This is a genomic window from Paraburkholderia sp. FT54 (genome assembly GCF_031585635.1).
Classification (GTDB): domain Bacteria; phylum Pseudomonadota; class Gammaproteobacteria; order Burkholderiales; family Burkholderiaceae; genus Paraburkholderia.
In genome coordinates, this window is the sequence record NZ_CP134196.1 from 54,802 (window position 1) to 111,681 (window position 56,880).

The 56,880-nt window shown below is 62.7% G+C and carries 51 protein-coding genes and 2 pseudogenes (1 of these 53 only partly in view); 31 read left to right on the forward strand and 22 right to left on the reverse strand.

Annotation, left to right across the window (positions count from 1 at the left end):
* Positions 1 to 17: 17 nt before the first annotated feature.
* Complete coding sequence (locus tag RI103_RS19555) at positions 18 to 377, reverse strand: DUF3564 domain-containing protein (protein WP_310816984.1); 360 nt, start codon at positions 375 to 377, stop codon at positions 18 to 20.
* Positions 378 to 537: 160 nt separating this feature from the next.
* Here RI103_RS19555 and RI103_RS19560 point away from each other — a divergent pair, with 160 nt between their 5' ends.
* Complete coding sequence (locus RI103_RS19560) at positions 538 to 1,209, forward strand: DUF4410 domain-containing protein (protein ID WP_310816985.1); 672 nt, start codon at positions 538 to 540, stop codon at positions 1,207 to 1,209.
* A 70-nt stretch (positions 1,210 to 1,279) separates the two neighbouring features.
* On the opposite strand, the gene RI103_RS19565 is transcribed toward RI103_RS19560, so the two are convergent.
* Together RI103_RS19565 and RI103_RS19570 are read right to left on the reverse strand one after the other, a co-directional pair.
* Positions 1,280 to 2,974 (reverse strand): acid phosphatase, encoded by a 1,695-nt coding sequence (locus RI103_RS19565; RefSeq protein ID WP_310816986.1) that lies wholly within the window; start codon positions 2,972 to 2,974, stop codon positions 1,280 to 1,282.
* Positions 2,975 to 3,072: 98 nt separating this feature from the next.
* A complete protein-coding gene (locus RI103_RS19570) occupies positions 3,073 to 3,360 on the reverse strand; it encodes a hypothetical protein (protein ID WP_132379269.1) in 288 nt (95 codons plus the stop codon).
* A gap of 168 nt (positions 3,361 to 3,528) precedes the next feature.
* Between RI103_RS19570 and RI103_RS19575 the strand changes: the two are divergent.
* Positions 3,529 to 4,062, forward strand: a pseudogene (locus RI103_RS19575) (IclR family transcriptional regulator); the annotation flags it as partial.
* A 241-nt stretch (positions 4,063 to 4,303) separates the two neighbouring features.
* Positions 4,304 to 4,677, forward strand: a pseudogene (locus RI103_RS19580) (MFS transporter); the annotation flags it as partial.
* Between the two features lie 154 nt (positions 4,678 to 4,831).
* Here the strand turns inward: RI103_RS19580 and RI103_RS19585 are convergent.
* The 6 genes from RI103_RS19585 to RI103_RS19610 all read right to left on the reverse strand — a co-directional run bounded on the left by RI103_RS19585 (position 4,832) and on the right by RI103_RS19610 (position 11,904).
* The gene (locus RI103_RS19585; protein ID WP_310816988.1) at positions 4,832 to 6,553 is read right to left on the reverse strand and encodes a J domain-containing protein; all 1,722 of its coding nucleotides are present in this window, start codon (positions 6,551 to 6,553) and stop codon (positions 4,832 to 4,834) included.
* 6 nt (positions 6,554 to 6,559) lie between these two features.
* Positions 6,560 to 8,269, reverse strand: a complete 1,710-nt coding sequence (locus tag RI103_RS19590) for a molecular chaperone HscC (protein ID WP_310816990.1) — start codon at positions 8,267 to 8,269, stop codon at positions 6,560 to 6,562.
* Positions 8,270 to 8,546: 277 nt separating this feature from the next.
* Complete coding sequence (locus tag RI103_RS19595) at positions 8,547 to 9,008, reverse strand: GNAT family N-acetyltransferase (RefSeq protein WP_310816991.1); 462 nt, start codon at positions 9,006 to 9,008, stop codon at positions 8,547 to 8,549.
* Between the two features lie 209 nt (positions 9,009 to 9,217).
* A complete protein-coding gene (locus RI103_RS19600; protein WP_310816992.1) occupies positions 9,218 to 10,321 on the reverse strand; it encodes an FAD-dependent oxidoreductase in 1,104 nt (367 codons plus the stop codon).
* 138 nt (positions 10,322 to 10,459) lie between these two features.
* Positions 10,460 to 10,663: a DUF3562 domain-containing protein gene (locus RI103_RS19605; protein ID WP_310816993.1), complete on the reverse strand. Its 204-nt coding sequence runs from the start codon at positions 10,661 to 10,663 to the stop codon at positions 10,460 to 10,462.
* 176 nt (positions 10,664 to 10,839) lie between these two features.
* Entirely contained in the window at positions 10,840 to 11,904 is a 1,065-nt protein-coding gene (locus tag RI103_RS19610; protein WP_310816995.1) for an EamA family transporter, read from the reverse strand.
* Positions 11,905 to 12,001: 97 nt separating this feature from the next.
* Between RI103_RS19610 and RI103_RS19615 the strand changes: the two genes are divergently transcribed.
* The 7 genes from RI103_RS19615 to RI103_RS19645 all read left to right on the forward strand — a co-directional run bounded on the left by RI103_RS19615 (position 12,002) and on the right by RI103_RS19645 (position 19,043).
* The gene (locus RI103_RS19615) at positions 12,002 to 12,133 is read left to right on the forward strand and encodes a hypothetical protein (protein WP_310816996.1); all 132 of its coding nucleotides are present in this window, start codon (positions 12,002 to 12,004) and stop codon (positions 12,131 to 12,133) included.
* Between the two features lie 34 nt (positions 12,134 to 12,167).
* The gene (locus RI103_RS19620; RefSeq protein WP_310816997.1) at positions 12,168 to 12,944 is read left to right on the forward strand and encodes a DUF1295 domain-containing protein; all 777 of its coding nucleotides are present in this window, start codon (positions 12,168 to 12,170) and stop codon (positions 12,942 to 12,944) included.
* Positions 12,945 to 13,009: 65 nt separating this feature from the next.
* A complete protein-coding gene (locus tag RI103_RS19625) occupies positions 13,010 to 14,113 on the forward strand; it encodes a cyclopropane-fatty-acyl-phospholipid synthase family protein (protein WP_310816998.1) in 1,104 nt (367 codons plus the stop codon).
* 567 nt (positions 14,114 to 14,680) lie between these two features.
* Positions 14,681 to 15,280 (forward strand): cytochrome b, encoded by a 600-nt coding sequence (locus RI103_RS19630; protein WP_310816999.1) that lies wholly within the window; start codon positions 14,681 to 14,683, stop codon positions 15,278 to 15,280.
* Positions 15,281 to 15,329: 49 nt separating this feature from the next.
* Positions 15,330 to 16,781, forward strand: a complete 1,452-nt coding sequence (locus tag RI103_RS19635) for a glycosyltransferase (protein ID WP_310817000.1) — start codon at positions 15,330 to 15,332, stop codon at positions 16,779 to 16,781.
* Between the two features lie 185 nt (positions 16,782 to 16,966).
* Entirely contained in the window at positions 16,967 to 18,175 is a 1,209-nt protein-coding gene (locus tag RI103_RS19640; RefSeq protein ID WP_310817002.1) for an aromatic ring-hydroxylating dioxygenase subunit alpha, read from the forward strand.
* Positions 18,176 to 18,626: 451 nt separating this feature from the next.
* Complete coding sequence (locus RI103_RS19645; protein WP_310817004.1) at positions 18,627 to 19,043, forward strand: rubredoxin; 417 nt, start codon at positions 18,627 to 18,629, stop codon at positions 19,041 to 19,043.
* A gap of 34 nt (positions 19,044 to 19,077) precedes the next feature.
* Here RI103_RS19645 and RI103_RS19650 read toward each other — a convergent pair whose 3' ends face one another.
* Positions 19,078 to 19,932 carry an oxidoreductase gene (locus RI103_RS19650; RefSeq protein ID WP_310817006.1) on the reverse strand — a complete coding sequence of 285 codons (855 nt, stop codon included), beginning with the start codon at positions 19,930 to 19,932 and terminating at the stop codon, positions 19,078 to 19,080.
* Positions 19,933 to 20,104: 172 nt separating this feature from the next.
* A complete protein-coding gene (locus tag RI103_RS19655; RefSeq protein WP_310817007.1) occupies positions 20,105 to 21,034 on the reverse strand; it encodes a LysR family transcriptional regulator in 930 nt (309 codons plus the stop codon).
* Between the two features lie 70 nt (positions 21,035 to 21,104).
* Here RI103_RS19655 and lysA point away from each other — a divergent pair, with 70 nt between their 5' ends.
* A complete protein-coding gene (lysA, locus tag RI103_RS19660; protein WP_310817009.1) occupies positions 21,105 to 22,388 on the forward strand; it encodes a diaminopimelate decarboxylase in 1,284 nt (427 codons plus the stop codon).
* A 24-nt stretch (positions 22,389 to 22,412) separates the two neighbouring features.
* On the opposite strand, the gene RI103_RS19665 is transcribed toward lysA, so the two are convergent.
* On the reverse strand, positions 22,413 to 23,333 hold the full coding sequence (locus RI103_RS19665) for a LysR substrate-binding domain-containing protein (RefSeq protein ID WP_310818634.1): 921 nt from the start codon (positions 23,331 to 23,333) through the stop codon (positions 22,413 to 22,415).
* Positions 23,334 to 23,454: 121 nt separating this feature from the next.
* Between RI103_RS19665 and RI103_RS19670 the strand changes: the two genes are divergently transcribed.
* Both RI103_RS19670 and RI103_RS19675 read left to right on the forward strand, forming a co-directional pair.
* On the forward strand, positions 23,455 to 24,222 hold the full coding sequence (locus RI103_RS19670; RefSeq protein ID WP_310817011.1) for a transporter substrate-binding domain-containing protein: 768 nt from the start codon (positions 23,455 to 23,457) through the stop codon (positions 24,220 to 24,222).
* Positions 24,223 to 24,261: 39 nt separating this feature from the next.
* A complete protein-coding gene (locus RI103_RS19675) occupies positions 24,262 to 25,377 on the forward strand; it encodes a M14 family metallopeptidase (protein ID WP_310817013.1) in 1,116 nt (371 codons plus the stop codon).
* Between the two features lie 43 nt (positions 25,378 to 25,420).
* Here the strand turns inward: RI103_RS19675 and RI103_RS19680 are convergent, their stop codons facing one another.
* The 3 genes from RI103_RS19680 to RI103_RS19690 form a co-directional block, all read right to left on the reverse strand.
* Complete coding sequence (locus RI103_RS19680; RefSeq protein ID WP_310817015.1) at positions 25,421 to 25,690, reverse strand: cupin domain-containing protein; 270 nt, start codon at positions 25,688 to 25,690, stop codon at positions 25,421 to 25,423.
* Between the two features lie 145 nt (positions 25,691 to 25,835).
* The gene (locus tag RI103_RS19685) at positions 25,836 to 27,980 is read right to left on the reverse strand and encodes a phosphocholine-specific phospholipase C (RefSeq protein ID WP_310817017.1); all 2,145 of its coding nucleotides are present in this window, start codon (positions 27,978 to 27,980) and stop codon (positions 25,836 to 25,838) included.
* Positions 27,981 to 28,039: 59 nt separating this feature from the next.
* Positions 28,040 to 28,354 carry a hypothetical protein gene (locus RI103_RS19690; protein WP_310817019.1) on the reverse strand — a complete coding sequence of 105 codons (315 nt, stop codon included), beginning with the start codon at positions 28,352 to 28,354 and terminating at the stop codon, positions 28,040 to 28,042.
* A 210-nt stretch (positions 28,355 to 28,564) separates the two neighbouring features.
* Here RI103_RS19690 and RI103_RS19695 point away from each other — a divergent pair, with 210 nt between their 5' ends.
* From RI103_RS19695 to RI103_RS19715, 5 genes are all read left to right on the forward strand, one after another.
* Positions 28,565 to 30,547, forward strand: coding sequence for an amylo-alpha-1,6-glucosidase (locus RI103_RS19695; protein WP_310817020.1), 1,983 nt, complete (start codon positions 28,565 to 28,567; stop codon positions 30,545 to 30,547).
* 50 nt (positions 30,548 to 30,597) lie between these two features.
* Positions 30,598 to 33,405, forward strand: coding sequence for an MGH1-like glycoside hydrolase domain-containing protein (locus RI103_RS19700; protein ID WP_310817022.1), 2,808 nt, complete (start codon positions 30,598 to 30,600; stop codon positions 33,403 to 33,405).
* Between the two features lie 153 nt (positions 33,406 to 33,558).
* Complete coding sequence (gene zwf, locus RI103_RS19705) at positions 33,559 to 35,166, forward strand: glucose-6-phosphate dehydrogenase (protein WP_310817023.1); 1,608 nt, start codon at positions 33,559 to 33,561, stop codon at positions 35,164 to 35,166.
* Between the two features lie 92 nt (positions 35,167 to 35,258).
* Positions 35,259 to 36,038 carry an ROK family protein gene (locus RI103_RS19710; protein WP_310817025.1) on the forward strand — a complete coding sequence of 260 codons (780 nt, stop codon included), beginning with the start codon at positions 35,259 to 35,261 and terminating at the stop codon, positions 36,036 to 36,038.
* Positions 36,039 to 36,075: 37 nt separating this feature from the next.
* Complete coding sequence (locus tag RI103_RS19715) at positions 36,076 to 36,642, forward strand: YbhB/YbcL family Raf kinase inhibitor-like protein (RefSeq protein ID WP_310817027.1); 567 nt, start codon at positions 36,076 to 36,078, stop codon at positions 36,640 to 36,642.
* Positions 36,643 to 36,672: 30 nt separating this feature from the next.
* Here the strand turns inward: RI103_RS19715 and RI103_RS19720 are convergent, their stop codons facing one another.
* Positions 36,673 to 37,668 (reverse strand): aldo/keto reductase, encoded by a 996-nt coding sequence (locus RI103_RS19720; protein WP_310817028.1) that lies wholly within the window; start codon positions 37,666 to 37,668, stop codon positions 36,673 to 36,675.
* 454 nt (positions 37,669 to 38,122) lie between these two features.
* Between RI103_RS19720 and RI103_RS19725 the strand changes: the two genes are divergently transcribed.
* From RI103_RS19725 to RI103_RS19750, 6 genes are all read left to right on the forward strand, one after another.
* The gene (locus RI103_RS19725; protein ID WP_310817029.1) at positions 38,123 to 40,321 is read left to right on the forward strand and encodes a TonB-dependent siderophore receptor; all 2,199 of its coding nucleotides are present in this window, start codon (positions 38,123 to 38,125) and stop codon (positions 40,319 to 40,321) included.
* 71 nt (positions 40,322 to 40,392) lie between these two features.
* On the forward strand, positions 40,393 to 41,076 hold the full coding sequence (locus RI103_RS19730) for a Fe2+-dependent dioxygenase (protein ID WP_310817030.1): 684 nt from the start codon (positions 40,393 to 40,395) through the stop codon (positions 41,074 to 41,076).
* Positions 41,073 to 41,795, forward strand: a complete 723-nt coding sequence (locus RI103_RS19735; RefSeq protein ID WP_409077011.1) for a PepSY-associated TM helix domain-containing protein — start codon at positions 41,073 to 41,075, stop codon at positions 41,793 to 41,795. The genes RI103_RS19730 and RI103_RS19735 overlap by 4 nt, the downstream gene beginning before the upstream one ends.
* Positions 41,796 to 42,122: 327 nt before the next feature.
* Entirely contained in the window at positions 42,123 to 47,066 is a 4,944-nt protein-coding gene (locus RI103_RS19740) for a response regulator (RefSeq protein ID WP_310817032.1), read from the forward strand.
* Positions 47,067 to 47,171: 105 nt separating this feature from the next.
* A complete protein-coding gene (locus tag RI103_RS19745; protein ID WP_310817033.1) occupies positions 47,172 to 47,861 on the forward strand; it encodes a nitroreductase in 690 nt (229 codons plus the stop codon).
* A gap of 55 nt (positions 47,862 to 47,916) precedes the next feature.
* Positions 47,917 to 48,228, forward strand: coding sequence for a high-potential iron-sulfur protein (locus RI103_RS19750; RefSeq protein WP_310817034.1), 312 nt, complete (start codon positions 47,917 to 47,919; stop codon positions 48,226 to 48,228).
* Between the two features lie 52 nt (positions 48,229 to 48,280).
* On the opposite strand, the gene RI103_RS19755 is transcribed toward RI103_RS19750, so the two are convergent.
* Positions 48,281 to 48,631, reverse strand: a complete 351-nt coding sequence (locus RI103_RS19755) for a DOPA 4,5-dioxygenase family protein (RefSeq protein ID WP_310817036.1) — start codon at positions 48,629 to 48,631, stop codon at positions 48,281 to 48,283.
* A 35-nt stretch (positions 48,632 to 48,666) separates the two neighbouring features.
* Positions 48,667 to 49,014 (reverse strand): GNAT family N-acetyltransferase, encoded by a 348-nt coding sequence (locus tag RI103_RS19760; protein WP_310817037.1) that lies wholly within the window; start codon positions 49,012 to 49,014, stop codon positions 48,667 to 48,669.
* 321 nt (positions 49,015 to 49,335) lie between these two features.
* Here RI103_RS19760 and RI103_RS19765 point away from each other — a divergent pair, with 321 nt between their 5' ends.
* From RI103_RS19765 to RI103_RS19795, 7 genes are all read left to right on the forward strand, one after another.
* On the forward strand, positions 49,336 to 49,650 hold the full coding sequence (locus tag RI103_RS19765; protein WP_310817039.1) for a hypothetical protein: 315 nt from the start codon (positions 49,336 to 49,338) through the stop codon (positions 49,648 to 49,650).
* Positions 49,651 to 49,784: 134 nt separating this feature from the next.
* On the forward strand, positions 49,785 to 50,057 hold the full coding sequence (locus RI103_RS19770) for a DUF1488 domain-containing protein (RefSeq protein ID WP_095421882.1): 273 nt from the start codon (positions 49,785 to 49,787) through the stop codon (positions 50,055 to 50,057).
* A gap of 1,033 nt (positions 50,058 to 51,090) precedes the next feature.
* On the forward strand, positions 51,091 to 51,564 hold the full coding sequence (locus tag RI103_RS19775; RefSeq protein ID WP_310817041.1) for a hypothetical protein: 474 nt from the start codon (positions 51,091 to 51,093) through the stop codon (positions 51,562 to 51,564).
* Positions 51,565 to 51,953: 389 nt separating this feature from the next.
* Entirely contained in the window at positions 51,954 to 52,307 is a 354-nt protein-coding gene (locus RI103_RS19780) for a YciI family protein (RefSeq protein WP_310817043.1), read from the forward strand.
* Between the two features lie 149 nt (positions 52,308 to 52,456).
* Positions 52,457 to 52,888: a YciI family protein gene (locus RI103_RS19785; RefSeq protein ID WP_310817045.1), complete on the forward strand. Its 432-nt coding sequence runs from the start codon at positions 52,457 to 52,459 to the stop codon at positions 52,886 to 52,888.
* A gap of 11 nt (positions 52,889 to 52,899) precedes the next feature.
* Positions 52,900 to 53,307, forward strand: coding sequence for a VOC family protein (locus RI103_RS19790; protein WP_310817047.1), 408 nt, complete (start codon positions 52,900 to 52,902; stop codon positions 53,305 to 53,307).
* 4 nt (positions 53,308 to 53,311) lie between these two features.
* On the forward strand, positions 53,312 to 54,586 hold the full coding sequence (locus RI103_RS19795; RefSeq protein WP_310817048.1) for an RNA polymerase sigma factor: 1,275 nt from the start codon (positions 53,312 to 53,314) through the stop codon (positions 54,584 to 54,586).
* Between the two features lie 26 nt (positions 54,587 to 54,612).
* On the opposite strand, the gene RI103_RS19800 is transcribed toward RI103_RS19795, so the two are convergent.
* The 4 genes from RI103_RS19800 to RI103_RS19815 form a co-directional block, all read right to left on the reverse strand.
* Positions 54,613 to 55,230 carry a LysE family translocator gene (locus RI103_RS19800; RefSeq protein WP_310817049.1) on the reverse strand — a complete coding sequence of 206 codons (618 nt, stop codon included), beginning with the start codon at positions 55,228 to 55,230 and terminating at the stop codon, positions 54,613 to 54,615.
* Between the two features lie 57 nt (positions 55,231 to 55,287).
* Entirely contained in the window at positions 55,288 to 55,866 is a 579-nt protein-coding gene (locus RI103_RS19805; RefSeq protein WP_310817050.1) for a DUF4337 domain-containing protein, read from the reverse strand.
* Positions 55,867 to 56,048: 182 nt separating this feature from the next.
* On the reverse strand, positions 56,049 to 56,225 hold the full coding sequence (locus RI103_RS19810; RefSeq protein ID WP_310817052.1) for a DUF1427 family protein: 177 nt from the start codon (positions 56,223 to 56,225) through the stop codon (positions 56,049 to 56,051).
* A 55-nt stretch (positions 56,226 to 56,280) separates the two neighbouring features.
* On the reverse strand, positions 56,281 to 56,880 hold the 3' portion of the coding sequence (locus RI103_RS19815) for a zinc-binding alcohol dehydrogenase family protein (protein ID WP_310817054.1). It continues 366 nt past the right edge of the window; only the last 600 of its 966 coding nucleotides appear in the window; the start codon falls outside the window, past its right edge — the gene reads right to left on this strand; it ends in the stop codon at positions 56,281 to 56,283.

Consider the following 56,880-nt stretch of genomic DNA (forward strand, 5'->3'; position numbering starts at 1 on the left):
AAAATACGTGCTGAAACCTAATTGCCGAATACGCTGTGTTCGGCGTGGACCTGCTGGCGGTCCACTGCTTGCAGACGCCAAAAACCGTTTGTCGGCGCGCGCGTCGGTAGAGCGGTCCATGCCGCGGCGCCTTGCGCGGCGCTCACGCGTTGCTTGCGGTCTACGTGCAAGCCGCGCAGCGTGCATAGCGGCGCATCCGTGCTTGGCGCACAGAGGGTCGTCACGCCGTTATCGTCGCGTAGCTCGCCCCAGGGGGGCAGATCGATCCCTTGATGTGCTTCTCTCGACCACCGGTGTTCGTCGGTATCGAGCCATAGCACAGCGTAGTCGTGGCTGACGGTGGGATCGGAACCGTTGATGAGGATGGTCAGTCGCATGGCGGGTTCCGTACAAAGTGCGAAGTTGTGCTTTATCAGTCTACGCCGCAACCTGTGTTATGCAAGGCAAAACGTATGACGATCGGGCACGAAAAAACGGACGCGCCGTGCATACAGTTGTACGATAGCCGCGTCCTGTTGACGCTCGCGGAGGCACGCCATGCTGCATCGATTTCTGCAATGCACGCTGATGGCGGGATGCCTGAGCGTGGTGGCCGTCAGCGCAGCAGCGGATAGTGCACCGTTCGCTGCGCCGGTGCCGATCGTCTATGTGGCCGACTTCGATCTGGACGTCGCGAACGTGACGCCGGACAGCGGACCGGGCCAACGCGTGCGCCGCCTGCGCGGTTTGCTGCCGAGCGGACCGGGACCGATGGGGCAGGACAAGAATCCGCAGGAGCACGCCAAACACATCGTGGATGAAATGGCGGACGCGCTGACGGAAGACCTGAAAAAGGCTGGCGTCGACGCGCGTCGCAGTGCGCCGGGTCAATCGTTGCCGACTGTCGGCTGGCAAGTGCGCGGCGTGTTTCTGAGCGTGGACGACGGCAATCGCCTCAGGCGTGCGATGGTGGGTTTCGGCGCCGGTCAGAACGGCATTCAGGTGGCGGTGTCGTGCGACAGCCTCGGGGCGGCTGATTTGCCGCCGCTGTATCAGGCCGTCGAGGAAGCGGACAGCAAGGGCATGCCGGGCGCGGTCATCAAATTGAATCCGTACGTGATCGCCGCCAAGTTCGTGATGGCGAGCGGCGACGAGAAGAAGACGATCAAGAAAACGGCTCAGGAGATTTCAGATGCGGTGATCGCCAAGCTGCATGGCGCAGCGCAGTAGCTTGCATGGAAACGCCGACGGCGCGGCCGCAGGCGTTCCATTTCTCACGAACTCTCGAACGTTCAGCAGTTCAAGCCAGATCCAACGGAGCCGTCAAATCCCCCAACGGCGCGAGCCCGTTGCTCGCGAACGCCCGATCGCGCGCCACCACGCCGTCGAGCGGCGCGAGGCCATGCACACGGCTGATCAGTCGAAGAATCGAATTGGTGTCGTACACCGTGTGATCAACGTAACCCTTCTTCGCCAGCGGCGAGATCACCAGCGCGGGAATCCGCGAGCCCGGACCCCAGCGGTCGCCCTTCGGCGGCGACACGGGATCCCACCAGCCGCCGTTCTCGTCGACGGTGACGATCACGACCGTGTTCGCCCACTGCGGCCCGCGTTGGATATGCTCGATCACCGTCGCGATGTGACGGTCGCCCGATTCGACATCCGCGTAACCCGCGTGCATGTTCAGATCGCCTTGTGGCTTGTAGAAGGCGACCGCCGGTAAGCGTCCCGCGTCGATATCCGCGACCAGGCGGTTGCTCGATGCGTCGTTGCCGAGGCCGCCATCGCGCAGATACTTGCGCCGTGCCGCCGTGCCCGGCGCGTAATTGGCGAAGTAGTTGAATGGCTGGTGGTGATACTGGAAGTCGGGCACCGCGCCCGTATCCTGATGCTCCAACGCGTACTGCCACGCGCCGCTGTACCACGCCCAGTCGACGCCCTTGTCCGTCAGCCGGTCGCCGATCGTCGCGTAATTCTGCGGCGGCAGCACGCGCGGATTCGACAGATCCGCGAAGGCCGGATTGCCGCCTTCGGCCGGACGCACGTTGCTCGGCTGATACGGCGGCGCCATGGTGTTGACGGCGTAGCCATCCGCGGTGAACGCGCCGTCGTTGACGAATTTCGGCGGACCGTCGAGCGCGGAGGCGGGCGAGCCTTCCGCCTGCTTCAACCGCGTGCCGGTCGGATCGTCGCCTTCGACTACCGACACCATCTTTTTCGCCGGGCTGTTCTGAATGTCGGGATAGAACGGCGCCTGCGCCGAGATCAGAAAGATGTGGTTCAGCCACGAGCCGCCAAAGGCCGCCATGAAGAAGTTGTCGCATAGCGTGTACTGCTGCGCGAGATTCCACAGACGCAGCGTGTCGGCGGAATTACGGTAGTGCCCCATCACCAGGCCGCCGGAATCGCCCCAGGCAGCAAACTGATTGTTGCGGCCGGCGTTGATCTGCATCTGGTTCTGATAGAAGCGATGCACGAGGTCGCGCGTGATCACGCCGGTCGGCAGCGGCGCGCCCTGCGCGTCGACGATATGGAACGGCCGGTTGTGCAGGTCGACGATATCCTTCTGGCCGATCATGTAGCGCTTGCCGTCGACTTCCTGCGCTTGCGGCACGAGGCCACCCCAGATGGCCGGCAAGCGCGGCAGCGGCGTCTTGCCGTCGCGGTCGAGTTGCAGATAGCGCTCGGCGCTCACGGCATCGAGCGGATGCTGGACGCCGGGGAAGTTGCCGTACAGGTTCGCGAAGCTGCGATTCTCCGCGTAAATCACCACGATGTGCTTCACCTGATCGTGGAGCGCGGCGTCGAGGCGCAGGTCGGCGGCGCTGCGCGGCGCGCCTGTGCTCGATAGGCTTTGCTCGGTTTTGCAGCCCGTCAGCGCCAGTCCGATACCGACCGCTGCCAGGCCGGTGAGGACCCGGCGGCGTTCAGGGTCGTCGGGCGCGTTATGGGCGGTGTCGGCGTTTGGCGGCAGAGTGGAGTCGTGATCGGTCATCGGGAGGTTCCGAAGTGGCTGTGACGGACGCTAAAGCGTCGCTCGGAGCGGCGTGCGTGCGGCACCGGTTGCGGATTCGAAGCGGCGAAAGATGCAGACTACGGCAGGCGGCGCTTCACGCGCCAACTGTTATGCGTGGCGTCGACGGCAAGCAGAAGCCAATGCCGCGTGTCGACAGGGTGACGCTTTTGCGTGGCATAGCGGTCCACCATCAATTCGAGTTCGTCGAGCGCTCGCCGGTGGCAGGTGGCATTGGCGCCGGAGCCGTCCGCGAATTCGACGACGGCGGCTGCCCCCCGGGCCGGCTCGGGCAAGTGCGCGATGCGCACCGCGCAGCCCGGATAAAGGTGCGAGTCGGCAACCTGAATCTGAATGGAATCGGACATGAGCACGGCCTCCGGACGCTTGAGCGGAGCGAATGCGCGGCAGTCAGGCATCGCGCAGTGGACCGTTTCAAAGCATAGCACCGCGAAGCGGCGTGGCAATGCAGCAAAAGGCATGGTTAACCACTGCCCGGCCTCCCGCGAGCGCGTCGCATTCGTCGACGATCGCATGGCTTGCGGCAGCTGCTGCCGATCCGCGATCAGCGCGACGTGGTGTTCGTCGCCAAGGCGCAAACCCATGCGCCGATGTTCAGCTCGGTGAAGGTGCATGTCGGCACGCGCTTGCCGGCGCATGCGACGGTGCACGGCCAGGTGTTGATGGGCGATCTGACTTTCGAGGAATTGCGTCAGTTGTATCCCGAACCGCAACTCGAACGTTTCACCGAACGCACGCCGGCCACCGTCGAAGAACTGTACGAAAGAGTGCGCGAAAACGCGGCGCTCGGTTATGCGCTGAGCGAAGCGTCGTTCGAGCGGGGTATTTCGGTGGTGAGCGCGCCGGTGCGGGACCAGAGCGGCGAGATCGCGGCGGCGTTGACCGTCACGATTCCGCGCTCGGAAATCGGTGAAGCCGAAGAGCGCGAGCCGCTCATCACCGCGGTTTGCCAGGCGGCGCTCGAGCTGTCCGTGCGACTCAGCTACCGGCCGCGTGTGGACGATCCAACTGCGGCTCAGGCTCGCCGCAAGCAGATGGCGGCGGGCTGATTCCGGTTCTACTTCAGCATTCACTTCAACGTTAGCCCGGCTGCGTTTGCGGCCGGCCTGCACGCTTCAGATCACTCTCTCGACAGAACCTCAAAACGAGTGATGGATGCCGGTCAGAATTTTCGGCTGGTTCCGTGCACTCGACACACCCGCCGTAAAGAACGCCGCATCCGCGCAAGTTCGGCGTCGAAGCCACGGTGGTGGAAGGTGCGCCGCGTCTGTGCGCACGCTCGTTGCCGTGTTCGCGGCGTTCGTCGTGTTGCGCGTGATTCAAGGGCTCGGGCTTGGAGGCGAATTGCCGGTGGCCGCGACTTACATCAACGAGATCAGCCGTGCGCATGGCTGATCTCGTTTCGTGCTGTTATACGAGATCGTTTTCCCGGTCGGGCTGCTCGCCTCGAATGCGTTGGGTGCGTGGATCGTGTCGCGTTTCGGCTGGCAAGCCATGTACTTTATCGGCGGCATGCCCCGTTGATCCTGTTTTTCGTGCTGTGCAAGCTCGTGCCCGAATCGCCGCGCTGCCTCGCCGAACGTGAGCGCATGGCCGATGCGGATATGGCGGTGCATGCGTTCGAACGCGCGGTCAAAGGTCCGCTTCCGGCCGTGACTCAATCTCGGTATCGAGACCAAGGGGAAGGTGCTGGAGCAGCTTGAGGCTTGAGGTTTTTTGCAGTTCGAGTTTGGTGGGCGACGGATGTTGTAGTGCCGCGATAGCTGGGAGACGTGCGGCGCACTTCAAGGTGGTGCGCCCCTTCGTTTTTGGGCGTGGTTAACGCGTTGCCTGTTGCGCTTCCCGCCGCTGCTTGATCCCGTCGATAACCCAGATACTCATCAACCCCGCACTCACGCAGGCGATGATGTCCGGCTTGTAAATCGCCAACGCCATCCACACAAGATTGGCATACCCGCGAAAAAAAGCCGGTATGGCACTACGCAGATCATTCCAACGCGTCGTCGCCAGCACGCCGCCCGCCGCCGACATCACCGTAAACAGTGCCCACGCGAACTGCGTCGCGCGCACTTCACGCTGCAGCAGCAACACGATCAACGCTGCGAATCCAGCGAACCACAAAGGCGCGCAAACCCAAAACAGCCGCGGCCGACGCGCGATCCATCCGCGCCATTCCGCTTGCAAAAAGGAAATGAAGAACGCGAACAGCACACCATGCGCAAAGGGCATCGGCCACGCATGCGAATCCGTGGCGATCCAGTGGCCCGCAAAGCCCAACGCCGTCGCGCTGAATGCGGCGAGTATTGCGAGCTCCTTGATGGGCGGCCAACCGTGAATCAACGCGGCCCAGATCGTGCACGCGCCTAGCGTGGCCATCGCGATGGATGTCGAACGGCCGCTGCCGTCCTCACATAGCGCAACAGTGGTCGCGCCGAGCCACACGGGAACCCAGCCATAGCGCAGCCAACCGATCGAACGCAACGCTCGCAGCCGCTGCTGCTGCGGCTCGGATAGCAGCACGGTCGTGGCGGCGACGCTCACCAGCGCGAGCATCAGCGTCGACAGAAGGATGCCCAACTGGGCTGCGGACCACTGATCGAACCATCGGCTGCTATTGGGGTTCAGCGAAGCGTCCGCGAACAGCAAACCGCACCACGCATTCAACGCGAGCGCCGGGCCAAACAGCCGGCCCGCGCCAATGCGGAATTTGAGGCAACGTCCCCAGAAATCGACCTTTTCGACATCGAGCCGAAGCCGCACGACATTCGGATGGTAGCGGCCAAGCGCGGTCAATAGCTGGCCCATCTCGACGCGCATGCCGGCCCGAAGCAGCGCCCGCGCGCCGGCCGCCATTTGCGGCAGCGGACCTTCGAGCAATGCCATCGCGTTCGTGAAGCGCAGGCGTAGCGTGTTGTAGTCCTCGTCGGCGAATACGCGGTTCAGCGCTAGCGTGGCGATGGCCGCGTTGCGCCGCCGCAGATGCGCCGAGTTGTCCCGCCAGCCGAGGACCGCGCTCAGATTCATGCGCAGCGTGGCCGGTGTGTCCTCGTTCAGACAATGGCATAGCGCCTGCCATTCGAGTTCGTCACGGGTCGCAATGTTGACGACGGCGGCGAACAGATCCTCCAGCGAACGGCGCGACTCGAGGTCGTCCGCTTGCGCGATGAAGTCTTGCCAGAGCTGGACGGCGGTTTCGAAAGCGTCGGGTTCGCGAGCGGCGGCCTGGACTTCAGATGTGTTAGCCACGACGTGGGACGTGGCTGACGCGGTTGCACGCGCGTGCATGGGCTCGATCGAAACGGCAGTTTCGGCGTGGGAGGCTTCAGCTTGGGCCGCGGCCACTCCCTTCGCGACCGCGCCGCTCACCATCTGCAACGCCGACTCATACGCGTACCGCAGGCGTTGAAACGCCTCGGTATCTTCATCCGGCCGTTGCTGTTTCAGCAGCCGCGCATAAGCGCGACGCACCGCTCGCTCGTCGGCACTCGACTCGATGCCGAGCACGTCCCACGGCCAAAGATTGTTGGCGATCGTATTCATGGCTGATCAGTAAGTCACATGCACATCGAAGCGATCCAGCAACGCGCGCAATTCGCTGCGCGCCTGCGTGATTTCGTCGGCGTTTTGCCGCTCGATCAGTGCCTGGAAGCGAGCGATATGCGCCGCCAGATATTGCCGATGGTCGCCAAGCGTTTCTTCATAGACACGGTCGGCGCGCGTCAACAGTGTCCGGTTCTCGAGTTGATCGCGAGGATGGACCTTCAACGCGCTCAACGCCGTGAGACGCTCGCGGATTTGTTCCGGGGTCATCACGCCGGGATTTTCTTCGATCACCATCGCGCGCTGCACGCCGTCCGGAAACGCAGTGGCCTCCACTTCCAGCACGCCGTTGATGTCGTATGTGAAGCGCACATCCGCGCCGGCCTCGCCCGCTGGTTTGAGCGGCACTTCGAGCGTGAACTCGCCGAGCGCGACGTTGTCCGTGGTCAGACGCGCTTCGCCCTGAAACACCTTGATGCTCAGCCTCTGCTGACGGTCGCGCACCGTGAAAATGCGCTGCATGCGGCTCACCGGCACGATCGTATTACGCTCGATAATCGGCAGAAAGTGACCCGGCACGAACTGAGCCGGACCGACTTGCATGGCCGTATCGATGCCGAGGCTGTAGGGCGCGACATCGGTCAGCACCATTTCGTCGAGGCCGGCGTCGCGTCCGACGAGGCCGGCCTGCACCGCCGCGCCGAGGGCGACCACTTCGTCCGGATTCAAATGTCCGGCGGGCAAGCGGCCGAACATCTTCGAGACCAGCTTGCGGACCATTGGCATGCGCGAAGCGCCGCCGACGAGGATGATCTCGTCGAGCGCGGCGACGGCGATCTTCGAATCGCGCAATGCACGTTCCACTGGTTTGCGCAGTCGTTGCAGCAAGTGCTCGCAGGTGCGCTCCGCGGTGGCTGCGTCGAGTTCGAGCGCGTATTCGTGGTCGCCGATCGTGAGTTGGAGCGTGACGCTTTCGAAGCCGTTCTGCGTGAGCCGGCGCTTCGCGCGTTCGGCTTGCTGATGCAGACGTTGCGCGGCCACTGGCGTGAGCGATTGGATCTTCAGGCCGTTGCGCTGGCAGAACAACTCGACCAATGCTTCCGTGAAATCCTCGCCGCCCAGAAAATTGTCGCCGGTGCTCGCGCGCACTTCCATCACGCCTTCGAAGAAGTCGAGCACGGAGACGTCGAAGGTGCCGCCGCCCAGATCGAAGATCAGAAACTTGCGCTCGCTGTCGCGTTGATGCACGCCATACGCTAGCGAGGCCGCTGTCGGTTCATTGACGAGGCGCAGCACATTCAGGCCGGCGAGTTCGCCGGCAATGCGCGTGGCTTTGCGTTGTGCGTCGCTGAAATAGGCGGGCACGGCGATCACGGCGTCGCTGACCGTTTCGCCCAGAAACGCTTCGGCATCGGCCTTCAACGACTTGAGCACCAGCGAGGACAACTCTTCGGGACGCAGCGTCTTCGCGCCGAGCGAGACGCTGCGGCTCGTGCCCATATAGCGTTTGAAGTTGGCGGCGGTGCGCTCCGGATGCGTATGCAAGCGGTCATGAGCGGGGCGGCCGACGAGGATCGAGCCATCGTCGTCGATAGAAACGCACGACGGCGTGAGCATCTCGCCTAACGCATTTGGGACGAGCAGAGCATGGTTGTCGCGCCAGATTGCGGCGAGACTATGTGTGGTTCCAAGATCGATGCCGATGATCGAAGGCATGTACAGTTTCCGATTCGTTTGCGCCCCTCCATGAGGAGATCGCCCAAGTTTTCGCTGATCGCGTGGAGCCGGGTGTAGCTCCGTCCAATGGCGATAACGGCAGGGCGCACGCAAACTTGAGCGGCGAGAGAAACGAAGGCAGTGGAATTCGGACAGGACGATGCGCGGCGCATGACGGCCGCAAGATCGGTTCGAGATAAAAATGCACTGTGCCGCATAGAGGGCGCGGCACGGTGAAACGAGCGGGAAGCGTGCTAGGCGAGGCCGCCGCGTGACATCACAACGCTTTGCGATAGACCACGAAGCCCGAGCGGTCCGCAACCTTGTCGTAAAGCTTCATCGCAGTCTGATTCGTTTCGTGCGTTTGCCAATAAACACGTTGTGAGCCATCGGCTTTGGCACGCTCATACACAGCCTCGATCAACGCCCGGCCGACGCCTTTGCCGCGTTCGGTGTCGAGGGTGTACAAGTCTTGCAGATAGCAGATCGGTCCTTTCATCGTCGTGTGGCGGTGATACAGAAAATGCACGAGACCGAGCAACTGGCCGTTGCGTTCGGCCACCATGGCATGCATCGGCTCGTAGCCGTCGAAGAAACGTTCCCAGGTGATTTGCGTGATCTCGCGCGGCAAGGCGGTTTCGCCCGAGCGGCCATAGAACGCGTTGTAGGCGTCCCATAGTGGCAGCCAGGCATCGAAGTCGCCGGGGACGACGGGGCGGATTTGAATCGAGTCAGACATGTGCGGTTCCTTGTTGAGGGAAGACTCTCGATCCGTCTTCGGGCGATATCGATCTCGATCCGGCATTGCCGGATGAGTGAAGGGGAAATACATCAGCTATAAAACAGCACGACCGAAGCGGCACAATCGTCGATGCTAGCGCGCGGTGAACTATCTGATTGCGCGGCTCAGTTACTCATCGTCACTGTGCGCCGCTGCGCGCAAACCGTTCAGGCCGTCTCGGCTCTGAGCCATCGCGCGAGCGTGGCGTCGTCGTCCGTTTCCAGTGCTTCCGCGATACGCCGTCCCACCGCCGCGCCGAACTTATATCCATGCCCGGAGCAAGCCGACACCACCAGCGTGTTGCCGATGCGCTTCGAAAAGAAACGCTGATCCGCCGTGAACGTGTACGCGCAGGTCTTTACTTCGGATACCGTATATTCGTCGATGCGGCCGAACGGCGGCGCAAACAGCCGGCGTAAGTGGTCGCCTTCACCGGGTGCAGCAATGCGATTCGCGTCAGGGTCCGGGGTGCGCGCCTTGTTGATGCCGGCGCCAAACTTCAGACCAATGCCGTCGATCGGCGGGAGCACATAGCCGTCGCTCGCTCCGCCGATATCGACAATCGCGGGCGCCTTCGACCACGCGTCTACCAGATCCGCGGGCGGGTCCAGATACGCGACGGTGTTGCGATACGTCATCAGGTTTTCGGCAAGCGCGGGAAACAGTTGCAGCGTCCATGCGCCCGCGGTGACCACGAGCCGGTCGGCATGCACGGTCACGTCGTTTTCGATGCGCACGGAAGCGCTGTGCGGATCGACCGCGAGCACCCTGGTGTGCATGCGAATGTCGACGCCGCGCATCTTGAGCCACGCCTTCATATCGTGTGCAATGCGTTCGCTGAGCAGTGCGCCGCCGTCGTGATCGAGATATGCGTAACGAAACGTGTCTGGATCGAGAAAAGGGTAACGCGCAGCGGCGTCGCGCGGTTCGAGCCCTTCATACTCGAATCCCATCCGGTCGAGGCCGTTACGGAACTGTTCCGCGCCATCGCCCGCGAATTGCGAAATGCCGAGCACGCCGCAATTCGCATAGTGGGACACGCCGAGATCGTTCCACAGCAGATCCCAGCTGTCGAACGCCTCTTCGATGTTTTGCGCATAACCGTCTGCATCACCATATGCGCGACGAATCATGCGATGCCGGTCGCCCGACGCGGCGAGTGGATTTGGAATCGAGCCCTGCTCGATCAGCGTGATGTCATGTCCCTGTTTCGAGAGCGACCACGCCGTGCTCAAACCGGCGATGCCCGCGCCTACGATCGTTACCCGCATGCCAACTCCCCCGAGTCGATGGTTCTGGGCCAGAGTCTATCAGTGGGAAAAAATCGGTGCGCGTTATGTGAATTTTTGCGCGAGTCGGTCGAGGCGATAAAGCGCTTCAGCAGGCGGTGGTCTCCGCGCGCCGCCGTGTCAGTGTTTGCGATTCGAACTATCGCGAAGCTGGCTGCGCACTTTTTTTGCGGCGAAGAGCGGCACGTAGTCGAATACACGCGCGTCGTGCCGATAGTTGGCCAAGGTGTCTGCGTACATCTTGGAGACCGTTTCCGTCGGCGTGTCGGTTTCCTCGGCGATGCTTTTCACTAATTCATCTACATTAGGCTCGGGTTGCGACATAGATATCTCCGTGGATGCAGGCAGGTTGGGCGGATGAAAGGGAGACAACAGGAGTTTCATTACAGGATGCGATGCGCCACGATGCCAATTGAATCGGCCTATCGCATGATTTTTTTTCAGAGAGATTTTTGTCTTGCGATGCAGCAACCACCCATGCGGCGTGGCCAGCCAAAAAATCAATGCGTATGCCGGTGATGAATGTCCGGGAAATGTGCATGCGCGTGCGTAATGGGTGCATGGCAATGCGGATGGGTGTGCGGCTCGTCGCCGTCCCATGCGAAATCATGCTCGTGCTGATGATGCGCGTCATGCCGGTGGCGATGCGAGTGCTCGAGCGGATCGTGCGTGTGCGGATGCACATGACGTTCGCGAATGTGCAGCCACACGCCCAGCGTCATCAGCGCGGCGGCGAGCCAGAATAGCGGCGGCGGCAGTTCCGGCCACAACAGCCACGACAAGGTCACGCCGAAAAGCGGCGCGACCGAGAAATAAGCACCGGTTCGCGCGGTGCCGAGATTGCGCAGCGCGACGACGAACAGCACGAGACTGACTCCGTAGCCCGCAAAGCCTGTGAGTATGGCGAGCGCGACGGTCGAGAGCTTCGGCCACGCGGCGCCGAGGATGAGCGCGAGCGCCACGTTGACCGACCCGGCCACGAGTCCTTTTATGCAGGCGATGAACATGGCATCGTGCGCCGACACCTTGCGAGTGAGGTTGTTGTCGACGGCCCAGCATGCGCACGCGCCGACCAGCAGCAGCGTACCCGGCGCCAGTCCCGCTGCGCCGGGCTGCCACGACAGCGCCACACCGCCGGCGACGATCGCGGCCATGCCGAGGAATACCTGCATATCGACGTTCTCGCGAAACACCATCCACGCGATCAGCGCGGTGAATGCGCCTTCCAGATTCAGCAGCAGTGAGCCGGTGGCGGCCGGCGTCGTTTGCAAGCCCAGCATCAATAGAGCGGGTCCTGCGACGCCACCGGCTGCGATCGCGCCGCCCAGCCATGGGACATCACGTGATGGGAAATGGCTGTGGCCGGTCGGCTGCCCGGCGCCGCCGCCTTTCACCCGGCGCGCCAGGATCAACACGGCAAGGCCGCAGCCGCTGCCGAGATAAAACAGCCCGGCAAGCAGGAACGGCGAGAGCGAGCCGAGCAGCGCTTTGGCGAGCGGTGTTGTCGCGCCGAACAGGGCGGCGGCGAGCAAGGCAGTGAATGCGGCGTTGAAGCGGGTAGGCATGAGGGAGTTCGCGTGGGAGCGGGTGTTGCGGACACGATAACGCTAACCGGGTCGCGCTGCTTGGGTCGCCGGCAAGCTTCGCTGGACAGGCGCTGCGATGGGAAATCCACGAAAGCGGCGTTTCAGGCGCGTGCCGCAGCGGCCGGATCAGTTGGGCAAGCCGGGCTGCGCCTCGCCGGGCGACAAGGATTCGCGGGCGTGCCGCGTGCATCCGATGCAGCCGTCGTAGCGTATAAGCAGCATCGTCGTCGAATGAGGAAAGCATGCCGCCACTTGCCGCCGCCGTGATTGCACTAGTCGGGCTCATCGTGATCTTCAGCGCCGTCTGGGGGTGGCAGTTGAGGAGCGAAAACGCCGGCATGGTCGATCCCATCTGGGCGTACTCGCTCGGCCTCGTGGCGGTGCTGTACGCGATACTCGGCACAGGCAACCCCTTCGCCCGCGCGCTGACCGCGCTGGGCGGTCTGATCTGGGGCGTGCGGCTCGGTACGCATCTGTGGAAACGCAACGCCGGCAAGCCGGAAGACGCGCGCTATCGCCGCTTTCGCGAAGAATGGGGCGACCGGGCGGCAACCAGGATGTTCTGGTTTTTCCAGTTGCAAGTCGTGATTTCGATGTTGCTGTCGATCGCGTTTCTGGTGCCGTCATACCGCGACACTGCGCCGGCCGCCGGATTGATCGTGCTGGCCGTCGTGGTGTGGATCGTCTCCGTGGCCGGCGAAGCCATGGCCGACCGCCAGTTGCAAAACTTCAAGGCCGTACCGGCCAATCGCGAGGCCGTGTGCCGCGTCGGCTTGTGGCGTTACTCCCGGCATCCGAATTACTTCTTTGAATGCGTGCATTGGCTCGCGTATATCGCGTTGTCTGTCGGCACGCCGTGGGGTTGGTTCACGCTGTTGCCGCCGGGGCTGATGGCGTTTCTGTTGCTGAACCTCTCCGGCATTCCGCTGCTGGAAGCAAGCATGGCGAAACGGCGTCCCGCTTACGCCGACTACATGCGCACCACCAGCGCGCTGATTCCGTGGCCGCCGCGGCATTGAAGAAGCAACCGGGGCGCCACTGCGCCTTCGCAAGAGTCCAGAAGAAACGCCAGGGAGTCAGCCTTATGAGCCTTTCCACCACCGACCACACCGTGCCGCCGCCGTCGCCCGCCGAGCCCGGCGACGGCTGGCTCATTCAGAGCTGCGAACGCGGCTGGCTGCCCGACGCCGCGATCCGCTTCGGCATGCGTCGGTTGATGCGCCGGCGCCTGCGCGACGAGGCGGTCGACAACGGCGAGTTGCGCGCGCAACGGCTCAACCGTTTGCTCGACGATCTGCGCGCGAGTCCGATCGCCATCGAAACGCAAGCCGCTAACGCGCAACACTATGAGTTGCCGGCGTCTTTCTTCCATGCGCATCTCGGGCCGCATCTGAAGTATTCGTGTTGCCTGTACCCGACCGGCACGGAGACGCTCGCGCAAGCCGAGGCGACCATGTTCGAATGCTATGCCGAGCGCGCGGAACTCACCGACGGTCAGCGGATTCTCGATCTCGGTTGCGGCTGGGGTTCGCTGTCGTTATGGCTCGCGGCGAGTTATCCGAACGCGCGAATCGTCGCGCTATCGAACTCGCATGGGCAGCGCGCGTTCATCGAAGCGCGCGCGGTGGAGGCGGGTTTGCACAACCTCTCGGTGGTGACGGGCAATATCGTCGATTTCGAATTCGACGACGCGCAGCTTGGCCGCGGCTTCGATCGCGTGGTGTCGATCGAGATGTTCGAGCATATGAAGAACTACGGCTTGCTGCTCGCGAAAATCGCCCGCTGGATGCGCGACGATGCGAAGCTATTCGTGCATATCTTCGTGCATCGCACGCTTGCGTATCACTTCCAGGTGCAGGACGGCAGCGACTGGATGTCGAAGTACTTTTTCACCGGTGGCACCATGCCGTCGGAGGCGCTGCTGCTCAATTTCCAGGACGATCTGCGGATCGAGCGGCAGTGGTGGGTGAGCGGCACGCATTACGAGCGCACGGCGAACCATTGGCTCGCCGCGCTCGACGCCGCGCGTGATCGCGTGATGCCGGTGCTGGTCGACAGCTACGGCACGCGCGATGCGGCAGTGTGGCTGCAACGGTGGCGCATGTTTTATATGGCCGTGGCGGAACTGTTCGGCTACGCGAACGGCAACGAGTGGGGCGTCGGGCACTATCGGTTCGTAAAGCGTTGAACGGCGGCTGACCAACTACGTTAAGCGCCAGGCGCGACGCGCTGCGCGGGTTGTCTTTAATTGTATTTTCACGCTCGGCTTCGTACTGGCGATCGTCTCGCGGCGTTGCCCGGCCATTTATCGAGTCGGCGGAAACTGCGCAGTCATCCGGGCATCCAACCCTTACGCGCATCTCGAGGCAGCGGAGCCCCGTCTGATCGAACTGCCTGGCGACAGCGGCGGAAATGCGCCATAGCAACGACAATGGCGTTCCGACCACCGTGTGCCCATGTCGCAACCAACCCGCCTGGAATCGCCAATGACCGCCCCGATCCCCTTCGTCCGCGCTGCTTTAGGACCACCGCCGCGCGTGACCTGGCGGGCCGTTCATCGTATTCGCCGCGATTGATGCATCGGCCTCTCTAAGCAGGCGGCCGCGAAACAGGCTGCAAACATGGAATTAAGCGCCCGGCGGAATAAAGCGGCACACTCGGGCGTTTGCTTATGCATCGGCGCGCCTGGATGTGCTGCGGCATTGCCGGATTTTCAAACAGCTTTCGCAGCAATGCCGCTGCGGACGGAACGATCATGAACACGCACGGCGACTCTTTGACCGATTCGACCGGCACCTCAGTGCCGTCGCGCTATACCCGCACGGCCATGGTTCTGCACTGGCTGATCGCGCTGCTGATGATCGTCAACGTGGTGCTCGGCCTGAGCGCGGATTCGTTGCCGGACGACTGGGTGCGCCCGGTGGTCGACACCCACAAGTCGATCGGTATCACGGTGCTCGGTCTCGCGCTCATGCGCATCTTGTGGCGTGTGTCGCACAAACCGCCGCCGTTGCCGCGCGAGTTTCCGTCGTGGGAAAAGATCGCCGCGCACGTTGCGCATTTCCTGCTGTATCTGCTGATGATTGCGCTGCCGCTGTCTGGCTGGCTGCACGATTCCGCATGGAAAGACGCGGCGACGCATCCCATGCGCCTGTTCGACCTGTTTCCGTGGCCGCGTATCGGCTATGTGATGAAGCTCGATCCGGCGCTGAAAGAGACGTTGCACGACCGCTTCGGCGCTTTGCATACCTGGCTTGGCTACGCGCTCTATGCGCTGCTGGCAATGCATATCGGTGGCGCGTTGAAGCATCAGTGGATCGATCGCAAGTCGGTTCTGAAGCGCATGGTGCCGTAAGCGCCGCGTTCACCTATTAACCGCAACATCGACAAACCCGGCAGTCATCTTGAAGAAAACCCTGGAACAAGCTCTCGCTTTCGCTTCGCCGCGCATTGTGCCGCGTCGCACGACGCCGTTGAGCACGCTGATTCATTTGAGTGTGGTTGTATTGTGGTTGCTGCTGTTCGCGCGCGCCTTCTTTCTGCAAGGCGCGCTGGCGTGGTCGACGGGTATCGCCTACGTGGTGTACGACACCTTGCTGCTGGTGTTCGTCACGTGGAAAACGCTGCCGTTGATGCGGCGTGCGCCGCCTCTCGAACCTGACTTCGAGCGGCGCAGCTTGCCGAGCATGGGCGTGATCGTCGCCTCGCACAACGAAGCGACGGTGCTGCCGGTAACGCTCGCCGCGCTGCTGCGGCAAACGCATGGGCCGGCGCAAATCGTCATTGCCGACGACGGCTCCACCGACGCGACCCGCGAACTGCTCACCGAGCGCTTCGGCCTCACCGCGGCCGCTGATGGTGTGCTGAGCGCGCCGAGCGCGCTGTATCCGAATCTGTTCTGGCTGCGCGTGCCGCACGGCGGCAAGGCGCGCGCGCTGAATGCCGCGATCAACGTGATGACCACGGAAACCGTCATGACGGTCGACGCTGACACCCTGCTCGACGACGACGCGACCTACGCCATGCGCGCCGCTTTCGCGAGCGAACCGAAGCTGGTCGCCGCGGCCGGCATTCTGGTGCCGGTGTGCGGCAAATCGGTGTCGGGGCGCGTGTTCCAGTGGTTCCAGACTTACGAGTACATGCGCAACTTCATCGCGCGTTTTGCGTGGATGCGTGCGGACAGTCTGCTGCTCATTTCGGGCGCCTTCGCGTCCTTCAAGCGCGACGCGCTGCTCGACGTGGGCGGTTTCGATCCGCAGTGCCTGGTCGAAGACTACGAGTTGATTCACCGGCTACGCCGCTATTCGGTCGACCACGATCTTGGCTGGGACGTGCGCGTGGTCGGCGAGGCGCATGCCCGCACGGATGCGCCGGACAATCTCGCCAGTTTTCTGCGTCAACGCCGGCGCTGGTTCGCGGGCTTCCTGCAGACGCAATACTGGAATCGCGACATGACCGGCAATCCGCGCTACGGCACGCTCGGCATGCTGATGCTGCCGGTCAAGGCGATCGACACCATGCAGCCGATCTACGGCCTGACCGCGTTCGTGTTGCTGCTCGCCTTTCTGTTCGGCGGCCATGGCGCGATTGTCGTATCGATCTTCAGTGTGATCGGGCTGAAAACCGCGATCGACCTCGCGTTCTATCTATGGAGCATCCATCTGTACCGGCGCTGGACCGGCAAGCGCGCTGGCACCAGTTTGTGGATGGCGATGCTCGCGGCGGTCGCCGAGCCGTTCACGTTTCAATTGGTGCGGCACGTGGGCGCCGCACTCGGCTGGCTGCATTTCCTGCGCGGCGGCCGGTCGTGGGGCGTGCAGCGTCGCTCGGGGCTGGTGGCGCACGACGAGAGCTGACGCGACGCGTCGTCTTTCAGGAAGGAAGTGGGAGCAGGACGGTGCGCTTGCGCGAGCCGGCGCCGCAGTAGGTGGTTGCGCGGTCCCCGACCCCATGCGGCGTCGGGTTCTAGTAGACTGGCAACGATAGCACCCACAATTTGCAGGGTGCAACCTTCTATCCGCCCGTGCACGGAGACCCACCTATGCATGCTGTTCCCCCGCTAGAACAAGACACCGTCGATGCGTCGCCTACCCAGGCCGCATCGCAGAAACACGCTCACACGCCGGGCCAGGCCGCCAACGACACACCGGTGCGCGATCTGCGCCGCGTCGGTATTCACCCTGATTACTGGTATCCGCTGGCGTGGTCGCATGAGGTGAAGCGGGGCAAGACGCATGGTGTAACGTTCGCGGGCGACCCGATCGTGCTGGCGCGCACGGAGTCCGGCAAGGTGTTCGCGCTGGAGGACCGCTGCGCGCATCGTCAGGTGCCGTTGCATCAGGGCGTGGTGGACGGCGAATCGATTCGCTGCGGCTACCACGGCTGGACCTACGACTGCTCGGGCAAGTGCATCGACGTGCCGTACCTCGGCCGTGAGCGTCTGCCGAACGGCGTGCGCTCTTATCCGTGCCGCGAAATCGAAGGCCTGATTTTCGTTTTCCCCGGCGACGCCTCGCTGGCCGAACAACGGCCGCCGCCGGACCTCGCTTCGGTCTCCGACAAGAAGTACAAGACGCGCCGCTTTGGCCGTCCGGTGAATTGCCACTACTCGTTCATGCACGAGAACCTGATGGACATGAACCATCAGTTTCTGCATCGCAAGCAGATGGGGCAGATGCGGGCGCGCTCGCTCGGCCGGCGGCGCGGCGAGGGCTGGGTCGAAGTCGATTACACGTTTGCGCGCATGGCCGGCCAGCAGCCTATCGGCGAAGCGATCGTGTTCGGCCAGAGCCGTAAAACCGGCGGCGACAACGACAAAGACGTGATGACGATCCGCACCGAGTATCCGTATCAGACGCTGCAGATCCGCACGTCCGAGCAGACGCTGGTGATGAATCTGTGGATCGTCTATGTGCCGCTCGATCGCGAGCAGCGCACCAACCGCACGTTCGGGCTACTGTCGATTCGCAAGCCGGGCGTTCCCGGCGTGTTGAATCTCGCGTGGCCGCTGCTGGTGTGGTTCACCGAACGCATTTTCAAGGAAGACCGCGAGATCGTCGAAGCCGAACAGCGCGCTCACGATTCGCAAGGCGCAGATTGGAATCACGAGGTGTTTCCGGTCATCAACGATCTGCGCGCATTGCTGCGCGAAAACGGTGCGCAGGATCAGGTAGTGGGCGCCGGCACGGGCGACACGGCTGTGATTCGCTTCTGGGATTCGCGTCACGGCAGCCCGTTCGCGAAGAGCTGATAGCCGACTTTTCGACGCCGGGCGCGTGGTGCCTGTGACGATCTACCCGGCGTAGTCGCAAGAAAACTTTCCCTCTCGAAGGGAATCAATCCATCTCCGGACGGTAGGGAATACCGGGCGATCGAGCGGCGATAATGGCAGCCAATGCACGGCGGTTTGCGCTATTCGACATGCGCCGGCCGCGGACCCGTGTACCATTTCGTTTTTTCCGATCTTAAGAATAGCCCGTGACTACGCAACAAATCCCTACCGCACCCCGTAAATCCCTCACGCTGCTGCAATTGCTGGGCCTCATCGGCGCCGCCGGTCTGATCGCTGCGATCGTGCTGAACCGGTTCGTCTGATTTCCACGCGAAGCCTCTGCGCGACGCTTCCGACCCATGCCGGCACGTCCCGAAAGAAGTTATTTTTGGGGACGCGCTGCCGGCTTCAATCGATATTCCGATTTGCCATGTACAAGAAGGGCGTAGCCGTAGAAATCCAGTTTTCCCCCGAGCGGCTCAACGACGGCGCCGGCGATCCGTACTGGATCGATCTGACGCAGGCCGAAGCGCAGCGATTGCTGGAGAGCCTGCAGGCGCGTCTTGCCGAGACTGGCGTCGGCACTGCGGCGCCGTTGGTGGTGAGCCTCGATGAAACATCGACGCCGCACGCGGCCGATGCGTCGCATGCGACGGTCGATCATGCCGCATCGGCGGACGACTTGAAGCAGTGGATCTGCGTGATCTGCGGCTGGGTCTACGACGAAGCCGCGGGCTTGCCGGAAGAAGGCATCGCGCCGGGCACGCGCTGGGCGGATGTCCCGGCGGACTGGCGCTGCCCGCTTTGCGACGTGGGCAAGGAAGATTTCGCGTTGGTCGAGTTTTAAACCCGACCAACGCACAACGGAAGACTCACGCGGCTTAACCCGCGCCTTCCGGAAAATCCGCGCCCAGCGTGGTGGCTTCCCACGCATCGAAATCACCACGCATGAAATCCAGCTTCTTGCGTGCCAGTTCGATCGCGGTCTTGCCGAGCAACAACCGCAGCGGCGGTGTGTCCGACAGCGCTGCGTCGATGATCGCCTGCGCGGCGCGCACCGGGTCGCCTGCCTGCTTGCCGCTGCGCGCCTCGGTCTGCTTGCGTCGCTCGCCGGCCGTGGCCGCGTAGTCGTCGATCACCGTGGCCGATTGCTTGATCGACGGACCCGCCCAGTTCGTGCGGAACGGCCCCGGTTCGACGATCAAGACGTCGATGCCGAGCGGCTTCACCTCCGTTGCCAGCGATTCGGATAGGCCCTCCACCGCGTATTTGGTGGCGTGGTAATAGCCGGTCGCCGCGAAACTCGTGATACCGCCGATCGACGACACATTGACGATCAAGCCGTTGTGCTGCTCGCGCATGATCGGCAAAACCGCTTTCGTGATGTCGACGAGGCCGAACACGTTGGTCTCGAACATGGCGCGGACTTCGTCGTCTTCGCCTTCCTCGATCGCCGCCAGATAGCCATAACCCGCGTTGTTGACGAGCGCGTCGATGCGGCCGAAACGCTGCTTCGCTTGCGTCACCACGTCGTCGATCTGCTTGGGGTTCGTCACGTCGAGCGGCAGAACCAGCGCACGATCGCCGTGGGCCTCGGCAATATCTTTGACTTTCGACGGATCGCGTGCGGTGACCACCGCGCGCCAGCCGCGCTCCAGCACCAGTTTCGCCAGTTCGCGGCCGAATCCGGTGGAACATCCTGTGATCAGCCAGACGGGATTGTCTCGATTCATCATCTGTACAACTCCTGTTGATTGTGTGAAGACTCCATGCGGCGCGAAGGCGCAGTGCGTTGCTCGCGCCCGCAGTCGGTTTGCTGCTTTGCTTAGCCTGAAGCCGAAGCGTGCCCGGACTTTTTCGGTGGATGTCGGCAACGGCTCGCGAGTGTTGATTCGCGAACAAGAGCCGTTATTGCTGCTTGCGTCCGGTGTGGGTTTTCAATTGTAGCCGCAGCGCGGCGGCTTCGCTTAGCAGCGCTCGAACGAACGCGCCGGCCAGCGGATGGCTCGGCCGATGCTCCGGATAAATCACGCTCACGCGAAACGGCAGCGACACGGCGAGCGGCCGGATATGCAGACTGCGGCCCGCGAAATCGAGGGCGGTCAGCGGATTGACGATCGCGAGACCAAGACCTTGTCGCACGAAACTGCATACGGAGACTGCCGTGGGGGTCTCGACGATCTGGCGGCGCGCGATATCGGCTTGCGCGAAGGCTTCGTCGATCTGAATCCGGTACGGATCGTTCGACGACAGGCTGATGAAAGGCTGATCCGCGAAATCCTTCAACGCGATCACGCGCCTGTCGAGCAACGGATGCTTGTCGGGCAGTACGCACACTTCATCCACTTCGAGCAACGGCGTCAGACGCGTGCCTGCCGGCGGCGCGCCATGTTCGGTCAGGCCGAGGTCGTAGCGCTGCGCAGTCAGCCATTCCTCGAGAAATGGCGACTCCTGCGTCGCGATCGACAAACTCGCGTCCGGCTGGGCATCGTGAAAGCGCTTCGCCGCACCCGGCAGGATCGAATGCGAAAACGCGGGCAACGCGATGACGGAAAGCTGGCCGCCCTGGAATTCGCGCAGGCTCGCGGCGGTGGACGCCACGCGTTCAAGCCCGACATACGCGCGTTTGATCTCGTCGAACAAGGTGAGCGCGGACAAGGTGGGACGCAGCCGGCCATTGGTGCGTTCGAACAGGGCAAAGCCGATGCTCTGTTCCATGCGCGCCAGTTCGCGGCTTACCGTGGGCTGCGAGGTGAACAGCAGCTCAGCCGCTTTGGTGACGCTGCCTGCCGTCATGAGCGCGCGAAAGACTTCGATATGCCGATGTGTGAGCGCCATGATGGGTATATCAGGAGTGAATGGATGTACAAAGAGTTGGTATTTTACTGAATGGTGCGTTTTCAGCATCATGTCGTTCACAGCAACGCTTCGATATCGAAAGACGGGAACCGTGACGCCATTCAATCCACAACAAATCGTCGAACTCGCCCACCAGCATGGCACGCCACTGTGGGTCTACGACGCTGACGCAATCCGCAGGCGCATTGCCGAATTGCGCGGCTTCGACGTGATCCGCTATGCGCAGAAGGCATGTTCGAACCTGCATATCCTCAAGCTGATGCGCGACGAAGGGGTCTTGGTCGACGCGGTCTCGTTGGGCGAAATCAAACGCAGCCTCGCGGCAGGCTTCACGCCCAATGGCGATCCCGAAGGCGTCGTGTTCACAGCGGATCTCATCGATCATGCGACGCTCGCCACCGTGATCGAGCATCGCATCACGGTCAACGCGGGCTCGCTCGATATGCTTGAACGGATAGGACGGCATGCGCCCGAAGGCCATCGCGTATGGCTGCGGATCAATCCGGGGTTTGGTCATGGTCACAGCAACAAGACCAACACGGGCGGCGAGCATAGCAAGCACGGCATCTGGCTCGACGAAGTGCCGCGCGCGCTTGAACTGGTGCGGCGTTATGGGTTGAAGCTGGTCGGGTTGCACATGCATATCGGCTCGGGCGTCGACTATGGGCATCTGTCGCGTGTGTGCGATGCGATGGTCGACGCGGTGAAGGGCCTGGGTCACGATATCGAAGCGATTTCCGCGGGGGGTGGTTTGTCGGTGCCGTATCGCGAAGGCGAGCCCAATATCGACATCGCGCATTATTTCCGGCTTTGGGATGCGGCGCGTCGGCAGATCGAAGCGCATGTGGGGCATCGCGTGAGGTTGGAAATCGAGCCGGGGCGCTTTCTGGTCGCGCAATCGGGCGTGCTCGTCGCGGAAGTGCATGCGCTGAATCGACGCCCCGCGCGGCAGTTTGTGCTGATCGATGCGGGATTCAACGACCTTGTACGGCCTTCGTTCTACGGCAGTCATCATGAGATGACGGTACTGAAACACGACGGTTCGCCGAGCGAAGCGCCGGTTGATTCATGTGCGGTAGCCGGCCCGTTGTGCGAAGCGGGCGATGTATTCACCCAAGCCGCAGGCGGTGTCATTGCCAACCGTTCAATGCACCAGCCCGAGGTGGGCGATTTCATCGTGTTTCACGATGCGGGTGCGTACGGCGCGTCGATGTCATCGAACTACAACAGCCGGCCACTCGCGCCCGAGGTGTTGCTGGAAGATGGCAAGCCACGACTGATCCGCCGCCGGCAAACGCTCGATGAACTGCTCGCGCTCGAAATGTCGGCGTGATTTCAGCGCCGCTTCAATGCCGCCTTAACGCGCCCGCACTGTGCGCGTGTACGAAGCGATCATCGTCGCGAGTTCCTGCGCTGCCGGTGTAAGCGGAATGGCCGCGCGTTGCAGCAGGCAAACGTTCTGCTCGACCGCGCGCTCGTGCACGGGAATGGCGGTGAGCATGCTCCCAAACGGCCCACGGTTGACTACGGCTGACGCCTCCAGCGACAGGCAATCCGTCGCACCCACCAGATGTAGCGTCTCGTACAAGCCTTCCACCGTTGCGACGATTTTCGGCGGTGGCAAGCCGTGGCTTTCGAACAGATTGTTCAGGCGGTTGATTTGCGGATCGTCCGTGAGATTCGGCGAGCGTGTGGCGACCCACGTGCAATCGACCAGTTCGGCCAGCGAGCTTGCGCCGGATTTCGGGTGCCCCTGGCGGCAGACGATCACCGGATCGGACGGATAAAGCGGCATCACCGAGAGATCGGCGGTATCAGTATGCTTCGATACCAGCGCCACCGCGAAGTCCAGCGTGCCTTCGCGGATCCACGAAATCATCATGCGTGAGGTGCCCGTGCGCAGATGGACCGCGACCCGCTCAAAGCGCGTGCGGAAATCCATCAACACTGGCGCGAGCGCGTCGATCAATGGCTCAGTGGTCATGCCGAAGGTGACTTCGCCGACGTAGTCGCCGCGCAGTTGCTGCACTTCCTGCTCGGCGCGTTCGCATTCGCCGATGATCGCGCCAGCCCGTTGCAAGAGTCGCTGGCCGAGAGCGGTCAGCGCAATGCCGCGATTCGTGCGGGTGAACAGGGTCGCGCCGAGCATCGATTCGAGATTCTGCAACTGCTGCGTGATGCCGCTCTGCGCAATGCCGAGTGCCCGCGAGGCCGCGCGGATGCTGCCATGTTCGGCCACGGCGGTGAACGCGCGAAGCTGGGAGATCGTCAACGCCATGAAGGCTGCCGTCCAGTGATCGGTAAAAGTGATCATGATAGTCCGAATGGGCCTTCTTCAAGGCGCGGACGCGGCATAGGATAGCCCGGTCGTCATCCGCCCACCCACACTCCGTGCTTCCATGAAAATTCCGCTGATGATCTTGAACGCCGCGCTGGCTTTCAGCAGTGGCGCGTTCGCCGCTGAGCCCACTCTGCTGCGCCTCGGTATCGATCCGAGCTATCCGCCGATGGACGCCAAGGCGCCAGACGGCAGCTTCAAAGGTTTCGACGTCGATCTCGGCAATGAAATCTGCAAGCGCATCCACGCGCGCTGCCAGTGGGTGGAACTCGAATTTTCGGGCATGATTCCGGCGCTGCAGGCGCGCAAGATCGACGCGATCCTTTCGTCGATGGCGATAACGGAGAAGCGCGAACAACAGATCCTGTTTTCGTCGAAGCTCTTCCAGTTCAAATCACGGTTGATCGCGCGGCAAGGTTCGGCGCTCGCGGGCGGCACGAATGCACTGGCCGGCAAGCAGATCGGCGTGCAATCGGGCACGCAGTTCGAGGGCTATGCGCTGAAGAACTGGGCGCCGCTCGGCGCGCATGTGGTGGCGTACAAGAGTCAGGACGAAGTATTCGCCGACCTGCAAAACGGGCGTCTTGACGGCGCCTTGCTCGGTTCGGTGGAAGCGGACATCGGTTTCCTGCGTACGCCGGCAGGCAAGGGCTTTGCGTTTGTCGGCGAACCGCTTTCGATGGGCGATCGCGGCGTAGGCATCGGTTTGCGCAAGGATGAAACCGCGATGCAGGCATCGATCAACGCGGCCATCGCCTCGATGCTCAAGGACGGCACATACGCGCAGATCGCGAAGAAGTACTTCGACTTCGATCCATACGGCAATTGATTCTTCGACCACAGACTTCTCTTTTACAGAATCCCGCTCATGAACAGGCAATCGATTCCGCTTCTCTCGCCGGCTATCGGCACGCACCGCGAACTGGTGTCGTTTCATTTCGGCCCGGCGAATAGCGGGCAGAAGATTTATATCCAGTCATCGCTGCATGCCGATGAAACGCCCGCGATGCTGACGACGGTGCTGCTCAAGCGTCGTTTGCTCGAACTGGAAAAGCAGGGTGCGCTGAACGCGGAAATCGTGCTGGTGCCGGTGGCGAATCCGGTCGGGCTCGGGCAATACGTGCTCGGGCAATTTCTTGGGCGCTTCGATCTGGGCAGCGGGAAGAACTTCAATCGTCACTTCCTGCAGTTTTCGAAAGTGGTGGCGCGCGCCAAGGAAACGTTGGGTTCCGATGCAGCCGAGAACGTGCGGCTAGTGCGGCAGTTGATTGCCGAGGAATTGGCCGATCAGAAACCGTTGACCGAGTTCGAATCGCTGCAACTGGCGATGCTGAAGCTCTCGTTCGATGCGGATGTGATTATCGATCTGCATTGTTCGCTCGAAGCGGCGATGCATCTCTATACCAGCGAGGCTGCGTGGCCGGAGTTCGAGCCGTTGTCGCGCTATCTCGGCGCGCAGGCGTCGTTGCTCGCCACCAATTCAGGCGGCGAATCGTTTGACGAAACGCACAGCCTGTTGTGGTGGAAGTTGCAGCAGGAGTTGCCGGCCAATCAGCCTGTGCCCAACGGTGCGATCGCCGTGACCGTGGAATGCCGCGGACAGCGAGACGTGTCCTACGAAGTCGCTCAGGAAGATGCCGACGCGCTTGTCGATTATCTCGTTTGGCGCAAGGCGATCAAGCTCGATGCCAGGCCCTTGCCGGACTTGTTGTCGCCGGCCACGCCGCTCGCCGGCAGCGAGCAGTTCTACGCACCCGTGAGCGGGATTCTGATTCATCGCGCGAAGATCGGCGACACGATTCGCGTCGGACAGCCGCTGTTCGATATCGTCGATCCGCTGACCGACGAAACGACAACGATCGCCAGCAAAACTGAAGGTGTGTTTTACATGCGGCGCGCGATTCGCTTCGTGACAGCCGGCGCGCCGCTCGGGCGCGTGACGGGCACGCGGCCTTTCAGAACGGGGGTTTTGTTGGGCGCCTGACGTTTTTCTTTGTGCGGGCGCGTGCTGCGATTCAGGCCGCGCCTTACTGCTTTCTGCCCACCAGATAAGTCACGCCATTCGGACCATAGCGCTCTGAATGTGGTTTGTTCGCCGGCAAGTGGAAGACCTCGCCGACGCGATACGCCCGCTCTTCGTCGTCCACGCGGATGCTCAGTTCGCCTTCCAGGATCAGCGCCTTGGCTTCGAATGAATGCTCGTGAACGTCTATCTCGACGTTTGCCTCGCGCGTGACAACCACGGCGTCAGGGAAACCTTCTTTCGTCAGGCTTTCGGTGAATGCGTTACGGTCCATGATGCTCCTATTCGCAAGAGGTGGCGAAGAATGACTGTAACGCCATCCGCCGTTTCGTGCAGGACACCTTGCGCGATAACCACCCGGCGCCGGGCTTCGATCAGGCATGCTGCCTTGACCGAAGCCCGTTCACCTTCGGGCGCCCTTAATTCACCACCAACACCGGCGCAACCGCTGCCGGATCGCTAATGCTCGGCCGCCCATTCTCGACGTGACCCGCGAGACGGCGCGAGAAGCTGGCGTCGTCATTGCTCGTCACCGTCAAGTCGTACCAGTGATGGCTCGACGCCAGCACCCACGCTTCTTCGATATGCGCGCCGGCCGGCACCAGCACCGGACGCGGGCGCGCACCGTACGCGTTGTCCGTCACCGTCAAGCGCGCAATGCCGCTGCCCTTGTTGCTGAACTTCAGGAACACGTTACCGTTCGCGGCGTCGTATTGCACCTTCACTTCCGGGTCTGCAGGCTTGTTGTTGCCGTGGCCTGCTGCGATCTGCGCCGCCGCCTGCTGCGTGTTGCCGGCGAACTTGCGCACGAAACCGTTCGGCCCGAACACTTCGAAGGCGTACACGCCGTTGGTCGCCGTGAGATCGAACGTCTCGTTGATCGACTTGCCCGCTTCGACGGTATAACGCCACGGACCCTCCGTGCGATTCGTCGCGTACATATAGAAATGCGCGCCTTGATCGCCGGTATTGCCGATCGACACCTCGAACGTATTCTTCTTCTCGTTGGCCTGGCCGTTCACATGCAACTCGTACGGCAACGCACGCGCGAAACGAATGCCGCTTTCCTGCGGATCGATGGCGCCCGGCGTCGCGGGGACGGTCGGCTTGGGCTGCGTCGCGCACTGGTTGTCGGCGATGCTCTTGTAGTTGCTCGTGTCGGGCAGCGGCGGCACTTTCGAGTCCGGCGTGCGGAAGTCGAAGGCCGTGGTCAGGTCGCCGCACACCGCGCGGCGCCATGCCGTGATGTTCGGCTCATACACGCCAAAGCGCGCTTCGATGAAGCGAATCACGGATGTGTGATCGAACACCTGCGAGCACACAAAGCCGCCCTTGCTCCACGGCGACACGATCGTCATCGGCACGCGCGGGCCGAGGCCGTACGGCAGGCCGTCGGCGGTGTAGCTGCCGCCGCGCAACGGATTCACCACGTTGTGAATTTCGCCTTCGGTGCTGACCGTCGACTGGCCTTGCGCGCCGGTCGTCGCCGGTTGCGGCGGCACGAGGTGATCGAAGAAGCCGTCGTTCTCGTCGTACATGATGAACAACACGGTCTTGCTCCACACCTCGGGATTCGACGTCAACGCATCGAGAATCTGCGAGGTGTACTCCGCGCCGTATGCGGGCGTATAGCTCGGGTGTTCCGAGTACGCGGCTGGCGGACACAACCACGACACTTGCGGCAGCTTGTTGGCCAGCACGTCGGCCTTCAGGTCGTCGATGGTGCGCACGGTTTGCGCGCGCTCATACAACGGCGAACCCGGCTGCGCGTTGATGAAGTTCGTGAAGTTCTGCAGGATGTTGGTGCCGTAGTTGCCGTTCAACGGATCGGCGCCGGTCAGGCCTTGCTGGTACACCTGCCACGAAATCCCCGCGGCTTGCAGACGCTCCGGGTAGGTGGTCCATGAGAGCAACTGATAATTCGGCGGACCGTCGCCGTCGACGAAATCGTTGTTGTCGAGCAGCGGACCACCCAGCGTGCCGCTCGGATCGACCATGCCGGACATCAGATACGCGCGGTTCGGGTGCGTCGGTCCCGGCAGCGAGCAGAAGTAGGCGTCGCAGATGGTGAACGCGTCGGCCAGCGCGTAGTGGAACGGAATGTCGCTGCGCAGGTGATAGCCCATCGTCATGTCGGTCTTATTGGCGGGCCACTGGTCGTAGCGGCCACCGTCGATCGCGGCATGGGTCTTGTACCAGGAGTGATCCAGATCGCCGAGGCATTGCGCACTGGTGGTCGCCGTGTTCAGATGGAACGGCAGGACCGGCTGGGTCGGATCTTCCTTCGACGGCTGATACCACACCGGCTTGCCGTTCGGCAGCGGAATCGGGAAGCGGTCGTTGTAGCCACGCACGCCGCGGATGTGGCCGAAGTAGTGGTCGAACGAGCGGTTCTCCTGCATGAACACGACGATGTGCTCGACATCGCGGATCGTGCCGGTGCGCGAAAACGCGGGAACGGCAAGCGCATTGCGAATCGACTCGGGCAGCGCGGTCAACGCGGCGGCAGCGCCGGCGGATGAAGCCACGGTCTGCAGGAAACGGCGACGGCTAGTTGATGTCATCGAATATCACCTTCTGCGGGGAGGAACAATAGCGCGCTTCGCGCGCCGGTGGAATTGGGTCAGTTGCTGGTCGCGCTGTCGCCGGGTGCGTAACGCATGACAGGCGCGACTTGCTGGTTGTCCGCGGCGAGACTGGCTTGCATGTTCTGGGTAATCGGATCGGAGGCCGCTGCGGGGTCTGCCGCGAATGTTGAAGATGCGTTGAGCATTGGCGTCGCGGGCGCGGTCGCCGCATTCGGCGCGGCGTCGTTGTTCGCAACGGCCGGCGCGGAAGATGCCGCCGACGGCGCGGAATCGTCCGCCCCGCAACCGCTCAGCGCTAAAGTTGCAAGTGCAACCAAAACGGCACTCACGAGACGCTTGTCTTTTCTCATGTCTGCATCCGGTTTTGTGAAAGCGGGTGCAGTCTCCATCCCTTTCAAGAAATAATTGTGAAACGTTTGCGAGTTGCATAACTTGCATAGATCAGTCGGTTTTGCGAAAGGAAGTGGAAAGTGATAAGTAGGAGAATGGTCATCGCGGCGCCTTCTTCCTGACATTCAGGCGCACTGAAAGATGATTGGCTTTGCACAACCGGAAAGTTCATGACACGCATCGAACGACCTTTCGACATCACGCGTCTCGAAGACGAATGGCTGGAAGCGGACGGCTTCGGCGGTTTCGCGTCGGGCACGGTGGGCACGCTGCGCACGCGCCGCTATCACGCGTTACTGCTTAGCGCTACGCGCGCGCCAGGCGGGCGCGTCGTGCTCGTCAACGGCGTGGAGGCGTGGCTCGAATCGAACGGCGTGCGCTATCCATTGAACATGCAGCGATACGCGCCCGACGTGATCTACCCGAACCTGACAGCGAGTCTTGTCGCGTTTGATACGAAGCCGTGGCCGACCTGGCGTGTGCAAGTCGATACTGAACTTCTGCTAGGCGCTGAGGTGTTTGTCTGTAAGGACACACGCGAAACGATTCTGCGCTGGCGTGTGGAGCGCGCGGGCGACACGAGCGAGAAAAACGCGTACACGTTAAAAGTCAGGCCGTTGCTGTCGGGCCGCGACTATCACGCGCTGCACCATGCAAACCCGGCGCTCAACTTCAACGCGCAGACGAGCGACGATCAGGCCAGCGTGAGTTGGCAACCCTACGGCGACCTGCCGGTGATCCGTGCCGCGACCAATGGCGTCTACACGCACGCCCCGGATTGGTATCGCAACTTCTGCTACGTTCGCGAACGGGAACGCGGCCTCGACTTCAGCGAGGATCTCGCGGCGCCGGGCATATTCAGCTTCAATCTCGCTGATGGCGAAGCGGTGATGGTTCTCAGCGCGTCACACGCCGCGAGTGGCACGCAATCGGCAAACGCGAAACCTGCCGCAATCCACGCCGCGGAACTCGCGCGCATGGAACAACAACGCCGCGATGCGCTCGGCTCGCGTCTCCAACGCTCTGCCGATGCCTACGTTGTCACCCGCAACGAAGGCCGCACGATCCTCGCGGGCTTTCCGTGGTTCACCGACTGGGGCCGCGACACTTTCATCGCGATGCGTGGCTTGCTGATCGCGTCGGGCAGGCTCGACGACGCCGAAGCGATCCTGCTCGAATGGTCGGGCACGCTGTCGGAAGGCATGCTGCCGAATCGCTTCCCCGACTATGGCGACACGCCGGAATACAACTCCGTCGACGCATCGTTGTGGTTCATCGTCGCCGTGCACGACTATCTGGCGACGCACCACGCGAGCGCTGCAACACAGCAGCGACTGCAACAGGCCAGCGAATCCATCCTCACCGGCTACACGAACGGCACGCGCTTCAACATCCAGGCGTCAGCCGACGACGGCCTGCTGAGTGCCGGCGTACCCGGCGTGCAGCTCACGTGGATGGATGCGAAAGTCGGCGACTGGGTGGTCACGCCGCGCATCGGCAAACCGGTCGAGGTGCAAGCACTCTGGATCAACGCTTTGCGCATTGCAGCAACGTGGAATCCGCAATGGCGGCCAGCTGCTGAGCGAGCGTTGCAAGCGTTTCATGAACGCTTTGTCGATCCGTCCACGCAGGTGCTTTTCGACAATGTGGACGTCGATCATGTCAACGGCGCGATTGACCGTTCGATCCGGCCCAACCAGATCTTCGCCGTCGGCGGCCTGCCGTTTCCGTTGCTCGACGGCGCGGCGGCGCGCGCGGTGCTCGATCAGGTCGAAGCACAGTTGCTCACGCCGCTGGGACTGAGGACGCTCGCGCCATCCGATCCGGCCTATCGCGGACACTACGGCGGATCTCCGCTGGAGCGCGATGGCGCCTATCATCAAGGAACCGTGTGGCCGTGGCTGCTCGGCCCGTTCGTCGAAGCGTGGCTGCGAGTCCACGGCGTCGCGGCGGATGCCCGTATGCAGGCGAAAACGCGCTTTCTCGACCCGCTCTACGCGCAGCTCGACCACGCCGGTCTCGACCATCTCTGCGAAATCGCCGACGGCGATGCGCCGCACGCACCCGCCGGCACGCCGTTTCAGGCGTGGTCGCTGGGAGAGTTGCTGCGCATTGAACGCCTGCTTGCCAGGTTGACGACCGCCGGCGCCTAAACCGCGCTACGATGTGTGTCCCACCGCAAGCCCGACGCAAGGATGTAGTCATGCCACCGCTGCGCGCTGCCAATCTGCTCGCCACCATTGAAGGTTCACGGCTGCATTCCGCCGACTGTGCGCATTGGCAGCGCTGGGGACCGTATCTCAGCGAGCGTCAATGGGGCACCGTGCGCGAGGATTACAGCCCGGACGGCACCGCATGGGACTATTTTCCGCACGACCATGCGCGCAGCCGCGCGTACCGCTGGGGTGAGGACGGCATTGCGGGTTTCGGCGACGACAAGCTGAGCTGGTGCGTGTCGCTCGCGCTCTGGAATCGCAAGGACGCGATCCTGAAGGAACGCCTGTTCGGCGTCACGAATGCGCAGGGCAATCATGGCGAGGATGTGAAGGAGCTGTACTTCTACGTCGACGGCACCCCGACGCATTCGTACATGCGCATGCTGTACAAGTATCCGCACGCCGCTTATCCCTACGACGACCTGGTTCAGGAAAACGCGCGCCGTGGCGGCGACATGCCGGAGTACGAAATTCTCGACACGGGTGTGTTCGACGATTTGCGCTACTTCGACGTGCAGGTGGAATACGCCAAACACGCGCCGGACGACATTCTCATGCGCGTGACCATCGAGAATCGCGCGGACCAGGCGGCCTCACTGGATGTGCTGCCGCAAATCTGGGCCCGCAATTCGTGGTCGTGGAAGGGGAGCAAGGACAAGCCCTCGCTCGTCGCGGGCACGGACCACAACGGCGAGGCGCATGTGGTCGGGCATCAGCATGGCCATGAACCGATTGTCGTGACGGCGTGGTCGAAAGACGCGCCGCAAATCACGTGGCTCTTCTGCGAGAACGACACCAACGTCAAGCGCCTTTTCAACATGGACGGTGTGGGCCCGTTCAAAGACGGCTTCAACGACTACCTCGTGCACGGCGATGAACAGGCGATTCGCCGCGACACCGGCACCAAGGCCGGCGCGCATGCCGCGATCGAACTCGAGCCTTACGGACGCGCCGTGGTGTACATGCGCTGGCGTCCGCAGTCGAATCCCGACGACGTGCAATTCGATGCCGACGCGATCTTCGCGCACCGCATCGCCGAGGCCGACGAATTCTATGGCGCGCTGCAACACGAGATCACCGATCCCGATGCGCGTGTCGTGCAACGTCAGGCGCTCGCCGGCATGCTGTGGTCGAAGCAGTACTACCAGTACGACGTGCAGCGCTGGCTCGACGGCGATCCACTTCAGCCGAAGCCGTCCGCCAGCCGCAAGCAAGGCCGCAATAGGGATTGGCGGCACCTGTGCAACGCGGACATCGTGTCGATGCCTGATAAGTGGGAATACCCGTGGTACGCCTCGTGGGATCTGGCGTTTCATGCGGCCGCGTTCGCGCTGATCGACCCGGCGTTCGCGAAACGGCAGTTGCTGTTGCTGGTGAAGGACCGATATCAGCATCCGAACGGGCAGATTCCCGCCTATGAATGGGCGCTCGGCGACGCCAATCCGCCGGTGCACGCGTGGGCCGCGTGGCGCGTGTATGAAATCGACCGCGCGCTCACGGGCAAGGCGGATCGCGATTTTCTGGAACTCGTGTTCCATAAGCTACTGCTGAATTTTTCGTGGTGGGTGAACCGCAAGGACGCCGACGGCCACAATATTTTCCAGGGTGGCTTTCTCGGGCTGGACAATGTCGGCATCTTCGACCGCTCGTCGCCGCTGCCGACCGGCGGCCACATCGATCAGTCCGACGGTACGGCGTGGATGGCCGCGTATGCGCTCGACCTGATGCGTATCGCGCTGGAACTCGCGTACGCCAATCATGTGTTCGTCGACATCGGCGTGAAGTTTTTCGAACATTTCCTGTATATCGCCGAGGCTGTGAGTTGCGACGACGGCTGCGAAACGGGCCTGTGGGACGGCGAGGACGAATTCTTCTACGACAAACTGCGTCTGCCGGACGGCAGCAGCATTCCCATGCGGCTACGCTCGATCGTCGGTCTGATTCCGCTATTTGCGGTGCACGTGCTCGAAGAGCGTCTGCATGGCGGCCTGCCGGGTTTGCGCGAACGGCTGATCTGGTTCCTCGAACATCGCCCTGATCTGGCCAGGCTGGTCTCGCGCTGGAACGAGCCGGGCAAGGGCAATGCGCTGCTGCTCTCGCTATTGCGCGGGCATCGCATGAAAGCGTTGTTGCGTCGCGCGCTCGACGAAAGTGAATTCCTTTCCGATCACGGCGTGCGGGCGCTGTCGCAATACCATCGCGATCATCCGTTCGTGTTCAATCACAACGGCAACAGTTTCACCGTGAAGTATTTGCCGGCCGAATCCGACACGCGCGTGTTCGGCGGCAATTCGAACTGGCGCGGCCCGGTGTGGATGCCGGTGAACTACTTGCTGATCGAGTCGCTATACGAATTTCACCGCTATTACGGCGAGGATTTCAAAGTCGAGTATCCGACCGGCTCGGGCGAGAAGTTCTCGCTAAGCGAAATCGCCGACGAACTGGCGCGCCGCTGCACCACGCTATTTCTCAGGAACAAGCACGGCGAGCGTCCGGTGATGGGCGCGTATCCGCAGTTGCAGGCCGACCCGCGTGCGCGCGATCTGATCCTGTTCCATGAGTATTTCCATGGCGATAGCGGGCGCGGCGTGGGCGCTTCACATCAGACCGGCTGGACCGGGCTGGTTGCGTTGCTGTTGCAGCCGCGCGCGATGAGCGCGTCGGGCAATGTGCCGCTGGCGGGTGAAACGGATCAGGCGCCGATTCCGGCTTCACCTTCGGCGGCAGCCACAGCACCGGCACGCCCGGCCGAGCCCGCGTCTGTTCCTGAGCCTGCGCACGCGTCGGTGAAATAGAGTGCAGCGGCGGCGCGAGCGCGTGAGGTTGCGCAGACCATTTAAACGTTGCACGGTGAACAGGTTGCTTGGCCGTTTTTGAACTGTGTGGGTTCAAGCGTGGTCTTTCATGTACCACCACGTCCGTTCCATTGGTTTCCAAAAGTGAATCCCATGTCGACTACCCCGAATACTCCAGCATCCGATCGCTCCGCCGCCAGCCAACCACCGAGCTGCAAAGTCAGCGCGAGCCCGCAGGAAGCGCCGGCCTCGCCGCCCGGCAAGCGGCCCGCGCCGCCGTGCACGCTGGTGATCTTCGGCGCTGGCGGCGACTTGACCAAGCGGCTTCTGATGCCGGCGCTGTACAACCTCGCAGTGGATGGTTTGCTCGACGGCGGGATGAAGATCATCGGTGTGAATCATGGCGAGCGCGAGACGGGCGCGTGGCGCGACGATCTGCACAAAGCGCTCGAGCAGTTCGCCGCCGACAAGGCCAGCACTTTCCACGCCGGCAAGCTCGACGACAAGGCATGGGACTGGGTCGCTCAACGCCTTGAGTACATGGCCGGCGAATTCGAAACCGACGATACGTTCACGAAGCTCAAGCAAAAACTCGAGCAAACGCCTGGCGGCAATGTGATCTTCTATCTCGCGGTCAGCTCGCGCTTTTTCAAACCGATCGTCGAGCATCTCGGCAAGGCGGGTCTGCTGAAAGAGGGCGACGGCGGCGGTTTCCACCGGATCGTGATCGAGAAACCGTTCGGCACCGATCTCGCGTCGGCCAAAGATCTGAACGCGCATATCCTGTCGTACGCGAAAGAAACGCAGGTGTATCGTATCGATCACTTTCTCGGCAAGGACACCGTGCAGAGCATTCTCGCGGTGCGCTTCGCCAACGCGCTGTTCGAACCGATGTGGCGGCGCGAATATATCGACAGCGTGCAGATCACGGCGGCGGAAACCATCGGCGTGGAAGGGCGCGGCAAGTTCTACGAACAGACCGGCGCGTTCCGCGACATGCTGCCGAACCATCTGTTCCAGTTGCTCGGCATGGTCGCCATGGAGCCGCCCAATTCGTTCGACGCCGAAGCCGTGCGCGACAAGAAAGCCGAAATCTTCGACGCCATCAAGCCGCTGACGCCGGACGATGTCGTGTTCGGCCAATATGAAAAGGGCCCGGCCGGTGTCGGCTATCGCGAGGAACCGGACGTCGCGCCGGACAGCACGACCGAAACCTACGCAGCGGCGCGCGTGTTCGTCGAAAACTGGCGCTGGGCCGGCGTGCCGTTCTATCTGCGCACCGGCAAGCGGTTGGCCGCGCGTCGCACGGAAATCTCGGTGCAACTGAAGCCGGTGCCGTTCCGCCTGTTCCGCGACACGCCCGTCGACGCGCTCACGCCGAACGTGCTGACTTTGCGTATCGATCCCGCGCACGGCACGAGCTTCGACTTCAACGTGAAAACGCCGGGACCGGTCATGCAGATCGGCGCGGTGCAGTCGTCGTTCGACTATGGCGACTTCTTCGCGGAACGCGCCAACGTCGGCTATGAAACCTTGCTCTACGACTGCATGCTCGGCGACGAGACGCTGTTCCAGCGTGCCGACAGCATCGAAACGAGCTGGTGCGCAGTGGATGACGTGCTGCATCCGAAATCCGGCGGCGCGCTGCCGGTGCATGGCTGTCCGGCCGGCAGCGAGGGCCCCGCGGAAGCAGACGCGTTATTGGCGCGCGACGGTCACGCATGGCGGCCGTTGAAAAGGGATGCAGTGCAGAAGAAGTAAGTCAACGAGCCGCATCAACACCATCGGGGGACACCGTGACAGCACGCAAGACTACAGGCAAGACGACGAGCAACGCGAAAAGTAAGACGAAAGTGACCAGCAGCACCGAGCGAATTCTGGCGATCGACGTCGGCGGCACCGGCTTGAAAGCCGCGATCATCGACGCGGACGGCAAGATGAAAACCGAGCGCGTGCGGGTGGCGACGCCGCATCCGTGCACGCCGGATCAACTCGTGGACGCGTTGGCGCAACTGGTTGCGCCGCTTGTCGAACAGGAGCCGCCTACGCTCATGTCAATCGGCTTTCCGGGCGTGGTGCGCAGCAATCGCATCCTGACCGCGCCGCACTTCGGCGTGGAAGGCTGGCATGACATTCCGCTCGCCGATTCGCTGGCGCAACGCCTGGGCGGCTTGCCGGTGCGCATGATCAACGACGCCGAGATGCAGGGCTTCGCGGCGATCGAAGGCCAGGGGCTCGAATTCGTGCTGACGCTCGGCACCGGCGCGGGCACCGCGATGTTTCGCGACGGCGAGCTGATGCCCCATCTGGAGCTTGCGCATCATCCGGTCAGCAAGAAGGGCGTGGCGTACGACGAATACATCGGCGACGCGGCACGTGAGAAAGTCGGGAATAAACGGTGGAACCGGCGCGTTCAGAAGGTGATCGGAATTTTGGGTGCGCTGGTGAATTACGACAAATTGTGGATCGGCGGCGGCAACGCGGCGCGTCTCACAATCGATCTGCCGGCGAACGTGGCCACCGTGTCGAACGATGCAGGTATCGAGGGCGGCGCGCGTTTATGGCATCCGAAGTCCGTGCGTGAGACGCGGCAGTTGCCGGAAGCGAATGAGCGGACGGGCCGCTTCAAGTGATGTTCGACCGCTAAACCATAACCTTGGGGAAGAAAACATGATTCGAAGCAGTCGCTTCGGCGTCGCACGACGCCTGTTGCCGGTCGGCGTGTCTGCCGCGCTGGCGCTTGCCATGGTGCATGCCCGAGCGGCAGAAGCTTTCGTGGTCTCTTCGCCGGGTTTGGCCGACGGCGGCATGCTGGATTCGAGCCACGCGGCAAGCGCGAACAATTGTGGTGGCGCCAATGTGTCGCCGGTTCTGCAATGGCGGAATGCGCCCGCCGGCACCAAGAGTTATGCGGTGACCCTTTTCGATCCCGACGGCGGGAAGGGTCTGGGGATCGTGCACTGGGTACTGTATGGCGTCGCGCCCTCGACGACTTCGCTCGACGCGGGCGGCCAGCCGCCTGGCAGCGTCGCCGGCGCGAATCAGACAGGCGCCGCCGGGTATCGCGGACCGTGCCCGCCGGTGGGGGACAATCCGCATCACTACGTCGCGCAAGTCTACGCGCTCGATCTGCCGCCGGATGCGCTGCCGCCCGGTTTGACGCGGGAGGCGTTGCACGCCGCAATCAAGGATCACGTGATTGCGGCGACGAGCACAGTGCTGCGTTACGGGCGATGAACGCGCTGGCTTGGCGACAGGCGACTACGCTCATCGCGCCGCGTCGCCCCAACGGTATTCCAAACTGGCTTCGTCGAGCTGCGTCTTGACCTGGTCGTCGAGCACGAGTTCGGACGCCGCGAGCGTGTCGCTCAATTGCTCGGCGCGGCTCGCACCGATAATCGCCGACGTGACGAGCGGATTCGCCAGCACCCAGGCGAGCGAAACCCGCGTCAGCGATTCGCCGGTCGGCGCCACGATCGCCTTCAATTGCTCGATCGTCTCGAATTCGCGTTTGTGCCAGTACCGCTCCTGATACATCGCACCGGCCTTGCCGACGGTTTCCGTGAATCGGCCGGACGTCGGCGCAGCATCCAGTTGATGCTTGCCCGTTAGCAGGCCACCTGCGAGCGGGTTGTACGGCATCACGGCCAATTGCTCCTCGGCTGCGAGAGGCAACAATTCGCGCTCGATCTGGCGGAACAACAGGTTATAGCGGGGCTGGACGGAGACGAAGCGCGCCACGCGCAAAACGTCGGCGCGGCCCAGGGCGCGAGCGAGCCGATACGCGAGAAAGTTCGACACGCCGATGTAGCGCGCCTTGCCTGATCGCACGATCACGTCGAGCGCTTCGAGCGTTTCGTCGAGCGGCGTATTCGCGTCGTCGGAATGGAGCTGGTAGAGGTCCACGTAGTCCGTGCCGAGGCGTTGCAACGAGGCGTCGATCGCATCCAGCAGATGTTTGCGCGACGCGCCTTGATCCCACGCCGACGGCCCCATCTTGCCCACCGCTTTCGTCGCCAGAATGAAGCGATCGCGTTTGCCCTTCAGCCAGCGTCCGACGATTTCCTCCGTGCGGCCCGCAATGTTCTCGGTGCCGCCGAGCGGATACACATCGGCGGTATCGATGAAGTTCACGCCGGCATCCGCCGCCGTGTCGAGAATGCGATGCGAGACATTTTCTTCAGTCTGTAGACCAAAGGTCATCGTGCCGAGACACAGGCGCGAAACGGTCAGGCCGGTGCGGCCGAATTTTCGGTATTGCATGGTCAACTCCGGGAATGAACGGAACAGTTCGATAGGCAGTGTTGCAAAAAGGATAAACGGTGTCGGGATTTGGCGCTGACAGCGGATGCTTTCGGGCGTTATTAAATTGAAAGCTTTCTCGTGGACTCTTTTTTACTTTTCGTCCCTTAATTCTTTCATTTCAACACATTAGACATTGCAAGCGTGTAATGTGCCGGCGCGGAAAATGGGTTAAATATTACAAATTCCATACATCAGTAAAAAATAGAAACAATTCTGTTACTAGGGGTAAGGCGCGTCGCGATTGATGCGACTTAATGTGTATGGAATGATACCGATTCTCATTTAACCACTAGCCAGCCATCCCGTCGTTCGTGCCGTGCGCATGACACCGGCAGCCAGCCAATTGCGACTTTGTCACCGATTCCATCTCAGGTATGCGAATCCGGCAAGCGCATTTCCGACGGGAATTCCCATGTTCAACCACACGCCGCTTGCGACTGCGTTAGCGTTAGCTTTTGCCGTTCCCTTTGCGACTCCGGCGGTCGCACAGACTGCTCCGCAAACTACGTCGCAGCCATCGGCCGCGAATGCAAACGCGACGACGACCACCGCAACCGAAAGCGGCACGTTGCCGACCATCGGCGTCGCGGCGCAGGCTGAACAACAGGACTTCCAGGCAGAGCGTTCGACGGTCGGAGCAAAGACGCCCACGGCGCTGCGCGATATTCCGCAGACCGTCACCGTCATCAACAAGGCGGTGCTGCAATCGCAAGGCGCCACCTCGTTCCAGGACGCGTTGCGCAATGCGCCGGGCGTGACGATCGGCGCGGCCGAAGGCGGCCAGATCGGCAACAACATCAATCTGCGCGGCTTCACCGCGCAGAACGACATCTATCTGGACGGCTTCCGCGATCGTAACCAGTACTATCGCGACACGTTCGACCTCGAAGAACTCGAAGTGCTGTACGGTCCGTCGTCGATGCTGTTCGGCCGCGGCTCGACGGGCGGCGTGATCAACCAGGTCAGCAAGAAGGCGAATCTGCATGACTCGGCGGAAGTCACGGGCATGATCGGCACCGACGACAAATATCGCAGCACCGTCGACGTGAACCACAAGCTGACGGATACCTCGGCGATTCGCCTTAACGCCTTCGGCCAAAGCCTCGGCTCGACGCGCGACGTGATGAAGAACAAGGACTACGGCATCGCGCCGGAAGTGCGCTTCGGGATCGGCACGCCGACCGAAGTGACGATCTCCGCGCTGATCCAGCACAACTACGACATGCCGGACTACGGCGTGCAGGCGTTGAACGGCCGCCCGTCGCCGGTGCCGAAGAACACGTTCTACGGCTTGACCACCGACCGCACGATGCAGGACGTGCAGACGGTCACCGCCGCGATCAAGCACAAGTTCTCGGACAACCTGATCCTGACGAATCAGACGCAGTTCTCGCACTCGATGACCGACGCGCGCGAAACCGCGCCGCAAGCGGTCTTGACGGGGCCATTCGCCAGCAGCACCGCGCTGACGAATGGCAATTTCACGACGCTGTCGCCGTCGCAACTGTTCATCAAGTTGCAGAGCCACGATCGTGTGATCGAGAACCACTCGCTATACAACGACACGATGCTGCAATACAAGTTCGTCACCGGTCCGATCAAGCACGACCTGATCGGCGGTATCGACCTCGGCCACGACAGCTATACGAACCAGGCATACACCCGTAACAACTTGCCGGTCGTGACGATGTTGAACCCGGCGTATCTGTCCAACCCTCCCGGTGTGACCACCACGGTCGGCAACTACGCCGATTCCGGCTCGAACGAAATTGGCGCGTACGTGAACGACACCGTGTCGATCGGCCAGAACTGGAAGGTAATCGGCGGTTTGCGTTGGGACCGCTTCCAGGCGCAGATTCACAACACGACCAGCGCGCCGGGTTATGCGACGCAGACCAACTTCTTCACCAGTGTGCGCGCCGGCGTGATTTATCAGCCGACCGACTGGCAGTCGTACTACGCGTCGTACGGCACGTCGTTCAATCCGTCGCTCGAAGCGCTGACGGTGACCAACCTCACGCAGAACCTCGCGCCTGAGTCGACCAGGTCGTATGAAGTCGGCGGCAAATGGGATCTGCTCGGCGGCAATCTTTCGGTGACGTCGTCATTCTTCCGCGAAGAAAAGACCAACGCGCGCACGCAGGTCTCGCCGACCGAATACGAACTCGACGGCGACGTTCGTGTCGACGGTTTCCAGGCCGGCGTGACGGGCCACATTACCGACAAGTGGCAAGTGTTCGGCGGCTATACGTACATGGACGCCATCATCCTGAAGGCGCGCGACGGTACGCAAGGGCACGTGCCGGCCAACACGCCGCGCAACACGCTGACGTTCTGGACCACCTACGCGCTCACGCCGCACTGGGAAATCGGCGGCGGTCCGACGTATATGTCGCCGCGCTATGCGTCGAATACGAACTACGTGCAGGTGCCGGGCTACACGCGCTGGGATGCGACCGCTGCGTATCACGCGAAGAAATACGACGTGCGCCTGAACCTGCTGAACCTGACCAACAAGTACTACTACGACGCGCTGATTCCGTCGGACGGCGGCCGTTCCGTGCCGGGTATCGGACGCACTTTGCTGGCGACGTTCGACTACCGTTTCTGATACGCCTTGAACGCATGCGTTAGGCTTGCCGTTTTCGAAGACGGCAAGCCGACGCAAAAAAAGGAAACACCATGTTGCTGCACATTCCGAACGTACTGAGCGCCGAACAGTTGCGGCTCGTGCGCGAGCGGCTCGACGAGGCGGGCGACGCCTGGGTCGACGGCCGCGCGACCGCCGGTTATCAGGGCGCGCCGGTCAAGCGCAATCAGCAGATCGCCGAGCACACGCCGATTGCGCGCGAGCTCGGCGATGTGATCCTCGCGTCGATCGAGCGCAACCCGCTGTTCATCAGCGCGGTGTTGCCGAACCAGGTGTACCCGCCGCTTTTCAATCGTTACGAAGGCGGCATGCAGTTCGGCAGTCACGTCGACGGAGCCGTGCGCGTGCTGCCCAACGGCGCGAAGCTGCGCACGGACGTCTCGGTGACGCTGTTCATTTCCGACCCCGCCGACTACGACGGCGGCGAACTCGTGATCGAAGACACGTACGGCGTGCAGCAGGTCAAACTGCCGGCCGGCGACATGATCGTCTATCCGGCGACGAGTTTGCATCAGGTCACGCCGGTCACGCGCGGCGCGCGGATCGCAAGTTTCTTCTGGGTGCAAAGCCTCGTGCGCAGCGACACGCAGCGCGCAATGCTGTTCGACATGGACACGGCGATTCAACGGCTGAACGCCAGCAACGCCGACGATACCGCGCGCCGCAGTCTCGTCGGCATCTATCACAACCTGTTGCGGACCTGGAGCGAGACGTGAGCGTACCCGAGGCAATCGACATTCAATCGCCCACGGGCATCGACCATGCGACGGACAACCCGCGTCGGTTGGATAACGACGAATTGAAAGCGCGCCGGCAGCGCTCGCGCCGCGCCACCTTCGTCAAATGGCTGCGCAAGGTGCATGGCTGGATCGGCTTGTGGGGCGCGGCGCTGGGTTTGTTGTTCGGCACCACGGGCTTCCTGCTGAATCATCGCGGCGGCCCGCTCAGAGTATCGACCGGCGAGCCCCAAGCGGCGATGCTGCAGGTGCCCTTGCCGCAACCCGCACCGGAGACGCCGCGTGAGCTGGGCAAGTGGCTCAAGCAGGAACTGAAACTGGCCGGCACGCCCGGGCGCGTTCAGAAAGAGCCGGCGCATCCGGTCGCATGGGGCGAGCGCAGCGTCGTTCAGCCGGAGCACTGGCAACTGAACTTCGCGTCGCCGCATGAGAACACGTCCGCCGAGTACTGGGTGGGCAATGGCTACGTGACGGTCAAGCGCAGCGAGAACACGTTTCTCGCGATGATGACGAACCTGCACAAGGGTGTTGGTCTGAGCGTCGGTTGGGTGCTGCTGATCGATACGCTCGCAGGCAGCATCATTTTGCTGTCGCTCACCGGCGTTTTGCTCTGGACGGAGTTGAACAAACGCAAGACCATCGGCGCGGTGTTAGTGCTGGGATCGATCGTCGCCGCAGTGTGTATGGGCCTGCTGTAAAGACACTGCAAGCCCGCAGTGATCGAGGAAAACCGGTCGCACGCTGACGGCGTTGCGATCGGGAAAATCGTCTTCCACCTGCATTGCATCAAGGTACGTTTTACCTGCATTTCGGCTTCATTTCGCGGCGTCCCGTCGAGGCCGCCCGATTCTCTACATAGCGCTCAGCCCCGCGCCGCGAAAAGCCTGCGGCTTGGGGGTTCGGACGTCGCCCCCACCTTCCTCCTGCATACCGCTACATGCGAGAATCGCGCTACATCAATTGCGTGTGATCGTTAGCCATCCGTCGTATCGGGCACCGCTTTTGCAAGAGCGGTCCGCACGAATATGACCCGCCGCGTCGAGGAGATCGCGTTGAAACAGCCGGACCGCTTCATGTCGGACGCACCACGTGGCGGCTCCGCCGCCCCGTCCTTTCTTGCCGGCGGCGGCGAGCTGGGCGCGCTGATCCGCGCCTTCGACTGGACGCAGACGGCGCTCGGCGCGCCCGACAGCTGGCCACCAGGTCTGAAGATCGCGATCCGCATCATGCTCACGTCGCGTCAGCCGATCTGGATCGGCTGGGGCGACGAGCTGATCTATTTTTACAACGACCCGTACAAATCGATCATCGGCGGCAAGCATCCGGTCGCGCTCGGTCAACCGACCCACGTCGTGTGGCGGGAAATCTGGCCTGACATCGAGCCGCTTCTGGATACCGCGCTGGCGGGCTCCGAGGGCATCTTCGTCGAACAGAAGCTGCTCATCATGGAGCGCAACGGCTTTCCCGAGGAGACGTATTACACCTTCTCGTATAGCCCGATCCCCGGCGAGGACGGCGAACCCGGCGGCATCATCTGCGCCAACAGCGACGACACCATGCAGGTGGTCGGCGAACGGCAACTGGCGCTGCTCAAGGAACTGGCGGCGGTCAGTCCGGACGGCCGCGACTGGCGCGAGGCGTGCGAACTCAGCGCGCGTGCATTGCAGTCGAATCCGCAAGACCTGCCCTTCGCCTTGTTGTACGCGGGCGAACCGGGCAGCGACACGGTCACCCTGGTCGGCGCGAGCGGCATCGAGCCGGGCCATCCGGCGGCGCCGCACACGCTGCGCGTGGACGATTCTCACTGGCCGGTCGCCGACGTGCTCAAGACCCAGGCGCCGCAGATGGTGCGCGACTTGACGCAGCGTTTCGGTACCGCGTTGCCGCAGGGACCGTGGCATCTCGCGCCGGAGCAGGCGGTCATCCTGCCGGTGTCGCCGGGCAGCGAGTCGACGCAGACGGTCGTCCTGATCGCCGGCCTGAATCCTTGCCGCCTTTTCGACGACGCCTATCGCAGCTTTCTGAACCTGGCCGCCGGCCAGATCGGCGCGGCGATCGGCTACGCGCAGGCGTATGAAGAGGAGCGGCGGCGCGCGGAAGCGCTGGCCGAAATCGACCGCGCGAAAACCACGTTCTTCTCCAACATCAGCCACGAATTCCGCACGCCGTTGACGTTGATGCTCGGCCCGCTCGAAGAACTGCTCGCCAAGCCGCAAGCTGTCGCGAGCGGCGACAACGCGCAGGCGGGCAGCGATATCGACGACCGCGCGCTGATCGAGATCACGCATCGCAACGGCTTGCGCCTGCTGAAGCTCGTCAACGCGCTGCTGGATTTTTCGCGGATCGAGGCGGGCCGCATCCAGATTCACACGGAACCGACCGACATCGCCTCCTTCACGGCCGAACTCGCGTCGCTGTTCCAGTCCGCGATCGAGGCGGCCGGCCTGCGCCTCGAAGTGGAGATCCCGGCCACGCCCGTGGTCGTGCAGATCGACCGCGAGATGTGGGAAAAGGTCGTGATGAATCTGCTGTCGAACGCGTACAAGTTCACGTTCTTCGGCACGATCCGGGTCGCGGTTCGCGCTGAAGAAGGCGGCGGCGTCGAGGTCAGCGTGACGGATAGCGGTATTGGGATTGCCGAACAAGAAGTGCCGCGCCTCTTCGAGCGGTTTCATCGCGTGGCGGGTGCGCCGGGACGCTCCGTCGAAGGCAGCGGCATCGGGCTCGCGATGGTGCAGGAACTGGTGAAGCTGCACGGCGGCACGGTGCGGGTCGACAGTGTGCTCGGCGAAGGTGCGTGCTTTACCGTCTCGCTGCCGCGCGGTGCAGTGCCGGCCCAGCCCGAGATCGCAACCGTGCATGCCGCGATGAGCAAGCACGCTCGCACCTATGTCGATGCCGCGTTGCGCTGGACTCCGGAGAACGAAATTCTCGCCGATGCGCCGGCCGGCACGACGCCGGCCGCCGAGGCCTCGTCCGAGGCTGCGCCGGTCGCTGCCGCGCGGCTGCTGGTCGTCGACGACAACGCGGATTTGCGTGAGTACATGAGCCGCATTCTGCGGGCAGCGGGCCACGACGTGCGGCTCGCCACCGACGGCCAGGCTGCGCTGGAAGCCGCTCGAGCGGAGCCACCCGATCTGGTGGTCACCGACGTGATGATGCCGCGCCTCGACGGCTTCGGCCTGCTGCGCGCATTGCGCGCCGATCCGCATTTACACGACACGCCGGTGCTGATCCTGTCCGCGCGCGCGGGAGAGGAAGCGCGCGTCGACGGCATCGAGCACGGCGCCGACGACTATCTGACCAAGCCTTTCTCTGCGCGCGAGTTGCTGGCCCGCGTATCGGGCAACCTGCAACTCGCGCGCTTGCGCCGCGAGACAGAGATGAAGCTGCGCGAGGAATCGCGCACGCTGGAGATTCTCAATCGCGTCGGCTCGACGGTGGCCGCTGAACTCGATCTGAACCGGGCAGTGCAGATCGTGACCGACGCGGCCACCGAACTGACCGGCGCCGCGTTCGGCTCGTTCTTCTACAACGTGCTCGACGAAAAGGGCGGCAGCTACATGCTGTACACGCTGTCCGGCGTGCCGAAAGAAGCGTTCGAGCGGTTCCCTATGCCGCGCAACACGGCGGTGTTCGCGCCCACGTTCCAGGGCGAAGCTATCGTCCGCGTCGACGACATCACCCAGGATTCCCGCTATGGCCACAACGCGCCGTATCGCGGCATGCCGGAAGGCCATCTGAAGGTGCGCAGCTATCTGGCCGCGCCGGTGCAGTCGCGCAGCGGCGAAGTGGTGGGCGGCTTGTTCTTCGGCCACCCGGAGCCCGGCGTATTCACCGAGCGCGCCGAGCGGATCGTGGTCGGCATCGCCGCGCAGGCGGCGATTGCCATCGACAACGCGCGTTTGTATCAGGCAGCGCAAACCGAAATCGCCGAGCGCGCCAAAGCGCAAAGCGCATTGCGCGATCTGAACGAAACCCTGGAGCGCCGCGTGATCGAAACGGTGGCGGACCGCGACCGTCTGTGGGAGTTGAGCGAGGATCTGCTGGTGGTGGCCGATATCGAAGGCCGCTTGCAGCGCGTGAGTCCATCGTGGAGCACGGCGCTCGGTCATAACGTGCAATGGCTGATGTCGCGTTTCTATGTCGATCTGGTTCATCCGGACGACGTGGAGACTGTCCGCGCGCATCTGGCCGAACTGCGCAGGACGGGCGTGCCGGTGCGCTACGAAAACCGCTTCAAGCGGATCGACGGCACATGGCGCTGGGTCGCGTGGACCCTGGCCCTCGATCCCGACACGGCGCGCATTCACGGCGTGGGCCGCGACGTCACCGTCGACAAGGAAACCACCGAGGCGCTGCGGCATGCCGAAGAAGCGCTGCGCATGGCGCAGAAGATGGAAGCGATCGGCAAGCTCACGGGCGGCGTCGCGCATGACTTCAACAACCTGCTGCAAGTGATCGGCGGCAATCTGCAATTGCTGGCAAAAGACGTCGCCGGTTCGGAGAAGCCCGAGCAGCGCGTGCGCAATGCGCTGGCCGGTGTGGCGCGCGGCGCGAACCTCGCTTCGCAACTGCTCGCGTTCGGGCGGCGTCAGCCGTTGGCGCCGAAGGTCGTCAATCTCGGCCGCTTCGTGCGAGGGCTCGACGACATGCTGAGGCGCGCGCTCGGCGACGGCGTCGAAATCGAAACCATCGTGTCGGGCGGCTTGTGGAATACGCTGGTCGATCCGTTTCAGGTCGAGAACGCGCTGCTGAATCTGGCGATCAACGCGCGCGACGCGATGAACGGCCACGGCAAGCTCACCATCGAAGCCGGCAACGCCGCGCTCGACGACGTCTACGCCAAACGCAACGCGGAGGTCACGCCGGGCCAGTACGTGATGCTGGCGGTCACCGACACGGGTTCCGGGATGCCGCCGGAAGTGCGCGAGCGCGTGTTCGAGCCGTTCTTCACAACCAAGCCTGAAGGCCAGGGCACGGGCCTCGGCTTGAGCATGGTGTATGGCTTCGTCAAGCAGTCCGGCGGCCATGTGAAGATCTACAGCGAGGAGGGCCACGGCACGACGATTCGCATCTATCTGCCGCGGCTGCGCCAGGAAGAAGACCTCGAAACGAATATCGACGCCGGTCCCGCCAAGGGCGGCACGGAAACCATTCTGGTGGTCGAAGACGACGAGGAAGTGCGCACGACGGTGGTCGAGATGCTTTCCGATCTCGGCTACCGCGTGTTAAAGGCGAAAGACGCGCAGAGCGCGCTGGCGATCGTCGAAAGCGGCGTGCCGATCGACATGCTGTTTACCGATGTGGTAATGCCGGGTCCGCTGCGCAGCACCGAACTCGCCCGCAAGGCGCGCGAACGGTTGCCGGCGATCGCGGTGCTGTTCACGTCGGGCTATACGGATAATGCGATCGTGCATTCGGGGCGGCTCGATGAAGGCATCGAATTGCTCAGCAAGCCGTACACGCACGAAGCGTTGGCGCGCAAAGTCCGCTACGTGCTGCAAGCGCAGAATCCGCAGGCGGCCGAAATCGCCGAGGCCGAGCAGCATCTTCTCGAGATCGATCCACCCCTTATGCCGGATAGCGCGGATAGTTTCGCCACGCAGACGCGGCTGCGGATTCTACTGGTGGAAGACGACGAGCTGATTCGCGTGAGCACCGCTGAATTGCTGCGCACGTTCGACTTCGACATTCTGGAAGCCGAAGGCGAGCATGACGCCAAGCAGATTCTCAGCGAACACGCGATCAGCGTGATGCTGACCGACGTAGGGCTGGCGGGCAAGTCGGGCATCGATCTGGCGCTCGACGTGTGTCGCGAGCGGCCCGATCTGCGCGTGATCTTTCTGACCGGCTACGACCTCGTGCTGACGCCGGAACAGCGCGCGGTCTTGCCGCACGCGATCCTGCTGCGCAAGCCCTACGATCCGCTCGATCTCATCGATGCGCTGAAAACGCCGCTGCGCTAAACCCGCTGGCGCGCCGGCGGTTGCCGGCGCGCCAGCGGGAAAGTGCGCGCTCGCGCTAGAATTCCCGGAGATCGCCAGAACCGCTGGTTCCACTGGAATTCGCCGATGACCCCACCCGTCAACGAAGTCGACGCCGCGCTCGTCACGCGGCGTTCGATTCGCGCCTTTCTGCCCACGCCCGTGCCGCGCGCGGACATCGAAGCCATTCTTGAAGCGGCCAGCCGCGCGCCTTCGGGCACCAACACGCAGCCATGGAAAGTCTACGTGGTGACGGGCGGGTCGCTGGCGCGTCTCTCGCAGGCCTTGCTGGCCGCTTACGACGACCCGCAACGCGACGCGCTGTACCAGGAAGAGTACCCGTACTATCCGCATCAATGGGTGTCGCCGTATATCGATCGGCGCCGCAAAATCGGCTGGGATCTGTGCGGCCTGCTCGGCATCGAAAAGGGTGACAAGGCGCGCATGCACGAGCAGCATGCGCAGAACTATCGCTTCTTCGGCGCACCGGTGGGTTTGTTCTTCACCATCGACCGGGTGATGGAGCGCGGCAGCTGGCTCGACTACGGCATGTTCCTGCAGGCGATCATGACGGCCGCGCGTGGGCGGGGGCTCGATACCTGTCCGCAGGCCGCCTTTACACCGTTTCATCGGGTGATTGCGGAGCATCTCGGCTTGCCGGCGGAAGAGCAACTGGTGTGCGGCATGTCGCTCGGTTTCGCCGACGAAAACGCCTTGGTCAACACATTGCGCACAGTGCGCGAACCGGTCGAGCGGTTCACGCGATTTCTCGATTGACGGCGCCCGGTCGCGGTCGAGGTCGAAGCAAGTCTCCCCATTCCATTGGACCCATATGAAAACATCGCGCCGCCAATTTCTGTTGCTGGGCGTGAGCGCGGGCTCCGCGCTCGTGCTTACTCGTGCCGCCTTCGCCGATACCGCGAATACGATCAGCGAAACCGATCCGAAGGCGCAAGCCGTCGGCTACAAGGCGGACGCTTCCAGGGTCGACAAGGCGAAATTCCCCGGCTACGCCGCCGGACAAACCTGCGGCAACTGCTCGCTGTTCCAGGGTAAAGCCAACGACGCATACGGAGGTTGCACACTGTTCGGCGACAAGCAGGTCGACGCGCGCGGGTGGTGCAGTTCGTATTCGAATATCTGAACCGCAAGGGGCGGCGCGTGATCCGGTTCGCCGCGCGCCGCGTTCACGGCGGTCAATTCAACGCGCTCAGCACCAGTTCGTGCGAACGGCCGATCCATACGGCTGCGTCGCGGTGATCGCGCAGCGCGTCGCCGGTATTCGGGTGCAGGAAGATATCCAGCGCACCGTGATTCAGCGTGAGCCAGCCGACCAGTTCGGCGAACCGGTCTTGTGTGAACGCGAGCTGATACGACCACATGGGATGCGGGCCCACCGGGCGCTCGTGAAAGCGGCCCAGTTGCAGTGTGCCGCCCCAGTGCGCGTCGATCTGCTCGCGGAACGTCCACGCTGCGTCGCGGCTGCCCGCATCGAAATACACGTGGGCGTGCCAGCTCGTGATGGCCGAGGTATCGCGAAAGGTCATAACAGGTCCGTTGCGTATCAGTCTTTATCCGACATTCATTCTGCTTCAATTTCCGCCGACGCGCGCGGCGCGCGCCTCATGTGAAACTGTCTCTCATCTTCGCCGACGATCTCGAAGCCGAGTCGCTCGTCCAGGCGCTTCGCGGGATTGCCTTTGAGCACCTCGAGGGTGACCGGCAATGCGTCGGCTTGCGCGGCGCGCAACACCGACTGCAGCGCGCGTTCGCCGATGCCGCGCCCTTGAAACGCCGGCGTGATTTGCAATTGCACGACGACCCACTCGGCGCCGGTGCAATGCGCTTTCAGCGAACCGGCCGGCGCGCCGTCGATGCAAGCTAGTAAGAAGGGTTGTGAATTGTCGCGCCAGCAGCGCTTTTTTACCATGCGGTTATGTTCGTGCCTCTCCAGTTTGCTGTTCGCCGGTCGCGCCGATGCCGTCGGCGGACGGTCCGCGCTACGACGGATTCACGCGCCGCCGCACGCGCCGCTTTAGGCGCGGCCGGCATTTGCGACGCGCGAGAGGCGTTGCGTGGTCTGTTTGCGTTGCCCTGTCTACGGTTCGCGCGGCGCCTGGCGTGCTCGTTGGCATGCGCTTTGCTTTTGCCTTGTGCGCGCGTTTCCGTCGCGTGCGGGTTCGAAGGTCGAATCGCCGAGGAACGACGCCAACCTGGCAAAACAACGAGAATGCTGAATACGAAACCACACATGGTCACGCACGGGGTCGACGGTGACGCGATGACGCTCATCTTTTATCCCGATACCGGTTGTCTGCGCTTTGTCGATGCGCGCGGCACGTGCCACGAGCTTCGGCCGCCGCATTCGTGGTTCGCGATTTCGTCCGCGTCGCGAGGCGTGCGGCGCGGCACGCACGCCATGACGGAAGGGTTGAACGCACTGCTGCACGAGGTCTGCGCGAAACGTCCGCGTTGGTTGAGCGGGCCCGCGCGTCGATCGGCGGGTGCGCCGGCGTATTTGCCGACGCATGCTTCGGCCACCCGACCGTGGTCGAGCGCACAGTGAGCCTGGTCGTGGCGCGATAGCGTGCATTGATCGGTCGAAAGAACCCGACGCGTGGATTTGCGTTCGTATTCAGTTTTTTTAGGTGTCGTCCGTTCAACACGGCGAGCGGCTTAACGAACTTTGCGAGGTGGGCCATGGAGATTATCGAGCTTGAACCAAGCGTCTCGGCAGACGGACGCGCGGTGATTTTCCAGCTTTCGACGCGAGGACGGGACCTCGAGTGCGCCGTCACGCGTGAGGCCTTGGAACAGCATTTCTGGTTACAACGCGACGCCGGCGAGGAACGCGTATTGAAGACATTCGCCGACGGGCGCAAACGCATCACCGCCGTGGCGGAAAGAAAAATGCTGGCGCGTCCGGGCGAAAAAGTGCTGCTGACGATCAGCGATTTCGCCGCCCGCGGTTGATGAGATCGCGCTGCTTGTCTTGCAAGCGCACATGCCCAAAAGCTCAGCGAGCGACGGTGCCGGTGCCGGTGCCGTCGCTCGCGTCGTTGCCGATCTGATCTGCGCTTCTCTGCCGCGCGGCTGAAGTCGTCGGCGACGAATTGGCGCAGTAAATAGCCATGTCTATCGCTGTGGCGACGCAGGCTGTGCGCCGCTCACGTCTGAGGAAGCCGGTCTGTTACACCGATTCGCCAAACTAGCCCGCCAAATCCCTTCGCTTCGCCCAATTGCCTTCCCAAGTGCCGACGTACACTGTTTTCCATGGAGCGACAAATCACCGAGCCCCATCGACGCGGTCTTCCCCCGCGTTGTTTTGAACCGTACCGTTGATGGCAGTTTGCCGCGGTTGTCGAACGCGGCAGGGCAGTAAAGCAGTAGGTAGTAGAAGCAATGCAAACGACGCGCGATCCATGCAATTTGCGCGTGAATCTGCAGGGGGTTTTACGGCTAGGTGTTGTTGAAGGCGAGGACCCGGCTGTGATGCAGTGAGTAGTTTCAAAACAGATGTTTTTCGCAGTAGCAGTACAAGCAGCAAGTTTGATTCGTTGTGGCAGTTCAGGTAACAACTGTTTTAGCAGAGTAGTTGAAGTAGCAACAGCACTGTTAGTCCGGTGGGTATAGGTCGACAAGCATCCACGCGCGAGTACGACTGTTCCATCCTGTCCAGCCCTGTTCCCTCGCGGGAACAGGGTTTTTTTTCGTCGTGGCATGCGGTACGGCTTGTAATTGGCGGGTTCGAACCGATATGCCGGCGTTGCACCGCGCGCTGCGCTCGTTTGGCGGCATCGAACAGCTGGCCGGCCGCATGGCATGAGATGCCTCATACAAACTGGACTTGAAGTCGTTTAAGTCTGTCTTAATAGTTGCTTGCCATGATGGCTGCACAGGCTCACATCAAGGCCTGTCAAGCCGCCGGTGTATCGGCGGCGTTTGCCACCGGAGAGCGGAGAATTCGGTGGCGAAGCCGAGAGTTAGAGAAGGAGGTTGAACCGATATGTCCAGTAAATCGCGAGTCCGCAAGCACAACCAGTCGGCCATGTCCCCGTTGTTGCGCGCGCTGACCTATAGCCGCACGACCCATCAGCCGGTCACCTCGGCAATGCTTTTGCAGTGCTATACCGCCCTCGATGCATTCCGGCACGGCCACGGCTCGCGGAATCTGCATATGACCTTGAGCCGGCATTTACTGGTGTCGCAAGAACTTGCGCGCCTTGGGCTCGGCGAAGATCTGCTGTCTGACATTGAAAGCGCACATGCGGCGATGGTTCAGCTCGACACGCGCGAACACGACGAAGGCGCGTGGGCACTGGAAGACAGCGAATACGCCCGTTTGTGCACGGCGCTGGCGATTCTCGACGGCCAACTCTCTGTGGCATCGCTGAGCGAAATTGCGAGCGCGGAAGCGAGAATGATCGAAGGATTGATGCGGTCCGCGCAGGTGCAGGCTATTGCGGAAGCCGCGGTCTGAACCGCACGCAGGGCCTTCTCCTTTTTCATACACGCAAGTGAAACGCCCCATGTGGGGCGTTTCTTTATTCAGCCGTGTTGACGTTAGAGTTGCCAGCCGATGCGCTCAACGCGATAAAACGAACAGCAATTTCACGGCTGTCTTTGGCCGCGCGGTGGAATACTTCAATGCGGCGATGTGGTGTCGCACGGTAAAAAAAATCCCCACGCCGTGCGGATATTACGAGTCTCCGTAAGACGGATAATTGCCCGCCACGCCAGGACCGGATCGGGTTTGCCGGAGGCTTTCATGCTTGTTAGACTGCCTCTCGCAAACTCACCGCAAGCGTGCTTTGCTTTCACACGCCTTCAGGGCGTTCACGTCTGCGGCGCGATCAAATCGGAGACGCCATGTCTTATATGCTGCTCATCGTCGAACCTCCAGATCAACGCATTGAACGCGGTGATGCTGCGGGCCGCGAAGTCTACGACCAGATGGTCCGCTTCGCTGCCGATCTGAAAGAGCGCGGCAAACTGGTCGCCGTGGAATCGCTCACGTCCTCGAGCGACGCTGTGCGCGTGCAGGTGCGCGACGGCCAGCCGAAACTGCTTGACGGCCCATTCGCCGAAGCCAAGGAAATGGTCGGCGGATTCTTCCTCCTCAATTGCGAAACTCGTGAAGAAGCCGTGGCCATTGCGCAAGCCTGTCCGGCTGCAACGTGGTGCACCGTCGAAGTCCGCAAGCTCGGACCTTGTTTTCTCTAGCCGATTCGCGCATCGACAGCATTTTTTCTCGGGGTTTTCCCCGACGGGTCGGCAGACATGTCGATCCGGCTGCGCGTTGCTCGTCGTGTGAGTAAGAAGCCAGCCCGCGGGCGCGGCACCGTCTCTCACAACGATAAGGAGTAACGGCGATGCGATTCATGATCCTCGTAAAGGCGACCGCTGCCAGCGAAGCCGGCGAGATGCCGGAAGCGTCCCTGATGGCCGCGATGGGCGCGTACCACGAAGAACTGGCCAAAGCCGGTGTGCTGCTCGACGCGACCGGCCTGCAACCGAGTGCGAAAGGTTGGCGGGTTCGCTACAGCGGCGGCAAGCGCTCGGTGGTCGACGGCCCGTTTCCGGAAACCAGGGAACTGATTGCCGGGTACACGCTGATCCAGGTGCGCTCCCGTGAAGAAGCCATGGAATGGGCGCGGCGCTTTCCGGCGCCGTTCGGCGAGCAAGCGGACGGCGAAATCGAAGTGCGTCAATTGTTCGAACTCGACGACTTCGAACCCGGTCCGGAGTTGGACCGGTTCCGTGAACTCGACGTCGGCAAGCCGGCCAGCCCACAACCCGACTAACGGACTCCGTCATGCATAAGCAGATCTACGTCAATCTCGCGGTCGACAATCTCGAACAATCGAAAGCCTTCTTCAGCGCGATCGGTTTGCGCTTCGAACCGCAATTCACGAACGAGCAGGCGGCCTGTCTGGTCGTCGGCGAGAACATCTACGCGATGCTGCTGGTCAAGGACCTGTTCAAGTCGTTCACCCGCAAGCCGCTGTGCGATCCGAAGGAGAGCACGGAAGCGCTGGTGGGCCTGTCGTGCGAAAGCCGGGCTGAAGTGGATGGGCTGGTCGCCAAAGCGCTTGCCGCCGGCGGCACCGTACCGCGTGCGCCACAGGATTATGGTTTCATGTATGGGCATGGCTTTGAGGATATCGACGGCCACATCTGGGAGCTCATCTACATGGACCCGAAAGCCAAGGCGGCGGGCTGAGGCTGTGACCACGGCAGCCACCCACCGTGCCATCGAGGCAGTCTGGCGGATCGAGTCCGCCAAGGTCATTGCCCACGTCGCGCGGATCGTGCGCGACGTCGGGCTCGCCGAAGAACTGGCGCAAGACGCGCTGGTGGCCGCGCTCGAACATTGGCCTGACGCCGGCGTGCCCGACAATCCGGGAGCATGGCTGATGGCGACCGCCAAGAACCGCGCGCTCGACCGCTTGCGGCAGGAAGCGCTGCACGCCCGCAAGCGCCAGGAGCTGGGTCAGGACCTCGACGCGATGGAGGCTCATCTCGTGCCCGATTTCGTCGATGCTCTCGATGCCGCCCGCGCCGACGATATCGGCGATGACTTGCTGCGGCTGGTGTTCACCGCGTGCCACCCGGTGTTGTCGACCGATGCGCGCGTCGCGCTCACCCTGCGCCTGCTCGGCGGCCTCACCACGGACGAAATCGCGCGCGCGTTTCTCGTGCCGGAGCCGACCGTCGCGCAGCGTATCGTGCGGGCCAAGCGCACGCTCTCGGCCGTCAAGGTGCCGTTCGAGGTGCCGCAGGCGGACGCACGCGCGCCGCGGCTCGCCTCGGTGCTGCAGGTCATCTACCTGATTTTCAACGAAGGCTATTCGGCCACGGCCGGCGATGACTGGATGCGTCCGGCGCTCTGCGAGGAAGCGCTGCGGCTCGGCCGCGTGCTGAGCGGACTCGTGCCCGACGAAAGTGAAGTGCACGGCCTCGTCGCGTTGATGGAGATTCAGGCGTCGCGCACGCATGCTCGCACGGATGCGCGAGGGCGGCCGGTGCTGCTGCTCGATCAGGATCGCAGCCGCTGGGATCCGTTGCTGATCCGTCGCGGGCTGGCCGCGCTCAACAGCGCGCATGCGCTGGGCGGCGCGAGCGGCCCGTATGCGTTGCAGGCGGCGCTCGCCGCCTGTCACGCGCGTGCTCGTCGCGCGAGCGATACCGATTGGGCGCAGATCGTCGCGTTGTATGACGCGCTGGCGCAAGTGGCACCGTCGCCGGTGGTCGAGTTGAACCGCGCGGTGGCCGTCGGCATGGCGTTCGGTCCGGCGGCCGGTCTGGAGATTGTCGATGCGCTGGCAAGCGACGCCGCGCTGGCGAACTATCACTGGCTGCCGAGTGTGCGCGGTGATCTGCTGGCGAAGCTCGGACGCGTGGAGGAAGCGCGCGCCGAATTCGAACGTGCCGCCGGCATGACGCGCAATGCACGCGAGCGGGAATTGTTGCTAGAACGCGCGCATGGCGTCGCGCATTGAGCGCTGAGTCTTTAGCGTGGCAAACGCTACCGGATCAACTGACGCACGCCCAATGCGACGATCAGCCCGCCGCATACGCGGTCGATCCACCTCTTGCAGCGCCGGTACGCGGTCGCAATCCGCTCATGCGACAAGGTGAGCGCGACGAACCCATACCAGCTGCTCGCGACCACGCACACCATGCCGAGCATCGCGGCAAATGTGCCGACGCTGACATGCGCCGGCGCGGCGGAAGAAAACACGGCGGCGAAGAACGCCATCGACTTCGGATTCGCGATGTTGGTGGCGAAGCCTTGCGCGAACGCTTGCCGGAAACCGCCTGCCCTGGCATGCACGCCAGCGGTCGGTTTGCCCGCCGACGCGTTGACGATCAGACGTCCGCCGAACCAGATCAGGTAGCCGGCGCCGGCCAGCTTCACCGCCAACGCGAGCCACGGAAAAGCCGCGAACACGATGCCGACGCCGAGAATCGCGCAGCTTGCCCAGAACAGATTGACCAGCACGATGCCGCCGACCATCGCGAGTGCTTCGACGCGCGTCGCCGATGCGGCCTTGTGCGCGACCGCGACGAAGTTCGGGCCGGGTATCACCACGCCGGCCACATACACAGAGAAAACGCCTAGAACCGCGGACCCGTCAATCACGCTGCACTCCCTTCATTCGCGCCGCGCGGCCACTATGGCGGCACGGCGCTTCGCCCATCAAGCCGCGAAAAACGCCAACGCGCCGGTGATCACGCCCGCGCCCGCCACCGCGAACGAGAGATTGCGCAGCCATTTCTTGCGGGTCAGCAACGTGATCGCGCACAGCGCGATCGCCACCTGAATCAGCGTGGTGGCCTGCGCCCAGCGATGATGGCCGTGCAGCAATGTTTCGCTGCGTGCATCGTTATCGACGACTTCCTTTTCGATCGCTTCGGCCTTCGCGCGGATCGGCTCTTTCTGCTGCTTGTACTTGTCGACGTCGGCGAGGAATTTCGCATGCGCGTCGGTGTTGCCGTTGGACAGCGCCGCGCCGAGTTCGGCGAGGTTTTCCTTCTCGCCCTTCGCCTGGTAGTAGTTCCACTGGTTCGACGCTTCGGTCTTTTTGATAGCGGCTTCGTTCTTGTAGTAGAGCGCGAGATTTTCGCTGTTGCCGCTCTGGTACGCGCACAGCGCACCGATCGTCGCGAGGATCGCCGTGATCACGGCCATGCGGCTCGCAAACGGATCCGCGTCGTGATGACCGGCGTGTTCTACCGCATGGTCGTGCGGACCATGCACTTCATATTCTTCAGGCATCTGATTCTCCGAGGCAAAGCTTTTCTTGTCATGTCCGGGCGACGCACGCGCCCGTCGGGCTCAATCTTAGCGTGTGACGCACGGTGACGGAAAAGGTGCCCCTTGGAGATGCGGACGTATCGACGTTTTTTCGACGACTGCGCTGAACTTGACGCGAGCAAGGCGCGGCGGAAGGACGCATGTCAATGAATGCCAGACGCCAGCCAGGTCCGCACCAGCGGAATCACATGTTCGCCGCCCAGCATGCCGAGCAGTCCGACTAGCGCGATGGTCGGCGGCGCGGGCGATTTCACGTCCATCACGCTATAGAGGAGGCCGACCACCACGCCGGCGGCCAGCGAGATCAAATACGCTTTCATGATTCTTGTACCCAGATGAGAGGCGGGCTGTCACGCCCGCCAGTCGCGATGGCGATTACATCGTGATGACGACCCGGCCGCGTGTGCCGGCGGCCACGGCCTCGTAAGCTTCGCGAGCGCGTTCGAGCGGGAATGTCTGCGCGATCGCCGGTCCGGTCAGCTTGCCGGTTTCGAATCCCTCGACCAGCGCCGTCATCAACGGTGCCGATTCCGCGACGCCGAGCTTCGCACTATCCACACCGAGCAATTGCGTCTCGTTGTGATAGAAGTCGACCAGATCGAATTCGACGCGGCGCTTGCCCGTGCCGCTGATTTCCAGCACGCGGCCACGGCGTTTGACGAGGCTCAATGCCGTCTCGAACGCCACGCCGCCGACCGTGTCGTACACCACGTCCGCACCCGCGCCGTCGGTCAGCGCCCTCAAGCGGTCGGTGCTGTTTTCATCGAACGGCACGAACTCGTCGATCAGCCGTCCCGCTGGCGTATTCGCGTCGAGCGGGTGACGGTCCACGCTAATCACACGGGCGCCGCGCGCCTTGGCGATCTGCACCACCGCGCCGCCCACGCCGCCACCGGCGCCGATCACGGCGATGGTTTCGCCCGCTTGCAGCTGCGCGTACTCGACAGTGCCGAGCCAGGCGACCACGAAGTTCAC

What these genes read in the sequence shown, in the direction of transcription:
- RI103_RS19775 (WP_310817041.1), top strand. Translation starts at nt 51,091, where the DNA reads ATGTCCAGTAAATCGCGAGTCCGCAAGCACAACCAGTCGGCCATGTCC.
- RI103_RS19805 (WP_310817050.1), bottom strand. Translation starts at nt 55,866, where the DNA reads ATGCCTGAAGAATATGAAGTGCATGGTCCGCACGACCATGCGGTAGAA.
- RI103_RS19650 (WP_310817006.1), bottom strand. Translation starts at nt 19,932, where the DNA reads ATGATGAATCGAGACAATCCCGTCTGGCTGATCACAGGATGTTCCACC.
- RI103_RS19585 (WP_310816988.1), bottom strand. Translation starts at nt 6,553, where the DNA reads ATGAATACGATCGCCAACAATCTTTGGCCGTGGGACGTGCTCGGCATC.
- RI103_RS19730 (WP_310817030.1), top strand. Translation starts at nt 40,393, where the DNA reads ATGTTGCTGCACATTCCGAACGTACTGAGCGCCGAACAGTTGCGGCTC.
- RI103_RS19695 (WP_310817020.1), top strand. Translation starts at nt 28,565, where the DNA reads ATGACACGCATCGAACGACCTTTCGACATCACGCGTCTCGAAGACGAA.
- RI103_RS19600 (WP_310816992.1), bottom strand. Translation starts at nt 10,321, where the DNA reads ATGCGGGTAACGATCGTAGGCGCGGGCATCGCCGGTTTGAGCACGGCG.
- RI103_RS19555 (WP_310816984.1), bottom strand. Translation starts at nt 377, where the DNA reads ATGCGACTGACCATCCTCATCAACGGTTCCGATCCCACCGTCAGCCAC.
- RI103_RS19620 (WP_310816997.1), top strand. Translation starts at nt 12,168, where the DNA reads ATGCCGCCACTTGCCGCCGCCGTGATTGCACTAGTCGGGCTCATCGTG.
- RI103_RS19755 (WP_310817036.1), bottom strand. Translation starts at nt 48,631, where the DNA reads ATGACCTTTCGCGATACCTCGGCCATCACGAGCTGGCACGCCCACGTG.
- RI103_RS19590 (WP_310816990.1), bottom strand. Translation starts at nt 8,269, where the DNA reads ATGCCTTCGATCATCGGCATCGATCTTGGAACCACACATAGTCTCGCC.
- RI103_RS19685 (WP_310817017.1), bottom strand. Translation starts at nt 27,980, where the DNA reads ATGACATCAACTAGCCGTCGCCGTTTCCTGCAGACCGTGGCTTCATCC.
- RI103_RS19565 (WP_310816986.1), bottom strand. Translation starts at nt 2,974, where the DNA reads ATGACCGATCACGACTCCACTCTGCCGCCAAACGCCGACACCGCCCAT.
- RI103_RS19595 (WP_310816991.1), bottom strand. Translation starts at nt 9,008, where the DNA reads ATGTCTGACTCGATTCAAATCCGCCCCGTCGTCCCCGGCGACTTCGAT.
- RI103_RS19645 (WP_310817004.1), top strand. Translation starts at nt 18,627, where the DNA reads ATGTACAAGAAGGGCGTAGCCGTAGAAATCCAGTTTTCCCCCGAGCGG.
- RI103_RS19605 (WP_310816993.1), bottom strand. Translation starts at nt 10,663, where the DNA reads ATGTCGCAACCCGAGCCTAATGTAGATGAATTAGTGAAAAGCATCGCC.
- RI103_RS19570 (WP_132379269.1), bottom strand. Translation starts at nt 3,360, where the DNA reads ATGTCCGATTCCATTCAGATTCAGGTTGCCGACTCGCACCTTTATCCG.
- RI103_RS19765 (WP_310817039.1), top strand. Translation starts at nt 49,336, where the DNA reads ATGGTCACGCACGGGGTCGACGGTGACGCGATGACGCTCATCTTTTAT.
- RI103_RS19770 (WP_095421882.1), top strand. Translation starts at nt 49,785, where the DNA reads ATGGAGATTATCGAGCTTGAACCAAGCGTCTCGGCAGACGGACGCGCG.
- RI103_RS19780 (WP_310817043.1), top strand. Translation starts at nt 51,954, where the DNA reads ATGTCTTATATGCTGCTCATCGTCGAACCTCCAGATCAACGCATTGAA.
- RI103_RS19610 (WP_310816995.1), bottom strand. Translation starts at nt 11,904, where the DNA reads ATGCCTACCCGCTTCAACGCCGCATTCACTGCCTTGCTCGCCGCCGCC.
- RI103_RS19560 (WP_310816985.1), top strand. Translation starts at nt 538, where the DNA reads ATGCTGCATCGATTTCTGCAATGCACGCTGATGGCGGGATGCCTGAGC.
- RI103_RS19670 (WP_310817011.1), top strand. Translation starts at nt 23,455, where the DNA reads ATGAAAATTCCGCTGATGATCTTGAACGCCGCGCTGGCTTTCAGCAGT.
- RI103_RS19740 (WP_310817032.1), top strand. Translation starts at nt 42,123, where the DNA reads ATGACCCGCCGCGTCGAGGAGATCGCGTTGAAACAGCCGGACCGCTTC.
- RI103_RS19700 (WP_310817022.1), top strand. Translation starts at nt 30,598, where the DNA reads ATGCCACCGCTGCGCGCTGCCAATCTGCTCGCCACCATTGAAGGTTCA.
- RI103_RS19745 (WP_310817033.1), top strand. Translation starts at nt 47,172, where the DNA reads ATGACCCCACCCGTCAACGAAGTCGACGCCGCGCTCGTCACGCGGCGT.
- lysA (WP_310817009.1), top strand. Translation starts at nt 21,105, where the DNA reads ATGTCGTTCACAGCAACGCTTCGATATCGAAAGACGGGAACCGTGACG.
- RI103_RS19715 (WP_310817027.1), top strand. Translation starts at nt 36,076, where the DNA reads ATGATTCGAAGCAGTCGCTTCGGCGTCGCACGACGCCTGTTGCCGGTC.
- RI103_RS19810 (WP_310817052.1), bottom strand. Translation starts at nt 56,225, where the DNA reads ATGAAAGCGTATTTGATCTCGCTGGCCGCCGGCGTGGTGGTCGGCCTC.
- RI103_RS19680 (WP_310817015.1), bottom strand. Translation starts at nt 25,690, where the DNA reads ATGGACCGTAACGCATTCACCGAAAGCCTGACGAAAGAAGGTTTCCCT.
- RI103_RS19750 (WP_310817034.1), top strand. Translation starts at nt 47,917, where the DNA reads ATGAAAACATCGCGCCGCCAATTTCTGTTGCTGGGCGTGAGCGCGGGC.
- RI103_RS19760 (WP_310817037.1), bottom strand. Translation starts at nt 49,014, where the DNA reads ATGGTAAAAAAGCGCTGCTGGCGCGACAATTCACAACCCTTCTTACTA.
- RI103_RS19785 (WP_310817045.1), top strand. Translation starts at nt 52,457, where the DNA reads ATGCGATTCATGATCCTCGTAAAGGCGACCGCTGCCAGCGAAGCCGGC.
- RI103_RS19790 (WP_310817047.1), top strand. Translation starts at nt 52,900, where the DNA reads ATGCATAAGCAGATCTACGTCAATCTCGCGGTCGACAATCTCGAACAA.
- RI103_RS19655 (WP_310817007.1), bottom strand. Translation starts at nt 21,034, where the DNA reads ATGGCGCTCACACATCGGCATATCGAAGTCTTTCGCGCGCTCATGACG.
- RI103_RS19690 (WP_310817019.1), bottom strand. Translation starts at nt 28,354, where the DNA reads ATGAGAAAAGACAAGCGTCTCGTGAGTGCCGTTTTGGTTGCACTTGCA.
- RI103_RS19640 (WP_310817002.1), top strand. Translation starts at nt 16,967, where the DNA reads ATGCATGCTGTTCCCCCGCTAGAACAAGACACCGTCGATGCGTCGCCT.
- RI103_RS19720 (WP_310817028.1), bottom strand. Translation starts at nt 37,668, where the DNA reads ATGCAATACCGAAAATTCGGCCGCACCGGCCTGACCGTTTCGCGCCTG.
- RI103_RS19675 (WP_310817013.1), top strand. Translation starts at nt 24,262, where the DNA reads ATGAACAGGCAATCGATTCCGCTTCTCTCGCCGGCTATCGGCACGCAC.
- RI103_RS19615 (WP_310816996.1), top strand. Translation starts at nt 12,002, where the DNA reads ATGGGAAATCCACGAAAGCGGCGTTTCAGGCGCGTGCCGCAGCGGCCG.
- RI103_RS19630 (WP_310816999.1), top strand. Translation starts at nt 14,681, where the DNA reads ATGAACACGCACGGCGACTCTTTGACCGATTCGACCGGCACCTCAGTG.
- zwf (WP_310817023.1), top strand. Translation starts at nt 33,559, where the DNA reads ATGTCGACTACCCCGAATACTCCAGCATCCGATCGCTCCGCCGCCAGC.
- RI103_RS19665 (WP_310818634.1), bottom strand. Translation starts at nt 23,333, where the DNA reads ATGGCGTTGACGATCTCCCAGCTTCGCGCGTTCACCGCCGTGGCCGAA.
- RI103_RS19725 (WP_310817029.1), top strand. Translation starts at nt 38,123, where the DNA reads ATGTTCAACCACACGCCGCTTGCGACTGCGTTAGCGTTAGCTTTTGCC.
- RI103_RS19625 (WP_310816998.1), top strand. Translation starts at nt 13,010, where the DNA reads ATGAGCCTTTCCACCACCGACCACACCGTGCCGCCGCCGTCGCCCGCC.